This window comes from Streptomyces sp. NPDC059897 (genome assembly GCF_042730865.1).
Taxonomy (GTDB): domain Bacteria; phylum Actinomycetota; class Actinomycetes; order Streptomycetales; family Streptomycetaceae; genus Streptomyces.
Genome location: NZ_JBHWKQ010000037.1, coordinates 1 through 57,671, shown reverse-complemented (window position 1 = coordinate 57,671; position 57,671 = coordinate 1). Strand labels below are relative to the sequence as shown.

Annotated in this window: 46 protein-coding genes and 2 tRNA genes (1 of these 48 running past the window's edge); 31 read left to right on the top strand and 17 right to left on the bottom strand. The window is 70.2% G+C overall.

Annotated features, from left to right (window positions below; all coding sequences use genetic code 11):
* Positions 1–3,250, bottom strand: the 5' portion of a protein-coding gene (locus ACFV9W_RS30695) for a S8 family serine peptidase (protein ID WP_385767333.1). Its footprint begins 68 nt before the window's first position; the window shows 3,250 of its 3,318 coding nt (coding positions 1–3,250); the start codon lies at positions 3,248–3,250; its stop codon lies beyond the left edge, outside the window.
* A gap of 214 nt (positions 3,251–3,464) precedes the next feature.
* Here ACFV9W_RS30695 and ACFV9W_RS30690 point away from each other — a divergent pair, with 214 nt between their 5' ends.
* From ACFV9W_RS30690 to ACFV9W_RS30680, 3 genes are all read left to right on the top strand, one after another.
* Complete coding sequence (locus ACFV9W_RS30690; RefSeq protein WP_385767330.1) at positions 3,465–3,914, top strand: NUDIX hydrolase; 450 nt, start codon at positions 3,465–3,467, stop codon at positions 3,912–3,914.
* Between the two features lie 852 nt (positions 3,915–4,766).
* A complete protein-coding gene (locus ACFV9W_RS30685) occupies positions 4,767–6,533 on the top strand; it encodes a TIGR03767 family metallophosphoesterase (protein ID WP_385767327.1) in 1,767 nt (588 codons plus the stop codon).
* Between the two features lie 97 nt (positions 6,534–6,630).
* A complete protein-coding gene (locus tag ACFV9W_RS30680; RefSeq protein WP_385767325.1) occupies positions 6,631–7,773 on the top strand; it encodes a serine hydrolase domain-containing protein in 1,143 nt (380 codons plus the stop codon).
* A 9-nt stretch (positions 7,774–7,782) separates the two neighbouring features.
* Here ACFV9W_RS30680 and ACFV9W_RS30675 read toward each other — a convergent pair whose 3' ends face one another.
* On the bottom strand, positions 7,783–8,844 hold the full coding sequence (locus ACFV9W_RS30675) for a hypothetical protein (protein WP_385767322.1): 1,062 nt from the start codon (positions 8,842–8,844) through the stop codon (positions 7,783–7,785).
* A gap of 185 nt (positions 8,845–9,029) precedes the next feature.
* Positions 9,030–11,615 carry an aminopeptidase N gene (gene pepN / locus ACFV9W_RS30670; RefSeq protein WP_385767319.1) on the bottom strand — a complete coding sequence of 862 codons (2,586 nt, stop codon included), beginning with the start codon at positions 11,613–11,615 and terminating at the stop codon, positions 9,030–9,032.
* A 138-nt stretch (positions 11,616–11,753) separates the two neighbouring features.
* Between pepN and ACFV9W_RS30665 the strand changes: the two genes are divergently transcribed.
* Complete coding sequence (locus ACFV9W_RS30665) at positions 11,754–12,386, top strand: DsbA family protein (RefSeq protein WP_385767316.1); 633 nt, start codon at positions 11,754–11,756, stop codon at positions 12,384–12,386.
* On the opposite strand, the gene ACFV9W_RS30660 is transcribed toward ACFV9W_RS30665, so the two are convergent.
* The 4 genes from ACFV9W_RS30660 to ACFV9W_RS30645 all read right to left on the bottom strand — a co-directional run bounded on the left by ACFV9W_RS30660 (position 12,383) and on the right by ACFV9W_RS30645 (position 16,478).
* Entirely contained in the window at positions 12,383–12,604 is a 222-nt protein-coding gene (locus tag ACFV9W_RS30660) for a hypothetical protein (protein ID WP_385767313.1), read from the bottom strand. The genes ACFV9W_RS30665 and ACFV9W_RS30660 overlap by 4 nt on opposite strands.
* A 139-nt stretch (positions 12,605–12,743) precedes the next feature.
* Positions 12,744–13,385 (bottom strand): superoxide dismutase, encoded by a 642-nt coding sequence (locus ACFV9W_RS30655; protein ID WP_267070450.1) that lies wholly within the window; start codon positions 13,383–13,385, stop codon positions 12,744–12,746.
* Positions 13,386–13,536: 151 nt separating this feature from the next.
* On the bottom strand, positions 13,537–14,955 hold the full coding sequence (locus tag ACFV9W_RS30650; protein WP_385767310.1) for an amino acid permease: 1,419 nt from the start codon (positions 14,953–14,955) through the stop codon (positions 13,537–13,539).
* 167 nt (positions 14,956–15,122) lie between these two features.
* Positions 15,123–16,478, bottom strand: a complete 1,356-nt coding sequence (locus ACFV9W_RS30645; protein WP_385767307.1) for an amino acid permease — start codon at positions 16,476–16,478, stop codon at positions 15,123–15,125.
* A gap of 304 nt (positions 16,479–16,782) precedes the next feature.
* Between ACFV9W_RS30645 and ACFV9W_RS30640 the strand changes: the two genes are divergently transcribed.
* Positions 16,783–17,364, top strand: a complete 582-nt coding sequence (locus ACFV9W_RS30640; RefSeq protein ID WP_385767304.1) for a biotin transporter BioY — start codon at positions 16,783–16,785, stop codon at positions 17,362–17,364.
* Positions 17,365–17,371: 7 nt separating this feature from the next.
* On the opposite strand, the gene ACFV9W_RS30635 is transcribed toward ACFV9W_RS30640, so the two are convergent.
* On the bottom strand, positions 17,372–18,133 hold the full coding sequence (locus ACFV9W_RS30635) for a hypothetical protein (RefSeq protein WP_385767301.1): 762 nt from the start codon (positions 18,131–18,133) through the stop codon (positions 17,372–17,374).
* 183 nt (positions 18,134–18,316) lie between these two features.
* Here ACFV9W_RS30635 and ACFV9W_RS30630 point away from each other — a divergent pair, with 183 nt between their 5' ends.
* Positions 18,317–19,804 (top strand): protein kinase, encoded by a 1,488-nt coding sequence (locus tag ACFV9W_RS30630; RefSeq protein WP_385767379.1) that lies wholly within the window; start codon positions 18,317–18,319, stop codon positions 19,802–19,804.
* A gap of 105 nt (positions 19,805–19,909) precedes the next feature.
* On the opposite strand, the gene ACFV9W_RS30625 is transcribed toward ACFV9W_RS30630, so the two are convergent.
* Positions 19,910–21,337, bottom strand: coding sequence for an amino acid permease (locus ACFV9W_RS30625; RefSeq protein WP_385767298.1), 1,428 nt, complete (start codon positions 21,335–21,337; stop codon positions 19,910–19,912).
* Between the two features lie 161 nt (positions 21,338–21,498).
* Between ACFV9W_RS30625 and ACFV9W_RS30620 the strand changes: the two genes are divergently transcribed.
* Positions 21,499–21,987, top strand: a complete 489-nt coding sequence (locus tag ACFV9W_RS30620) for a ribose-5-phosphate isomerase (RefSeq protein ID WP_385767295.1) — start codon at positions 21,499–21,501, stop codon at positions 21,985–21,987.
* 168 nt (positions 21,988–22,155) lie between these two features.
* Complete coding sequence (locus ACFV9W_RS30615; protein WP_385767292.1) at positions 22,156–22,977, top strand: Fpg/Nei family DNA glycosylase; 822 nt, start codon at positions 22,156–22,158, stop codon at positions 22,975–22,977.
* Here the strand turns inward: ACFV9W_RS30615 and ACFV9W_RS30610 are convergent.
* The gene (locus ACFV9W_RS30610; protein ID WP_385767289.1) at positions 22,974–24,206 is read right to left on the bottom strand and encodes a GNAT family N-acetyltransferase; all 1,233 of its coding nucleotides are present in this window, start codon (positions 24,204–24,206) and stop codon (positions 22,974–22,976) included. The two genes, ACFV9W_RS30615 and ACFV9W_RS30610, sit on opposite strands and share 4 nt — an antisense overlap.
* A 139-nt stretch (positions 24,207–24,345) precedes the next feature.
* On the opposite strand from ACFV9W_RS30610, the gene ACFV9W_RS30605 reads away from it, so the two are divergent.
* Entirely contained in the window at positions 24,346–25,518 is a 1,173-nt protein-coding gene (locus ACFV9W_RS30605; RefSeq protein WP_385767286.1) for a PP2C family protein-serine/threonine phosphatase, read from the top strand.
* Positions 25,519–25,524: 6 nt separating this feature from the next.
* On the opposite strand, the gene ACFV9W_RS30600 is transcribed toward ACFV9W_RS30605, so the two are convergent.
* Entirely contained in the window at positions 25,525–26,706 is a 1,182-nt protein-coding gene (locus ACFV9W_RS30600; protein ID WP_385767282.1) for a cation:proton antiporter, read from the bottom strand.
* A gap of 144 nt (positions 26,707–26,850) precedes the next feature.
* Between ACFV9W_RS30600 and ACFV9W_RS30595 the strand changes: the two genes are divergently transcribed.
* Positions 26,851–27,288 (top strand): HD domain-containing protein, encoded by a 438-nt coding sequence (locus ACFV9W_RS30595; protein WP_385767279.1) that lies wholly within the window; start codon positions 26,851–26,853, stop codon positions 27,286–27,288.
* Between the two features lie 39 nt (positions 27,289–27,327).
* Here the strand turns inward: ACFV9W_RS30595 and ACFV9W_RS30590 are convergent, their stop codons facing one another.
* On the bottom strand, positions 27,328–28,122 hold the full coding sequence (locus tag ACFV9W_RS30590) for an SDR family NAD(P)-dependent oxidoreductase (RefSeq protein WP_385767277.1): 795 nt from the start codon (positions 28,120–28,122) through the stop codon (positions 27,328–27,330).
* A gap of 79 nt (positions 28,123–28,201) precedes the next feature.
* Complete coding sequence (locus ACFV9W_RS30585) at positions 28,202–29,359, bottom strand: acyltransferase family protein (RefSeq protein WP_385767274.1); 1,158 nt, start codon at positions 29,357–29,359, stop codon at positions 28,202–28,204.
* A gap of 510 nt (positions 29,360–29,869) precedes the next feature.
* On the opposite strand from ACFV9W_RS30585, the gene ACFV9W_RS30580 reads away from it, so the two are divergent.
* Positions 29,870–30,064 (top strand): hypothetical protein, encoded by a 195-nt coding sequence (locus ACFV9W_RS30580; RefSeq protein WP_385767271.1) that lies wholly within the window; start codon positions 29,870–29,872, stop codon positions 30,062–30,064.
* Between the two features lie 90 nt (positions 30,065–30,154).
* Here ACFV9W_RS30580 and ACFV9W_RS30575 read toward each other — a convergent pair.
* Positions 30,155–30,225, bottom strand: a tRNA-Gly gene (locus ACFV9W_RS30575).
* Between the two features lie 139 nt (positions 30,226–30,364).
* On the opposite strand from ACFV9W_RS30575, the gene ACFV9W_RS30570 reads away from it, so the two are divergent.
* The 5 genes from ACFV9W_RS30570 to clpX all read left to right on the top strand — a co-directional run bounded on the left by ACFV9W_RS30570 (position 30,365) and on the right by clpX (position 35,152).
* A tRNA-Pro gene (locus ACFV9W_RS30570) sits at positions 30,365–30,441 on the top strand.
* Between the two features lie 159 nt (positions 30,442–30,600).
* Positions 30,601–31,989: a trigger factor gene (tig, locus tag ACFV9W_RS30565; RefSeq protein ID WP_385767268.1), complete on the top strand. Its 1,389-nt coding sequence runs from the start codon at positions 30,601–30,603 to the stop codon at positions 31,987–31,989.
* A gap of 394 nt (positions 31,990–32,383) precedes the next feature.
* The gene (locus ACFV9W_RS30560) at positions 32,384–32,989 is read left to right on the top strand and encodes an ATP-dependent Clp protease proteolytic subunit (RefSeq protein WP_266725478.1); all 606 of its coding nucleotides are present in this window, start codon (positions 32,384–32,386) and stop codon (positions 32,987–32,989) included.
* A gap of 61 nt (positions 32,990–33,050) precedes the next feature.
* Complete coding sequence (locus ACFV9W_RS30555) at positions 33,051–33,710, top strand: ATP-dependent Clp protease proteolytic subunit (protein WP_266719658.1); 660 nt, start codon at positions 33,051–33,053, stop codon at positions 33,708–33,710.
* Between the two features lie 155 nt (positions 33,711–33,865).
* Positions 33,866–35,152 carry an ATP-dependent Clp protease ATP-binding subunit ClpX gene (clpX, locus tag ACFV9W_RS30550; protein ID WP_385767265.1) on the top strand — a complete coding sequence of 429 codons (1,287 nt, stop codon included), beginning with the start codon at positions 33,866–33,868 and terminating at the stop codon, positions 35,150–35,152.
* Between the two features lie 78 nt (positions 35,153–35,230).
* Here the strand turns inward: clpX and ACFV9W_RS30545 are convergent, their stop codons facing one another.
* Positions 35,231–36,280, bottom strand: coding sequence for a hypothetical protein (locus ACFV9W_RS30545; RefSeq protein WP_385767263.1), 1,050 nt, complete (start codon positions 36,278–36,280; stop codon positions 35,231–35,233).
* 115 nt (positions 36,281–36,395) lie between these two features.
* Between ACFV9W_RS30545 and ACFV9W_RS30540 the strand changes: the two genes are divergently transcribed.
* On the top strand, positions 36,396–39,020 hold the full coding sequence (locus ACFV9W_RS30540; RefSeq protein ID WP_385767260.1) for a valine--tRNA ligase: 2,625 nt from the start codon (positions 36,396–36,398) through the stop codon (positions 39,018–39,020).
* A 286-nt stretch (positions 39,021–39,306) separates the two neighbouring features.
* On the top strand, positions 39,307–40,503 hold the full coding sequence (locus ACFV9W_RS30535; protein ID WP_385767257.1) for a sensor histidine kinase: 1,197 nt from the start codon (positions 39,307–39,309) through the stop codon (positions 40,501–40,503).
* A gap of 133 nt (positions 40,504–40,636) precedes the next feature.
* Here ACFV9W_RS30535 and ACFV9W_RS30530 read toward each other — a convergent pair whose 3' ends face one another.
* Positions 40,637–41,692: a rod shape-determining protein gene (locus tag ACFV9W_RS30530; RefSeq protein ID WP_385767254.1), complete on the bottom strand. Its 1,056-nt coding sequence runs from the start codon at positions 41,690–41,692 to the stop codon at positions 40,637–40,639.
* 133 nt (positions 41,693–41,825) lie between these two features.
* On the opposite strand from ACFV9W_RS30530, the gene ACFV9W_RS30525 reads away from it, so the two are divergent.
* The 10 genes from ACFV9W_RS30525 (at position 41,826) to ACFV9W_RS30480 (ending at position 54,578) form a co-directional block, all read left to right on the top strand.
* Positions 41,826–43,364, top strand: a complete 1,539-nt coding sequence (locus ACFV9W_RS30525) for a bifunctional folylpolyglutamate synthase/dihydrofolate synthase (RefSeq protein WP_385767251.1) — start codon at positions 41,826–41,828, stop codon at positions 43,362–43,364.
* A 5-nt stretch (positions 43,365–43,369) separates the two neighbouring features.
* Positions 43,370–43,711, top strand: coding sequence for a DUF4233 domain-containing protein (locus tag ACFV9W_RS30520; RefSeq protein WP_385767248.1), 342 nt, complete (start codon positions 43,370–43,372; stop codon positions 43,709–43,711).
* An 85-nt stretch (positions 43,712–43,796) separates the two neighbouring features.
* On the top strand, positions 43,797–44,210 hold the full coding sequence (gene ndk / locus ACFV9W_RS30515) for a nucleoside-diphosphate kinase (protein WP_385767246.1): 414 nt from the start codon (positions 43,797–43,799) through the stop codon (positions 44,208–44,210).
* Positions 44,211–44,610: 400 nt separating this feature from the next.
* Positions 44,611–45,630 (top strand): rod shape-determining protein, encoded by a 1,020-nt coding sequence (locus ACFV9W_RS30510; protein WP_266719674.1) that lies wholly within the window; start codon positions 44,611–44,613, stop codon positions 45,628–45,630.
* A 153-nt stretch (positions 45,631–45,783) separates the two neighbouring features.
* On the top strand, positions 45,784–46,776 hold the full coding sequence (mreC, locus tag ACFV9W_RS30505) for a rod shape-determining protein MreC (protein ID WP_385767242.1): 993 nt from the start codon (positions 45,784–45,786) through the stop codon (positions 46,774–46,776).
* A gap of 18 nt (positions 46,777–46,794) precedes the next feature.
* Positions 46,795–47,475 (top strand): rod shape-determining protein MreD, encoded by a 681-nt coding sequence (gene mreD / locus ACFV9W_RS30500; protein ID WP_385767240.1) that lies wholly within the window; start codon positions 46,795–46,797, stop codon positions 47,473–47,475.
* A 160-nt stretch (positions 47,476–47,635) separates the two neighbouring features.
* A complete protein-coding gene (gene mrdA / locus ACFV9W_RS30495; RefSeq protein WP_385767238.1) occupies positions 47,636–49,828 on the top strand; it encodes a penicillin-binding protein 2 in 2,193 nt (730 codons plus the stop codon).
* 3 nt (positions 49,829–49,831) lie between these two features.
* Positions 49,832–51,028, top strand: a complete 1,197-nt coding sequence (rodA, locus tag ACFV9W_RS30490; RefSeq protein WP_385767235.1) for a rod shape-determining protein RodA — start codon at positions 49,832–49,834, stop codon at positions 51,026–51,028.
* A 47-nt stretch (positions 51,029–51,075) separates the two neighbouring features.
* A complete protein-coding gene (locus tag ACFV9W_RS30485; RefSeq protein ID WP_385767232.1) occupies positions 51,076–52,593 on the top strand; it encodes a CHAD domain-containing protein in 1,518 nt (505 codons plus the stop codon).
* 41 nt (positions 52,594–52,634) lie between these two features.
* Positions 52,635–54,578: a TIGR03960 family B12-binding radical SAM protein gene (locus ACFV9W_RS30480; RefSeq protein ID WP_385767230.1), complete on the top strand. Its 1,944-nt coding sequence runs from the start codon at positions 52,635–52,637 to the stop codon at positions 54,576–54,578.
* A gap of 64 nt (positions 54,579–54,642) precedes the next feature.
* On the opposite strand, the gene ACFV9W_RS30475 is transcribed toward ACFV9W_RS30480, so the two are convergent.
* A complete protein-coding gene (locus tag ACFV9W_RS30475) occupies positions 54,643–55,227 on the bottom strand; it encodes a TerD family protein (RefSeq protein ID WP_385767227.1) in 585 nt (194 codons plus the stop codon).
* A gap of 124 nt (positions 55,228–55,351) precedes the next feature.
* Here ACFV9W_RS30475 and ACFV9W_RS30470 point away from each other — a divergent pair, with 124 nt between their 5' ends.
* From ACFV9W_RS30470 to ACFV9W_RS30460, 3 genes are all read left to right on the top strand, one after another.
* Positions 55,352–56,179, top strand: a complete 828-nt coding sequence (locus ACFV9W_RS30470; RefSeq protein WP_385767224.1) for a hypothetical protein — start codon at positions 55,352–55,354, stop codon at positions 56,177–56,179.
* A gap of 46 nt (positions 56,180–56,225) precedes the next feature.
* Positions 56,226–57,029, top strand: a complete 804-nt coding sequence (locus ACFV9W_RS30465; RefSeq protein ID WP_385767221.1) for a TIGR03936 family radical SAM-associated protein — start codon at positions 56,226–56,228, stop codon at positions 57,027–57,029.
* 250 nt (positions 57,030–57,279) lie between these two features.
* The coding region (locus ACFV9W_RS30460; protein ID WP_385767219.1) for a hypothetical protein at positions 57,280–57,671 on the top strand (392 nt) is incomplete at its 3' end.

The following is a 57,671-nucleotide window of genomic DNA, read 5'->3' as shown; positions in this document are numbered from 1 at the left end:
GCACCTCACCGAAGAACTCCCGCCCCTCGGGCGCCGCGGCCGCCGCGACGACCTGCGCGGAGACGGACGCCGAGGCCCCCGTCGCCAGCGAGACCGTCTTCGACTCGTCGACCTTCACCGTGCCGAGGGACGGCGCGAAGAAGACGTCGACGTAGTCGTACTCGGTCGACCCGGACGGCACCGAGTACCCGTCGACCCGCACCGTGTACGTACCGGCGGCCGGCTTCGCGACACTCACGGACTCCTCGGAGTCACCGTCGGCCGAGGACCCGACGACCTTGCCGTCCTTGTCGAGGACCGTGAGGTCGAGGTCGGCGGCCTGGTCGGACACGTTGCCGATCGTGACGTCGAGCTTGTCGGCACCCTCGGGAACCTCGACGGTCGACGTCTGCGACGCCCCGTCCGCGATGGCAGGCCGCGTCGTCTTCGAGGAGCCGAGCGCCCCGCCCTGCAGCTTGCCGCCGTTGATGGCCGCGAACTTGTTCGCCACCTTCCACGAGACGTCGGCGGGCGTGCCCACCTTCGCCTCGGGCAGCGTCTGCACCGCCGGGTCGAAGTCCGCGCCGAGCACGGCGACGTCGAGCGCGTACGGGTTGTCGAGCAGCGGCGACGTACGCCGCGCCTCGACCTCGATCTCCCAGACACCGGCCTGCGGGGCGTCGTACGAGCGCAGGTCGGGACGGCAGCCGTTGCCCGAACCGTCCCCGTAGTTCGGGTAGCAGTTCGGCGTCGACGTCGTGTCGACCGGAACGCCGTACGGGTGGATGGAGATGAACCGGGTCTGGCTCTTCGCCGCGAGCCCGCCCATCCGCACCTCGAGCGACTTCGCGCCCTCGGGCACCGTCACGAAGTACGACTTCACGCTGTTGCGCTGCACCGAACCCTTCGCGGCGAACGTGTACTTGACCGGCGACGCGACGACGGCCGTCGCCATGATCTGCTGGTCGACGCCCTCCGTCTTCGGGTCGTCGACGCGCAGGATCGCGCTGCGCAGCCCCGCGGCGGACGGCTTCGCCTGCACCTTCACGGTGACCGGCTTGTTCAGCGGCAGCGACACCGTGCTGGAGCCGACGATCGAGAACGTGTCACCGGAGTTGTTCTTCAGCGACAGCTTGTGCGCGACGGCCTTCGCAGAGCCCGACGTACGCGTGACAGTGACCTCGTACGTCTTCTTCTGCCCGGCCTTGAGCCCGCCCTCGCGGTCGTAGATGCCGGTGCCGAAGCCCGGCGTCTTCAGCGCGGAGTCGAGCGCGGTGTCGACCGGCGCCTTCACCGTGTACGTCCGGTCGCTCGGCCGGTCCTCGATGGAGTCCCACGCGTCGACGATGTCGATGAGGCCCGTGCCCTCCGCGTACGCCTGCTCGCCCGGGATGTGCTTCGCGGTCGAGGTCAGCGCGGTGCGCAGCTTCGCCGGGGTCAGCGACACCTTCTGCTGCTTGGCCGCCGAGATCAGCAGCGCGCTCGCGCCCGCCGCCTGCGGCGAGGCCATCGAGGTGCCCTGGAGCATCGAGTAGCCGGCGGGAAGCGCGTAGCCGGCCTCCGGGGTCGGGCCGCCCGGCAGCCAGGTCTGGGTGGAGTTGATGGAGGCGCCTGGGGCCGAGATGAGCGGCGCGAAGCCGCCGTCCTCACGCGGACCGCGCGAGGAGAACGGCATCATCGCGTACGACTTCTCCACCTTGGAGCCGTAGTTGGAGGCCCAGGTCTCCTTGGAGATGGAGGCGCCGACGGACAGCACCTTGTCCGCGAGACCGGGGTCGCCGATGGTGTTGGCGCCGGGGCCCGAGTTGCCCGCCGAGATCACCAGCTGCACGCCGTACTGGTCGATGAGGCGGGTGTAGAGCAGCGCGCGGGCGTTGGCGCCGTCGTTCAGCGCGGGCAGGCCGCCGATCGACATGTTGACGATGTCGACGCCGCGCTTCGTCACGAGGTCGATCATGCCCTCGGTGAGCGCGACGTTGGTGCAGCCGCCGGTCCAGGTGCAGGCCCGCGAGGAGACCAGCTTGGCGCCGGGCGCGGCACCGTTCATGTTCTTGTTGCCGAACAGGGAGTTGGCCGCGGTGATGCCCGCGACGTGCGTGCCGTGCTCGGACTCGATGACGCCGATGTTGACGAAATCGGCCTTCTTGCCGACCCAGTCGCCGCCGTACGGGTCCATCGGGACGTCCCCCCGGACCTCGACGACGAACGGCTGGCGCTCGACGACGTCGGTGGACGGGTTGTCCTTGCCGAAGTAGCCGACCTGGTGGCCGTCCTTGTACGGCTTCATCGGGGTGTCGTCGGTGAAGTCGCCGTTGTCGTTGAGGTCGACGGTCGCCGTGCCCTTGGCGGCGTCGTACAGCACGCCCCACTTGTCGGTGGTGTCGCCGTCCCGGTTCGCGTCGCCCTTGGCGTCGCCGCCTGCCGTCACGGACTCGGCGAAGGTGCTGATCCCGTACGAGCCGGAAGCGGCCTTGTACGTGCGGCCGTTGTACGTGAACGTGGGGCCGCTCACCTTCGTGACCATCGGCCGCCACGTCGCGTCGCCGTCGACGATCGGGTCGGTCGCGGTGACCCAGTCGACGATCTTGCGCTCGCCGGTCGTGGTCTTCTGCAGCGCCGGGTGGCCGAGGTCGACGCCCGAGTCGAGGATGCCGATGGTGGTGCCGCGGCCGTCCGCCTTCGGGTGCTGCTTCACGAAGTCGACGGCGCCCGTCTCGAAGGACGGGTTGTACGGGTTCTTGGCGGGGGTGTCCTTGCCGGGCCCGCTGTACGAGCCGGTGGCCTTGGCGGCGGTGCCCTTCGCGCCCTTGGCGGCGTCGGCGGCCGGCCGCGGGTCGTCGAGCTTGATCTCCTGGCGCAGGTCGATGCCGCGCACGGAGCCGAGCTTCTCCGCGGACTCGATGGCGGACTCGGCGCGGCCGGTCGGCACGGTCGCCCGGACGTAGCCGAGCTTGTCGTAGGTGCGGCCCACGGAGCCGCCCTTGACGGCGTCGAGCTGGTCGGCGACCTGCTCGGTCTGGCCGGGGGTGGTCGCGACCATCATGGTCACGTTCTTCTTGCCGTCCGCCTTGGCGTCGGCGAGGAGTTCGGCGTCGTGCGCGCCGAGCTTGTCGCTCGCGGACTTCGGGGTCGGGGCGGGGTCCGCGTCCGCGGCGAAGGCCATGGGTATCGGCCCGGCCGCGGTGAGCGCGGCCACGAGGCCCGCGGCCGCCGTGAGCCGGGCCGCGCGTCTCGCGCCGGATATGGGGGCGCGTTGGGGATCGGTGGTCATCTGCATCCCTGTACGTAAAAGGTGAAAGGAATCCGGATTTCGGTGCCGGATGACCGCTCAGCTTTACGCAAGTGACCACAGTTTGGGGAGAGTTGCCCGAGCCGGGAACTCGCCATGGCGTACTTCCGCCATGCGTCATCCCGCCCAAACCGTGACGGGACCGGCAAGGCGCGTTACTCCTGCACCGGGGCGCGGATGCCTCTAGCGTCGGGGGATGAACAAAGAGCTGAGGGTGGCGGCCTACGCGGTGTGCGTCCGGGAGGGACGGGTGTTGCTGGCCCGCTGGGTCGCGGGGGACGGGAGCAAGCGGTGGACCCTGCCGGGCGGTGGCATGGACCACGGCGAGGACCCGTACGACACGGTGATCCGGGAGGTCGACGAGGAGACGGGGTACGTCGTCGAACCGGTCGCGCTGCTCGGCGTCCACTCGGTGCTGCGCCGCTATCCGCGCAAGCTCGGCAAGGTGGCGGATTTCCACGGGCTGCGGCTCGTGTACGAAGGGGTGGTCACCGGGGGTGCACTCCGCCACGAGGAGAACGGCTCGACGGACATGGCGGCGTGGCACGACCTCGCGGCGGTCGAGGACCTTCCGCGGGTGGAACTGGTCGACGTAGGCATGACGCTGTGGCGCACCCGCCCACCCTCGGGCCACGCCCCGTCGTGACGCCACCCGTCCCTGGCGGGGCCGCAATTGCCGCACCGGCGTTGCGCCTTCGGGGCTCCGCCCCGGACCCCGCGAGTCTCGTCCCAGAGCGGGGCTTGATCTACCTGCCCGCACCGCCCCACATGGCCCCGTTCCCCGCCCAATTTCCCACCCACCCGCCCCCTCCGGGGGCGTCGGCCCCACGGGGTGTCGGGTGCCGCCCCGCCGTGGGCAACCCGCCGCCGGAAGGGCTCCCCACCCCTTGCGGTCGACCGCCCCCGCCATGGGCAACCCGCCGCCGGAACGGCCCCCCGCCCGTTGCGGTCGGCCGCAACCGCCTTGGGCAATCTGCCGCCGGAACGGCCCCCCGCCCGTTGCGGTCGGCCGCAACCGCCTTGGGCAACCCGCAGCCGGAAGGGCCCCCCGCCCCTTGCGGTCGGCCGCAACCGCCTTGGGCAATCTGCCGCCTTGGGCGGCAGGGTGGGCAAGGCGGCGCACGGTGCCGCGCACCCATGACGACGGGCGCCGACCCCGGCAAGTGCCCCGCCCCCCGGTGCCGCGCGACAGGGACGACGGGCGCCGCCCCGGCAAGGCCCCGGCCCCCGGTGCCGCGCGACAGGGACGACGAGCCCCGCCCCCTTCCCCGGAAGATGAACACGGCGTGACCGCCGGGGCGCCCCGGGCCCACCCTCGTGTGACGATGCGGCACTCCCACGACCGGGCCTAGATCCACGTACGTGATCGGCGGCGCCCGTTGCGTCGCCGTTCACGCGCAGGTCATCCCCGCTGCCAACGATCCAGTACGGAAGGGCGGTCCGACCGGACCGGCCCGGCCGTCACTGTCGACGCGTTCGCACTCGGGGAGACCGCGCCATGCCGCGCATACGCTCTGTCACCACAGCCGCCGCAGAGATCGACCGCCGCGCATTCCTGACCGCGACCGGCGCGGTGACCCTCTCTGCCGGTATCGGATACGCCCTGGGCCCGGGCGGCGAGACCCGCGCCGCCGCCCACCAGGCCGCCGCCCCGGCACGGGCGATGTCCCGCGAGGCCCCGGCCGCCCCCCTCGCCCCGTACACCCGCGGCACCACCCTCGCCGCGGTCGCGGCCGGCGCCGCGGGCTCCGGCTACCGGCGCCTGGGCGACGGACCGGCCTGGGACCGCGTCGTCCGCACCGAACTCGGCTCCGCCCACGACGGCCGCACGGCCAAGCGAACGCCGCTCGCCGCGTTCGTCCAGTTCACCGACCTGCACCTGGTCGACGTCCAACACCCCCTGCGCTACGAGTATCTGCGCTCGCAGACCGCGAGCGCCTGGCGCCCGCAGGAGGCGCTGAGCGTCGCCGGAGCCGTCGCCCTCGTGGAACGGGTGAACGCCCTGCGCGGCGCACCCGTCACCGCATCCCCGCTGCACTTCGTGATGACGACGGGCGACAACACCGACAACAACGCCCGCTCCGAACTCGACTGGTTCCTCAAGGCGATGAGCGGCGGCCGCATCAGCCCCAACACCGGCGACCCCCGCCACTACGAAGGCGTCCAGAACAGCGGGCTTCCGCTCTACTGGCAGCCGGACGACGCCTTCCGGGACGCCGACAAGCGGGACCACGGCTTCCCCCGCATCCCCGGCTTCCTGGACGCGGCCATCGACGAGCTGCGCAGCCCCGGCCTGAACCTCCCCTGGTACTCCACGGTCGGCAACCACGACTCGCTGCCCGGCGGCTGCTACGCCCCCGCGGACCCGTACTTCGCCGAGTTCGCGGTGGGCGACCGCAAGCTGATGGACCTGGACACCGCCACCGGCAAAGCGATCTGGGACAACGTGCAGAGCGGCGGCGACCCGAAGGGCGCGGCGTTCAAGGAACTGCTCGTCTCGCACAAGCGGAAGATGCGCCGGGTCACGCCCGACGAGGCACGCGCCCCGTTCACCCCGGCCGAGTACGTCGCGGCCCACCTCGACCCCGCCCACATGGGCCCCGGACCGATCGGCCACGGCTACACCCAGGCCAACCTGGCCGACGCGACGCAGCACTACGTGTTCCGGATCTCCGACGACGTCCTCGGCATCAGCCTCGACACGACGGACCCGGCCGGCCACTACGAGGGCTCGATCGGCACGTCCCAACTTGACTGGCTGAAGCGCGAACTGAAGGCCGCCGAGCGACGCGGCGACCACGTCCTCGTGTTCTCGCACCACACGTCCAAGACGATGCGCAACCTCCGCGAGGACCCGGCCCGCCGGGGCGAGAAGCGGCACGGCGGCGAGGAGCTGACCGCCCTGCTCGCCGCCCACCGCCCCGTCCTCGCCTGGGTGAACGGCCACAGTCACAAGAACGACATCACGCCACATCCGGGCGCCGACGGCGGCACCGGCTTCTGGGAGATCTCCACCGCGTCGCACGTCGACTTCCCGCAGCTCGCCCGCATCATCGAGGTCGCCGACAACCGCGACGGCACGCTGTCCGTCTTCACGACGCTCATCGAGTCCTCGGCCCCGCACCGCACCGACTTCACGGACCTCACGCAGACCGGCCTGGCCGCCCTCTACCGCGAGCTCTCCTTCAACGCACCCGGCTCCCGCGCCACCCTCTCCGGCACCCCGGCCGACCGCAACACCGAGCTCGTGCTGCGGAAGGGCTGAATCAGACCCAACCGGCCGACACCGGCTCAACTCCCGCGCCCACCACCGAAGTCCCTTCGGCCGAACGCGACACACGGCACGGCAACGGAGGAGACACATGCTGAAGCGCACGGCCCTGCTGGGTGCGGCGACGGTACTGGCGCTCACGACGGGCGCCCTCGCCACCCCGGCGCTGGCATCGGGACCGGCCCACGACGGCCACCGCGCCACCCAGCGGGCCCTGGACGCCGCCGTCCGCGAGGGTGTCCCGGGCGCCACCGCCCAGGTTCGCGACAACGGCCGTACCTGGAAAGGAACTTCGGGCGTCGGCAATCTCGCCACCCACAAGCCGCGCGGCGCCCACGACCACTACCGCGTCGGCTCCGTCACCAAGACGTTCGTCGCCACGGTCCTCCTGCAGCTGCAGGCCGAAGGGGAGCTCGACCTCGACGACAGCATCGAGCACTGGCTGCCCGGCCTCGTCACCGGCGACGGATACGACGCCGACCGCATCACCCTGCGCCACCTGCTCAACCACACCAGCGGCATCGCCGACTTCCTGGAGGACGAGCGGTTCTACGAGGAGTACATGACCAAGAACTTCCTCGACCACCGCGACGACACCTTCGCGCCGGAGGACCTCGTACGCGTCGGCGTGCGCAACAAGGCGCGCTTCGACCCGGGAGGCGGGTGGGACTACTCCAACACCAACTACACGCTCGCCGCCATGGTCATCGAGAAGGCGACCGGCCACCCCTACGGGGACGAGATCGAACGCCGGATCATCGAGCCCCTGGGCCTGCACGCCACGAAGGTCCCCGGCACCGACCCGCGCATGCCGCGCCCCGCCTCCCGGGCGTACTCCAAGCTGCGCGACAGCGCCGGGCCCACGTACGAGGTCACCGAGTTCAATCCGAGCGGCTCCTTCGGATCCGGCGAGATGATCTCCGACTCCGCCGACCTGAACCGCTTCTACACCGCCCTGATCCGCGGCGAGCTCCTGCCGCCCGAGCAGATGAAGGAGATGCGGACCACGGCGCCGGGCGGCACCCATGGCCCCGACTCCGCCTACGGACTCGGCCTGCAGCGCTGGAAGCTGGAGTGCGGCACGGTCGTGTGGGGCCACGGCGGCGGTATCCACGGTTCGGAGTCGCTCGCCTTGACGACGCCCGACGGCAGCCACTCCCTCGCCCTCAACTTCAACGGCGACTGGGCGGGCGACATGACGAAGGTGGCCCTGGCGGAGTTCTGCCCGAAGTAGTCCACCGGCTCACCTGGGCAGGACCACGACGTACGCCGCCGGGTCCCGGTCCCCGGAGGCCATCAGCGCGGTCCGCACGATGGCGGCCTGCTGCTCGGCCGACTCGCGCAGCTTCTTCGGGGCGATGTGGACGACCGTGATCCCGAGCCGCTCCAGGTGCTCGCGCTTGCGGGCGTGCTCGCTCCAGAACGGGCCGTCGTCCTGCCGAATGCCCGGGCGCGGCGAGCGGGTGTCCAGCTCCAGGGCGACGGAGTGGTCGGGCCAGAACGCGTCGACGCCGCCGAGGTGCGGGCCGCCGGGCAGCCGCAGATCCACGTTCCACACGGGGTCGGGCAGCCCGTGCTCGCGCACCATCGCGTACAGCCGGTCCTCGGCGATGGTGCGCCCCTCGGCGAGCAGCGAGTCGACGGCGTCGACGACGTACGGCCTGGTCAGCAGCCGTGCCTGCGACAACTCCCGGACGATGACGGCGGGTTCGCAATGTCCGCCCCGCACGGCCTCGGTGAGCAGTCGCCGCACGGCGCCCGCGTCGGACAGCTGGGCCACCGCGTCGGCGAGGGCCCGCGGCACGGGCACGACGGGAACTCCCGCCAGTTGTACGGGAGTCGGCAGCCCGGTCGTCCGGTTCAGCCGCGCGAAGGAGGTGGAGCGCAGCCGGCGGGTGCGCGGGACGAGGACGTCGATGCGGTCGAGGGAGGCCAGCGGGGGAGCGGCGGAGAAGCCGTGCAGCGCGAGGGCGGCGAGGCCGGTGACCATGGTGTCGGTGTACGGCGCGCGGTCGGGGGTGTGCTGCGCGGGCACTCCGTCCGGGCGTCCGCGCCGTTCGGGGGCCCGCCCCGAGTACAGCAGCACGGCGTGCAGCCGCTCCTCGTCGCTGGGCGGGCCGGGGTGCAACAGGTATACGCCTGGCAGCAGTTGTTGCCAGGCGCCACCGGCCCGGCACTGCTCGGCCACGGCGGCGGCGCCCACGCCGTGCGCCTTCAACTGTGCGGCGCTCATCAGCTGCCGCTGGTTCTGGGTGAGGTGGCGCAGGGGGCGGGGGGAGAGCGGGGCGGGGGTGTTCTGGTTCATGACCGGGCCATTCCCGCCCCGTAACCCCCGCCTAACCGCTGTTACACCCCCGTAGGAAACTCCGGACATCCCTGCCCTAAAGCTCCCGCCCCAACCTGCCGAAAAACGCTGGCGAGCGCCGGGTTACGGCCCCGAATGCCAGCATTTGGTAACACCACCGAACTCGGGCAATCCGCTGCCCCCGGCTACCTGGCCGCCGCCACGTCACACGCCTGCCCGCGCAGCGACCGCGCCAAGTCGTCCCGCGCCTCGAGCACGAGCCGCCGCAGTGCAGGCGCCGCCTGCTCATGCCCGGACAGCCACGCGTCCGTGGCCTCCAGCGTCGCCTGCGAGTCCTGCAACCCGGGGAACAGTCCCCGCACCACATCCATCCCGATCTGGATCGACCGCTCGCCCCACACCCGCTCGATCACCGCGAAGTACTTCTCCGCGTACCCCGCGGTGAGCGCCCGCTGGGACGGCTGCTGGAACCCCGAAATCGTCGCCTCCACCAGCGCGTTGCTGAGCGCGTCCGACTCCACGACCTGCGCCCAGGCCTGTGCCTTCACGGCCTCCGAAGGCCGCGCCGCGAGGCACCGCACCTGGTGCCGCTTGCCGGAGGCGGTGTCGTCGCGCGCCAGCTCCGCCGCGAGCACGGACTCGTCCGCGACCCCGTACGTCGAGAGCGTCTCGAGGAACGCCCACCGCAGCTCCTGGTCGACGTCCAGACCGTCGATCTTCGCGCCACCGGAAACGTCCAACAGGCCCCGCAGCAGCTGCAGATCGGCCTCGCTGGAGGCGACCGCGCCGAAGAACCGCGCCCACGTCAGCTGATGCTGGCTCCCCGGCTCCGCGATCCGCAGCTCCTTGAGCGCGCCCTCGGCGAGCAGCCGCCCGCCGGTCTCGCGCCACTCGGGCGCCGCGTAGTGCACGAGCGCGGAGCGCGCCCACGCGTGCAGCATCTGGAGCACGCCGATGTCCGACTCGCGGCCCGCGAACCGCAGGACGAGGTCGATGAAGTCCCGCGCCGGCATCAGCGCGTCCCGCGTCGCGTTCCACAGCGCCGACCAGCACAGTGCCCGCGCCAGTGGGTCGGAGATGTCCCCGAGGTGGTTCCGCAGCGTCGCGAGGGAGCCCTCGTCGAAGCGGATCTTGCAGTACGTGAGGTCGTCGTCGTTGACCAGGACCAGCTCGGGGGCCTCGGCCCCTGCCAGCTCTCCGACGACCGTCCGCGGCCCGTCGACGTCCACCTCGGCGCGCGCGTACCGCTCGACCGCCCCGCCGGCCGCACGCCGGTACAGGCCCACGGCCACCCGGTGCGGGCGCAGTTCGGGGTGTGAAGCGGCCGCCTCCTGCACCACCGCCAGCTCGGTGATCCGCCCCTCGGCGTTCAACGTGACCTGCGGAGTGAGGGAGTTGACGCCCGCGGTCTGCAGCCAGGACCGGGACCAGGCGGCGAGGTCGCGCCCGCTCGTCTCCTCCAGGGCGGACAGCAGGTCGCCCAGCTCCGTGTTCCCGTACGCGTGCCGCTTGAAGTATCGGCGGGCGCCCTCGAGGAACGCGTCCCGGCCCACGTACGCGACGAGCTGCTTCAGCACCGAGGCGCCCTTGGCGTACGTGATGCCGTCGAAGTTGAGCTTCGCGTCCTCCAGGTCCCGGATGTCGGCCGTGATCGGATGCGTGCTCGGCAGCTGGTCCGCCCGGTACGCCCACGACTTCCGGTTGTTGGCGAAGGTGATCCAGCCGTCCGTGAACCGCGTCGCCTCCACCATCGAGAACGCGCCCATGAAGTCCGCGAAGGACTCCTTCAGCCACAGGTCGTCCCACCAGCGCATGGTCACGAGGTCGCCGAACCACATGTGGGCCATCTCGTGGAGGATCACGTTCGCGCGCCGCTCGTAGGACGCCTGCGTGACCTTGCCGCGGAAGATGAACTCCTCGCGGAACGTGACCATTCCGGGGTTCTCCATGGCGCCGAGGTTGTACTCGGGCACGAAGGCCTGGTCGTACTTCCCGAAGGGGTACGGGTAGTCGAAGTTGTCGTGGAAGAAGTCGAGGCCCTGCTTGGTGACGGTGAAGACGTCATCGGCGTCGAAGTACGGGGCGAGCCCCTTGCGGCACATCGCGCCGAGCGGCACGACGAGCTTCGAGCCGTCGTCGAAGGACCGCTCGTACGTGTCCGTCACGTAGTGGTACGGGCCGGCGACGACCGCCGTGATGTACGTCGAGATCGGCTTGGTCTCGGCGAACTGCCAGACGCCGTCGACCAGTTCGCCGACTCCGTTGGACCACGCGGTCCAGCCCTCGGGCGCCTGCACGCTGAACCGGTACGGCGCCTTCAGGTCGGGCTGCTCGAAGTTCGCGAACACCCGGCGCGCGTCGGCCGGCTCGTACTGCGTGTAGAGGTAGACCTCGCCGTCCTCGGGGTCGACGAAGCGGTGCATGCCCTCGCCGGTGCGCGAGTAGGCGCACTGGGCGTCGACCACCAGTTCGTTGTCCGCCGCCAGGCTCTCCAGCTGGATGCGGTTGCCGTCGAACACGGCCGCCGGGTCCAGGTCCTCGCCGTTCAGCGAAACGGCCGTCACGGACGGGGCGATCAGGTCGACGAACGTGCTCGCCCCCGCCTCGTTCGACCGGAACCGGATCGTGGTCACGGAGCGGAAGGTGCGCGGCCCCTCGCCCGCGAACTCGCCGACCGCGGAGCGCAGGTCGAGCGCCACCTCGTACCCGTCGACGGACAGCAGTCCCGCCCGCTCGCGGGCCTCGTCGCGGGACAGATTCTCACCGGGCACGGCGGCACTCCTTTGTGACGTAACTGTTCAGCCGCCTACGATCCTCGCACGCGGCTGTGACACCGGACATCGGGGAATGGACCGGGCACGGGCCGTGTTGCCGCAGCCGAGACCACCCGGTGAACCTTGAGGAGAGCCATGTCCGAGAAGACCCCTGTCGACTTCTGGTTCGACCCCCTGTGCCCCTGGGCCTGGATGACCTCGCGCTGGGTCCTGGAGGTCGAGAAGGTCCGCGACATCAAGGTCCGCTGGCACGTGATGAGCCTGGCGGTGCTCAACGAGCCGCGTCTCGACGAGCTGCCGGAGGAGTACCAGGAGATGATGCGCGTCCAGGCCTGGGGCCCGGTCCGCGTCGTCATCGCCGCGCAGCAGGAGCACGGCGCGGAGGTCCTCGGTGACCTCTACACCGCGCTCGGCACCCGTATCCACAACCGCGGCGAGGGCCCCACGAAGGAGGCCGTCGCCGGTGCCCTGGAGGAGGTCGGCCTGCCCGCCTCGCTCCTCGACCACTGGGACGGCACGAAGTACGAGGAGGAGCTCCGGGCCTCCCACAAGGAGGGCATCGACCTGGTCGGCCAGGACGTCGGCACGCCGGTCATCGCGGTGCCGGGCGCCGATGGCAACCAGATCGCCTTCTTCGGCCCCGTCGTCACCCCGGCCCCCAAGGGCGAGGAGGCGGCCAAGCTCTGGGACGGCACGCTCCTGGTCGCCTCGGTCCCGGGCTTCTACGAGATCAAGCGCACGCGCACGGTGGGCCCGATCTTCGACTAGCCCTCCTCGGGAGGCGGCAGGGTGTAGGTCCTGGCCGCCTGCCAGCGGTGCCGCAGGGTGCGGCAGTCCTTCTTGGTGCACTTCCAGTACGCGTGGCTCTCCGCACTCGTCAGCTCCGGCTCCTTCGTGCGGAGCCACTCCTCTTGGGTCTTCGTGAGGTGCGTGTGCTCCTCGTAGGAGCCGCACCCCGCGCAGCTCAGGTTCTGCGTGAACGCCATGCCCTTACGTTCCTCCGGAACCACCCCTACCGACAGGCCCCCGCGAGTCACATCCTCGCGGGGGCCTGTCGTTTCCACCGCCCGCCGGCGTGAAGGCTGAGAAGACGATCACGAGGCGGGACGCATCACGCGGTGCCGGTCAGGGCACCAGCAGCAGGTTGTACGCCCGCTCCTTCGCGGCCGCGTACCGCTTGGCCACGTCCTGCCAGTTGACGACCCGCCACATCGCCTCGATGAAGTCGACCTTCTGGTTCTTGTACTGCAGGTAGAACGCGTGCTCCCAGGCGTCGAAGACGAGGATCGGGGTCGAGCCCTGTCCGACGTTGCCCTGGTGGTCGTAGATCTGCTCCACGATGAGCCGCCCGCTCACCGGCTCGTACGCGAGGACACCCCAGCCCGACCCCTGGGTCGTCGCCGCGGCCTTCGTCAGTTGCGCCTTGAACCCGGCGAAGGAGCCGAAGGACTCCGTCAGCGCGTCCGCGAGCTCGCCCACGCCGTCCGCCGCGAGGGGCTCGCCGCCGCCGTCGCCCGTCATGTTGTGCCAGTAGATGCTGTGCAGGATGTGGCCGGAGAGGTGGAAGGCCAGGTTCTTCTCCAGGCCGTTGATGGAGCCCCACTGTTCCTTGTCGCGGGCCTCGGCCAGCTGCTCCAGGGTGTCGTTCGCGCCCTTCACGTACGCCGCGTGGTGCTTGTCGTGGTGCAGCTCGATGATCTGCGGGTTGATGACCGGCTCAAGCGCCGCGTAGTCGTACGGAAGCTCAGGAAGCGTGTACGTGGCCATGTCTCTCCGTGCCCTCCGACTGCTTATTGCAACTCTATTGCAAGTGCAGGCTAACAGCAGGAGTGTCGGTCGCAACGGGCGGGCACAACGAAAGGGCCCCCGGACCAAGTGGTCCGGGGGCCCTTCGCGTTGAGCGGTGAACGGGGTGGCGCTACTTCTTCTCTGCCATCTTCTGCCGCGCGTAGCCGACCGCCGCGAGGATGACCGCCAGGCCGCCCGAGAAGTACAGCTGGATCCGCGTGTCGTGCTCGCGGGCCATCAGGACGAAGACGGCGACCATGCCGACGAGCGCGATGATCGTCAGGTAGGGGTACGCCCACATCTTCACGACGAGCTTCTCCGGCGCCTCGCGCTCCAGCTTGCGGCGCAGCACCAGCTGCGAGACGGCGATGAAGAACCAGACGACGAGGATGATCGCGCCGATGGTGTTGAGCAGCCAGGCGAAGACGTCGTCCGGGCGCCAGTAGCTGAGCAGCACGCACACGAAGCCGAAGACGGCCGACATCAGGACGGCGACGCGCGGCACTCCGTTGGTGATCCGGCCGATGACCTTCGGGCCCATGCCGCGGGCGACCAGCGAAGAGGCCATGCGCGAGGCGCCGTAGATGTTGGCGTTCATGGCGGAGAGCAGGGCGACGAGGATGACCACGTTCATGATCTGGCCGGCCGCGGGGACGCCCAGGTGGTCGAGCGTGGCGACGTAGGGGCCCTTGGTCGGGATCTCCTTCGCCGTCCAGGGCAGCAGGACCACGACGACCGCCATGGACCCGACGTAGAAGAGGGCGATGCGCCACATCGCGGTGCGGACCGCCTTCGCGACGCCCTGGATCGGGTGCTCCGACTCGGCGGCGGCGATCGTCACCGTCTCCAGACCGCCGTACGCGAAGACCGAGGCAAGCAGGCCGACGATCAACCCCTCCGTGCCGTTCGGCATGAAGCCGCCGTGGCCGGTGAGGTTGGACATGCCGGGGGCCTCGACGTCGGGCAGCACACCGAGGATCGCCAGGACGCCGATGACGAGGAAGAGGACGATCGCGCCGACCTTGAGGGCGGCGAACCAGAACTCGAACTCACCGAAGTTCTTCACGGCCGACAGGTTCGTGACCGTGAACAGCAGCATGAAGAGGGCCACCCAGGCCCACTCCGGAACCCCCGGCACCCAGGCGTGCACGATGCCGGCCGCGCCGATGCCCTCCAGACCGACGGCCACGCAGAGCAGGAACCAGAAGGACCAGCCGGCCGTGAATCCGGCCCACGGCCCGATGCCCCGCTCGGCGTGCACCGAGAAGGAGCCGGAGGCCGGGTACGCGGCGGCCATCTCGCCCAGCATGCGCATCACGAGCATGACGAGCGCGCCGGATATCGCGTAGGCGAGGATGATCGACGGGCCGGCCGCGGCGATCGCGGTGCCGGAGCCCACGAAGAGGCCGGCGCCGATCACGCCGCCCAGCGCGATCATGGAAAGATGGCGCTGCTTGAGGCCGTGCGACAGCGACGGCTCGGCCGGCTCCTGTCCCTCCGGCCGCGCGTCCGCACTCTCTGCTGTGGACTGCGCTGAGTTCCCAGACATGGGTGTGCCCTGTTCAGTAGCGGTGACGGTCCTGGCGTAAACGGTGCGTAAAACTGCCACAGTGTCAGTGCTGGGCCCGCTCACAGGGAATAGGTTTCCGGAATACGGACACGACGCTCACACGCGGCGACGATCATGTCGACGTACGGTGAACGTCCGGGCACCGTTCAGTCACGCCGCGCGCGCAACTCCCGTACGCCCGCGACCGCGAGGACGAGCAGCGTCGCCCCGGTCGACCACATCAGCTGCGGCCGCGCCGTGTCGTCGGTCAGCATCAGGCCGAAGACCGCGGCCATCGCGGCGATCGCCACCCACGTCAGGTAGGGGAACGCCCACATCCGCAGCACGAGGCGCTCCGGGGTCTCCTGCTCGATGCGCCGCCGCAGGCGCAGCTGCGACACGGCGATCAGCGCCCACACGAACAGCAGCACCGCGCCGACCGAGTTGAGCATGTAGAGGAAGATCGTGTCGGGCCACTCCAGGTTGAGCAGGACCGAGACGAAGCCGAAGGCCACCGACGCCAGGACCGCGCGGCGCGGCACCCCGCCACCGCTCACCTTCAGCAGCGACTTCGGCGCCTCGTCGCGCTCGGCCAGCGAGAAGATCATGCGCGAGGAGCCGTACAGGTTGGCGTTCAGCGCCGAGAGCAGCGCCACGAACACCACGATGTTCATGATCTGCGCCGCCGACGGCACGCCGATCGAGTCGAGCACGGTGACGTACGGGCTGATCCCCGCCTTCTGCTCCGTCCAGGGCAGCACGGTCACGATGACCAGCATCGACCCGACGTAGAAGAACAGGATCCGGTACACCGCGCTGCGCACCGCGCGCGCCACCGAGCGGGCCGGGTCCTCGGACTCGGCGGCCGCGATCGTCACGACCTCCAGGCCGCCGAACGCGAAGACCACCGCGAGCACTCCGGAGACGACGCCCTGCCAGCCGTGCGGCAGGAACCCGCCGTCCCCGGTCAGATGAGTGAGGCCGACCGGATCGGTGTCCGGCAGCAGGCCGAAGATCGCCAGCGTGCCGAGCACCAGGAACGCGATGATCGCGAAGACCTTGAGGGCCGCGAACCAGAACTCGAACTCGCCGAAGTTCTTCACCGCCGTCAGGTTGGCGACGGTGAACACGACCATGAAGAGCAGCACCCACGCCCACTGCGGGACGCCCGGCACCCAGCCGTTCGCGATCTGTGCCGCGCCCGTCGCCTCGACGGCGAGCACCACCACGAGCATGAACCAGTAGAGCCAGCCGGCACTGAACCCGGCCCACCGGCCGAGCGCCCGCTCCGCGTGCACCGAGAAGGACCCGGACGCGGGCATCGCGGCGGACATCTCGCCGAGCATCCGCATCACCAGCATCGCGAGCGCGCCCGCGATCAGGTACGAGACGACGATGCCGGGCCCCGCGACCGCGATACCGGCACCCGAGCCGACGAACAGACCCGCGCCGATGACCCCGCCGAGGCCGAGCATCGTGAGGTGGCGCTGCTTCAGCCCGGCGGAGAGTGGTTCTTCTTGCATGGGGCTTCAGCCGATCTCGGGTGGTGCGGGTGCGCGTGTGCACGCGGGCGCGCGGTTTGGCGGGAACCTACAGTCTCCCGGTCGAGCGGCCCCGCGCGCAAAACGGACTACGCTGCGGCCGCCCCCAGTGACGAGCATCACCTTGTACGGGGTGTACGCGCCGTTGTTTGTTCAGAGCCCACCAACACGGCGTGGGCCCCTTTGTCGACCGGCGACCGTGATCGGCCCAACTCCCTTGGGATAGCGTCACACAGTCCCTGCCCCTGCCCGACCGCAAGGTCCTCCAACTGAACGCGGAGTCCCCATGAGCACCGCCGTTGTCACGACCGCCCGTCCGGGCAAGGTCCTGGCCGACCTCCTCCCCGCCTCCCGCGCCAAGAACATCGCCCTGGTCGTCGGCGGCGCCGCCCTCACCGGCATCGCCGCGCAGATCGCGATCCCGGTCCCCGGCTCGCCCGTGCCGGTCACCGGTCAGACCTTCGCCGCGCTGCTCGTCGGCACCGCGCTCGGCGCCCGCCGCGGCTTCCTCGCGCTCGCCGTGTACGCGCTCGCGGGCATGGCCGGCGTGCCGTGGTTCGCGGAGGGCGGCTCCGGCATGGCGACGGCCTCGTTCGGCTACGTCATCGGCCTGATGCTGGCCTCCGCCGCGGTCGGCGCGCTCGCCCGGCGCGGCGGCGACCGCTCGATGCTGCGCACCGCGGGAACGTTCGTCCTCGGTGAGGCCATCATCTACGCCGTCGGCGTGCCGTACCTGGCTCTGTCCACCGGCATGGGCCTCACGGCCGCGATCGCCGCGGGCCTCACGCCGTTCCTCATCGGCGACGTCCTGAAGGCGGCCCTGGCGATGGGCGCGCTGCCCACCGCCTGGAAGCTCGCCGACAAGTAGGCCGCCTCTAGCGCACGCCCGGTTCGGTGCGGCGGGTCCACCACAGGCCCGCCCCGCCGGCCGCGAGCAGCGCGGCGCCGACCGCGCCCAGCGGCAGCACGGCGTCACCGGCGCCGGTCGGGGGCAGGTCCCCCTGATCGCTGCCGCCCCCCTTGTCGCCGCCCTTGTCTCCGGCAGGCGCGGCCGGCTTGTTCTCCGTGCCGAGCAGCAGCGGCGTGACGGGCGCGTTCGGCGAGGGGCTCGTGGTGCCGAACGGCACCGGGCCCTGCTGCCAGAACGTCTTCTTCGTGTCCCCGCTCTGCACCGGCAGACAGATCTTCCCGGTCTTGTCGAGATCGAATGTCGCGGCGACCTTGTACGACTTCGACTTTCCCGCGGCGAGATTGTCGATGGCGCAGGAGAATCCGCTGTTGGACCCCTTCGGCAGCTTTCCCTCCGGTATCGCCGTGCAGTTCGGCACATCCTTCACCACAAGCCCGTCGAATCCCACGACGGCCAGGATGACGGGTCCGCTTCCCTTGCTTCCCTGATTGCTGACGCCCGCGACCAGATTCTGCGTCTGTCCGGTCGAGTTGTCGGCCGAGATCTTCTCCGGCAGCGTCGTGGTCAGCTTCACCCCCGCGGGCGCCGCGTCCACCTGCTTCCCGCCCTCGTCGCTGCCCGTACCAGGCCCGTCGTCCGCGAGCGCGGCGCCCGGCAGCACCATGAACGCCGTCACGGCGGCCGCGCACAGCGACCCGGCGATTTTGATCTGACGTCGTGAACTCATACTCGTCGTCCCCCTAGGTTTTCGGCTTCCCCCAACCGCGGCCGAATTCGCGGCACTTGAAGAGGTACCACAAGATTTCTCCCCACTATGCTGGGGCGGCGCGAAGCGTCGATTTTGTGTTTCTCTGTGTTTCGGGGGTGCAGTCGATTGCCTGGGAATGCGAGCGGAGGCGTCCAGGGATTACTGGTGGCGTCCCGCTACCGCCTGGACGAATCGATAGGCCAGGGCGGAATGGGGCGCGTGTGGCGCGCGGTGGACGAAATGCTCGACCGCCGGGTCGCCGTCAAGGAAATGCGCATCGACGGGCTCGACCCCGAGGACGCCCGCACCCGCCGCGAGCGCACGCTGCGCGAGGCCCGCGCCACCGCCCGCATCGACCACGCCGGGGTGGTGCGCGTCTACGACGTCGTCGACGAGGGCGAACGCCTGTGGATCGTCATGGAGCTGATCGACGGCCGCTCCCTGGAGCAGGTCCTCGTCGAGGACGGACCGCTGCCGCCGGACGAGGTCGAGCGGATCGGGCTGAGCCTGGCGGGGGCGCTGCGCGAGGTGCACGCGGGCGGTGTGCTGCACCGGGACATCAAGCCCGGCAACGTACTGATCGAGGGCGTGGGGCAGCACCGCGTCATGCTCACCGACTTCGGCATCGCCGCGATCCAGGACGCCAAGGCGCTCACCATGGTCGGCATGCTGGTCGGCTCGCCCGACTACATGGCGCCGGAGCGGGTCGCGGGCCGCCCGCAGGGGCCGCCGTCCGACCTGTGGTCCCTCGGGGCGACACTCTGCGCGGCGCTCGGCGGCAACTCGCCGTTCTCCCGGGAGACGACCCTCGCGACCCTGCACGCCGTCCTCTACGAGGAGCCGCGGCTGCCGCCCGAGGCGGGCCGGCTCGGCCCGCTCCTCGCGGGCCTGCTGGCGAAGGAACCGCAGGACCGCCCCGACGTCGACACGGTGACCGGGTCACTGACCCCCGTCGAGGCCCCGAAGCCCTCGGAGGTGCCGCAGCCCAGGACCCGCACCCTCGACATCGGCCTGCGCCGCCCGGAGCCCGCCGCGCCGCCGCGGCCGAACCGGCGCAGGACGGCCCTCGTCGCGGGCGGGGGAGTGCTGGCCGTGGGCCTCGCGGTGACGCTCGCCCTCACGCTGCCGAACGGGGACCCGCGGGCCGGCGGCCCGACACCGACGACGTCACGGCCGCCGACGGTCGAGGGCACGTCCCGGCCGCCCACCGAGAGCCTTCCGGCGGGCGCGCGGCGGGAGGCCGGGTACGCGTGGGTGCCGCCGAAGGGCTGGGAGCGGGTGGTGAAGACGGCGTCCGAGGTGCACTACACGTCACCGGACGGCACCCAGGAACTCGTCGCCCAGTCGGCCCTCGCGAAGGACGACCTGCTGGCCACGTGGCAGAAGTCCGAACGCGCCGCCCACCAGGGCCAGGACTACAAGAAGCTCCGCCTGACCCGCACCGCGTTCCGCGGCCGCCCCGCGGTGGTCTGGGAGTACCTCTTCACCCTCAAGGGCGCCCGCTGGCACGCGGAACTCCTCGGCTTCGACCGCGGCAGCCGCTCCTACCAGGTGGGGACGTGGTACCGCCCGGAGGTGGAGGACCGGGCGAGGGCGACGTACGAGCGGGTGAAGGAGACGTTCACACCGTTGAGTACTTCTGCCGGCTGAGTCCGGGCAGCATCAAGTCCGGACCAGCAGATCGAGCCCCTGCGGCGATTGAGCAGCGGGGTCCGGGGCAGCGCCCCGCGACGCCAACCCCGGACCCCGCAACACTCACGCCGCCTTCGCCCGCTGCACCTTCTCGCGGACCAGCGCGAACCCGACGACGAACGCCGCGACGAGCAGGGAAAGCAGCACCTGCTCCCGCCCCGCGTCATCCGTCAGCATGTACACCAGCACGAACGAGATCATCGCGATCGTCGCCCACGTCAGATACGGGAACAGCCACATCTTGACGACGAGCTTCTCCGGCTGGTCGCGGAGGATCATCCCGCGCATCTTCAACTGCGTGAAGCAGATGACGAGCCACACGAACAGCGCGACGGCTCCGGAGGAGTTCAGCAGGAAGTTGAAGACGGTGTCCGGCCACTGGTAGTTGAACCAGACGGCGAGGAACCCGAACACGACGGAGCCGAGGATCGCGGTCCGCGGCACACCGCGCGACGTGGTCTTCGCGAACGACTTCGGCGCGTCACCGCGCTGCCCGAGCGAGAAGGCCATCCGGGAAGCGGTGTAGAGCCCGGAGTTCAGGCACGACAGCACGGCCGTCAGCACGATGACGTCCATGACCTGCCCGGCGTGCGGGATGCCGATGGCGTTGAGAGCGGCCACGTAGGACCCCTCGTCGACGATCGACGGATCGTTCCACGGCAGCAGCGTGAGGACGACGAAGATCGAGCCCAGGTAGAAGATGCCGATCCGCCAGATCACGGAGTTCGTGGCCTTGGTGACGGCCTTCTGCGGGTCCTCGGACTCACCGGCGGCGAGCGTGACGATCTCGGAGCCCATGAAGGAGAAGACGACCATCAGCACACCGGTGAGGATCGCCCCTGGCCCCTTCGGGAAGAAGCCGCCGGTGTCGGTGAGGTGCGAAAGACCGGAGCCCGGGTTGTCGGAGCCGGGCAGCAGGCCGAAGACGGCGAGCAGGCCCACGATCACGAACGCCGCGATCGCGACGACCTTGATCCCGGCGAACCAGAACTCGAACTCCCCGTAGGAGCCCACGGCCGCCAGGTTCACGACGGTGAGCACGACCATCACGATCAGCGCCCACCCCCACTGCGGGACGCCCGGTATCCAGCCGTTGAGGATCTTCGCGCCGGCCGTCGCCTCCACGGCGAGCACTACGACCCAGAAGAACCAGTACAGCCAGCCGATGGAGAAACCGGCCCAGCGGCCGAGCGCCTGGTCGGCGTAGGCGGAGAAGGAACCGGAGGAGGGCCGTGCGGCGGCCATCTCGCCCAGCATCCGCATCACGAAGACGACCATCGCGCCGACGAGTGCGTACGAGACGAGGATGGCCGGGCCCGCGGCCGCGATGCCGGAGCTGGAGCCGACGAACAGACCGGCTCCGATGACGCCGCCGATGGCGATCATGGACAGGTGCCGGTTCTTCAGCCCTGCCTTGAGTCCGTCTCCGTCGCCGCCGGTGGGCGGCGTGCCGGAGGAGGCCCCGGTGGTGGGGGGCGACTGCGTGGTCATGCACGGGTCCTTACGTTTGCGGTAAACGTGCGCTCGCATTCAATGCACCCGGGCGGCCCGATCGGAAGCTTTGAGTCCGGATTGTTGTCAAGGCCACGACCGGCGCCCCGGCGGGCACCCGGAGGCGGCTACCCGGCCCGCCTCGTGCCACACTCGGACCCATGCGCGTGTACCTCGGCTCGGATCATGCCGGCTACGAACTCAAGAACCACCTGGTCGAATGGCTCAAGGCCCACGGCCACGAGCCCGTCGACTGCGGGCCCCACATCTACGACGCCCAGGACGACTACCCGCCGTTCTGCCTCCGCGCCGCGGAGCGGACGGCGGCGGACCCCGACGCCCTCGGCATCGTGATCGGCGGCTCCGGCAACGGCGAGCAGATCGCCGCGAACAAGGTGAAGGGCGTCCGTGCGGCCCTCGCGTGGAGCGAGCAGACCGCCGCGCTCGGCCGTGAGCACAACAACGCGAACGTGATCTCCATCGGTGGGCGGATGCACACGCAGGAGGAGGCGACGAAGTTCGTCGAGATCTTCCTGGCGACGCCGTACTCCAACGAGGAGCGCCACCAGCGCCGCATCGACATGCTGTCGGCCTACGAGGTGTCGGGCGTGCTCCCCGCCATTCCGGCGCACCACCCGCAGCAGGACTAGCCCACCCGGGGTTGCGCCCTCGGGGCTCCGCCCCGGACCCCGCTGCTCAATCGCCGCAGGGGCTTGATTGGCTCAGCTTGATCTATCAAGCCCCGCCGGCGATTGAGGCGCGGGGTCCGGGGCGGAGCCCCGAGGCGTCAACCACGGTTACCGGAAAGGAACACCGGCGTGCCCGAAGGTCACACGATCCACCGGCTCGCCCAGGACCACGCCGAGAAGTTCGCCGGCCGCACGGCCACCGTGAGCAGCCCGCAGGGCAAGTTCTCCGACGCCGCGGCGCTCCTCACCGGTCAGGAGCTCACCCGCACCGAGGCCCACGGAAAGCACCTCTTCCTCGGCTTCGGCGACGACGACGCCTGGATCCACATCCACCTGGGCCTCTTCGGCAAGTACACCTTCGGCCCCGCCCCCGCCCCGCCGCCCACGGACACCGTCCGCCTGCGCCTGGCGAACGACAGCCACTACGCGGACCTCCGCGGCCCCACCACCTGCACGCTCATCACGGACGCCGAGAAGCAGGCGATACACAACCGCCTCGGCCCGGACCCGCTGCGCCCCGCCGAGGACCCCGCCAGGGCCTACGCGCGGATCTCCCGCAGCCGCACCACCGTCGCCGCGCTCCTCATGGACCAGAAGGTCATCTCGGGCGTCGGCAACGTCTACCGCGCCGAGGTCCTCTTCCGGCACGGCATCGACCCGTACATCCCGGGCAAGAACCTCACCGAGCCCCAACTGCACGCCATCTGGGACGACTTGGTGGCGCTGATGCACGACGGCGTCCGCGCCAACCGCATCGACACCGTCCGCCCCGAGCACACCCCCGAGGCGATGAACCGCCCGCCGCGCGTCGACGACCACGGCGGCGAGGTCTACGTCTACCGGCGCGCACCCCAGCCCTGCCACCTGTGCGGCACCGAGATCCGCACGGCGGAACTGGCGGCCCGCAACCTCTTCTGGTGCCCCACCTGCCAGCCGCCGGGCACGTACTAGAACCCGTGCGGCAGCCACGGCGCGACGGTCGACCCGAACGCCACCGACGCCTCCGCGAGCGCCCCCGGCCGCAGCTCCCGCACCCGCCCGGCCCCGGCCAGTTCGAGCAGTGACGTGTCGCCGAGGTAGGCCGCACCCAACTCCCGTACGGACAGGGCGAGATCGGCCGGTTCGTTGGTCCGCTTGCAGGAGGCGCCGCCCTTCGCGTCACCGGTGAGGCGCCAACGCCCCTCGTTCCAGGGGCAGAAGGCGTCCCGCGCCTCGAACACGACGTCCACGGGCGCCAGATACGTACGCGCTTCGAGCGCCTCGCCCACCTCCACCAGACGTACGTGCATCGAGTCGCGCACCCGCACCTCGCACCGCCGGATGTCGGAGACCAGCGAGAACAGCGGATCGTCCACCGGCAGGTTGCCGCACTCCACGGTCTCGGTGAGGTCGATGGAGCACAGGAACCGCCACAGCGCCGCGTACGCCGCGGGCTCGACCGCGGTCACCTCGCGCACCAGGACGGTGCTGCGGTCCAGTCCGTGCGCGGACTCCGGCTTCACGTGGAAACGGGCGAACCCGACGGTCTCCCCGCCCAGTTCGGCGACGACGCACTGCAGCGGCGAGGCTCCGCCCCGGTCCTGCTCCGGGTCGAGCAGCGGCAGCCGCTCCCAGCCGGGCAGCCGCCCGAGCATCCCGGGCCGCGTCCCCACGGTCCGCAGATACACGGCCTCGCAGCGCTCGGCGGCCTCGGCGGGGTCCAGGTACCGCAGCCGCACGTCGTCGGCCCCGGCGGGCGCCTCGATGCGGACCCGCCGCGACTCGATGCTCACGGTCGCCTTGCGGGTCCCGGTCCCGTAGCCGAACCGCCCGTAGATCACGGGCTCGGACGCCGTGAGGACCGCGAGGGGCTCGCCCCACCCTCGTACGTCGTCGAGTTGACGGCGCATCATCTGCGTCAGGATGCCTCGCCTGCGGTGCGTCGCGGCGACGCTGACCATGGTCACGCCCGCCGCGGCCACGAAGGCCCCGCCGGGCACCGAGACGCGGAACGGGAAGGCGCCCGCCGTGCCCACGCACTCGTCGTCGTCCCAGACGCCGATCGAGCGGTCTACGGAGGTCAGCTCCCGGTACAGGCCGCGCTCCTCCGGAGCCTCGGTGACCCCGCCGAAGGCCCGCTCCAGCTTCCCGTACCAGTCGTCCCACTCGCTGTCGCGCAAGGTGCGCAGATCGGTCGCCATACGCCATCCCTACCAGGGCGGGCAGCGACGGGCGAGGGATTTTCCCTCCCGTACGGGAGCTGACGGGCGTGCCCGGAAAGGGGGACAAGTGGGACCTCCCGTGCACAGCCCCGGACCCGGTGGATAAGGTCCACGAACAATGGCGGTACGACGAGAGCGGCGCGGGCGCGGACAGCGCGCGGAGGCCGATACGTTCCCGGCCCGGTTGAGAATGCGAGTGCACCGGGCTCGCACAGCCGTGCGCAAATCCGGTGTGGACTACTTCCGCGGGGACGGCTCGGACTGGATCGCGCTCGTCGGGCTGCTCATCACGATCCCGGTGATCGCCGCGGCCACGATCCTGAACCCCGTCTGGTGCGCGCCCGCCGTGCTCGTCCTGCCGATCGTCGCGGGCGGCCTGCTGCTGCGCCCGGCCAGCCTGCTCGGCCTGTACGCGGCGGCGGCCGCGGCGCTGATCGTGGAATCGTTCCAGCTCGGCCCGTACACCCAGCGCGCGGCCGGGGTCACGCCCGGCACCGTGCTCACGGTCGCGGCCTGCGGGTTCTTCGGCCTGCTCATCGCCCAGTTCCGCAGCCGGGTCGGCGTGCCCTGGCGGCGCGGCGGAACGATGCTCTTCGACCTGCGCGAGCGGATCCGTACGCAGTCGCGGCTGCCCAAGCTGCCGCCGGGCTGGCACCGCGAGATGGCGCTGCGCCCGGCGGGCGGCCAGTCGTTCTCCGGTGACTTCGTCGTCGCGGCCCGTACGAACAACGGGCGCACGCTCGAGGTCGTCCTCACGGACGTGTCGGGCAAGGGCATGGACGCGGCCTCGCGTGCGCTGCTGCTGGCCGGCGCCTTCAGCGGACTGCTCGGATCGCTGCCGCCGCACGCCTTCCTGCCCGCGGCCAACGGCTATCTGCTCCGCCAGGACTGGGACGAGGGCTTCGCGACCTCGATCCACCTCGTCCTGGACCTCGAATCGGGGGACTACGAGCTGTACTCCGCGGGCCACCCGCCGGGCCTCCAGCTCAGCGCGGGCACCGGGCGCTGGGAGGAGAAGGCGGCCGAGGGCCCGCTCCTCGGCGTCTACGACGGGGCGGAGTTCGATGCCACGAAGGGCACCTTGCGCCCCGGTGACGTGCTGATGCTGTTCACGGACGGCCTCGTGGAGACCTCCGACCGGGACATCAGCGAGGGCATCGACCGCCTCACCGGGGAAGCCGACCGGTATGTGACCGGCGGCTTCCACGGTGCGGCCTGGCACCTCATCGAGGCGGTGGCCAAGGACGTCAACGACGACCGGGCGCTGCTGCTGATCTGCCGGGACGCGTGAGGCGTTCTACACCCCGGCGCCGACGCGTGGTTCGTCGAGCAACGGCGCCCGCTCCTTGACCGGCAGGATCCGGGCCAGCCATTCGGAGCGGCCCGCGGCCATCGGGCCGAGCACCGCCAGCAGCAGTACGTAACCCGCGATGAACGGCGAGAGCCGTTCGTCGAGCCCCGCGCCCGCCGCCATCGTGGCGAGGATCAGCGCGAACTCGCCGCGCGCCAGCAAGGTGGTGGAGATGTTCGCGGCCGGCCCGGCCCCGAACCCGTAGATCTTCGCCCCGCCGACCCCCGCGAGGACGTTCATGACGAGCGTCAGCGCGACCGCCGCGAGTACGGGCCACAGCACGCTCGGCAGGTCACCGGGGTCGATGGAGAGCCCGAACCCGAAGAAGAAGATCGCGCCGAAGGCGTCCCGCAGCGGGTGCACCAGCGTGCGGATCCGCTCGCCGGACGCGGTCGAGCCGAGCATCAGACCGACCATGAACGCCCCGATGGCGTCGGCGACCCCGAACCACTCGGAGACCCCGGCCACGAACACCGCGGCACCGAGGAAGGAGATGACGAGGAGCTCGTCGTCCTTGGTGTTGAAGAGCATGCCGACGATCCGCGTCCCGAACCGCGCCGCGAGCGCGAGCAGCAGCAGGAACCCGAAGGCCTTGCCGCCGTCCAGCACGGCCGCCGACAGCGAGTCCGCGCCGGACAGGATCGGCTGCAGGGCCGCCAGATACAGGGCGAGGAAGATGTCCTCGACCACGATGATCCCGAGGATCGGCTTGGTCTCGGGGTTGCCGAGCCGGCCGGTGTCGACGAGGACCTTGGTGACGATCGCGGACGACGAGATGCCGAGCACCCCGGCGAGGACCAGAGCTTCGGATGTGCCCCAGCCGAGGGCGAATCCGAAACCGAGGCCGGCGCCGACGTTCAGCGCGAGGTACGTCCCTCCGGCGACGGCCATCTTGCGGCCGCCGGTCTTGAGGTCGTCCATGTGGAACTCGAGGCCGAGATAGAAGAGCAGCAGTACGAGGCCGAGCGCGGAGAGCATCTCCAGGTCGTGCGGGTCGGAGAGCAGCACGACGCCCGGCGTGTGAGGGCCGAGGAGTATCCCGGCCAGGATGAACAGCGGAATGGTGGGGAGTCCTATGCGCCCGCCCAGGCGAGCGAGGACGGCGGCGGCGAGAAAGGCGCCGCCCATGGCGATCAAGGTGTCTGCGTGTCCGATGGGCCCGTTCCTTCCTTGGTCAAGAGAACGTCAAGAAAGCGTCAATACTTAGCTTACCAAACGACCTGGGTCCAAAGTCCCGAGTGCGTGCGGGAGCCGCGTGAGAGGCTCTGCGGCATGCTCACGCTGACGGAAGTCGAGGCCCTGGCGCGGCGGGCCCACCAAGGGCAGCAGGACAAGGCGGGCCGCCCCTACGCGGAGCACCTGGCGGCCGTCGCCGAGGGCACGCGCGCCCGGGGCGGCGGCGAGGCGCAGATCGCCGCGGCCTGGCTGCACGACGCGATCGAGGACGACGCGCTCACGGAGGAGTGGCTGGAGGCGGCCGAACTCCCGGCGGAGACGAAGGCGGTCGTCCGCGCGCTGACCAAGCGCAAGGGCGAGCCCCCGGAGACGTACGCCCGGCGCATCCTCGCGACCCCCGGCGCCCGCCTGGTCAAGGAGGCGGACCTCGCCCACAACGCGGATCCGGGCCGCCTCGCCGTCCTCGACGAGGCGACCCGGAATCGCCTGACCCAGAAGTACGCGAGGATGCGCGCGCTGCTGGGGATCGACTGAGTGTTTTACGGCCGTAAAGGCCATACGGCCGTAAAGGCCCTACGGCAGGATCGAGTCCACGTACCCGCCGTCCACCCGCAGGGCGCCGCCGGTCGTGGCGCTCGACAGGTCGGAGGCCAGGTAGACCACCATGTTCGCGATCTCCTCGGGCTCGATGAGCCGCTGCAGCAGGGACTGCGGCCGGTGCTCGCGCATGAAGGCCCGCTGTGCCTCGTCCCAGGGCAGTTCGCGGTCGACCAGTTCGTAGACGAAGTCCTCGACGCCGCCCGTGTGGGTGGGACCCGCGATGACGGAGTTGACGGTCACGCCGCTGCCGGCGGCCTGCTTCGCGAAGCCGCGGGTCACGGAGAGCAGCGCCGTCTTGGACATCCCGTAGTGGATCATCTCGGCGGGGATCACCACGGCCGAGTCGCTCGCGATGTTCTGGATCCGGCCCCAGCCGCGCTCGGTCATGCCGGGCAGATAGTGGCGGATGAGGCGGACCGCGGCCAGCACGTTCACCTCGAAGTAGCGGCGCCACTCGTCGTCGGTGATCTCCAGTGGGTCGGCGGAGCCGAAGATGCCCAGGTTGTTGACCAGGATGTCGATGTGGGGGAGCGCATCGGCGGCGTCCCGCAGGCCGTCCTCGGTGGTGACGTCGGCGGCGACCGGGACGAGGTCGGCGCCGGGGGCCTCGGCGCGGATGCGGGACACGGCCTCGTCGACGCGCTCCCGGGTGCGGCCGTTGACGCCGACGCGGGCCCCGGAGCGGGCGAGACCCGTCGCGATGGCGGCGCCGATGCCCTGGGTGGATCCGGTGACCAGGGCGGTGCGCCCGTTGAGATCGATCTGCATGAGGCCGGGACTCCTCGTGATGCGGGTTCGGGAAAGGGCGGGCGGGTTCGTCCCCGGTCCCACCCTTACCCGAACCACGTCAGGCGCGCTGCCTGGCCCGTGCCGTCTCGGTGGCGTCCTTCTTGAACGCCCACGGCATCCGCGGCTCCATGGCGAAGCGGAAGGCCCGCTGCACCGGTGGCGTGCACAGGGCGGTGACCACGGCGCCCGCGATGAGCGTGACGGCGACCTCGCCGTACGGGGTGTGCGTCCAGTCCGCGTCGAACCAGCCCCAGAACCGGGAGCCCTTCGCCAGGAACCCGTGCAGCAGATAGCCGTACAGCGTCCCGGCGCCGAGCACCGTGAACCATGTCCTGCGCCCCGGCACCCACGCGAAGAAGCACGCGGTGAGCACGATCGAGCAGCCGAACAGGGCCAGCGTCATGACGACGCCGACCCACCACGGGACGCCCAGCTCCTGCGCGCTGTCGCGGTGGTAGAACCACACGGACGTCATGCGCGGCGCCGCCCAGTAGGCGAGCAGGAAGGCGCACAGGCCGATCGGCACGGACAGGATCCGCACCTCGCGCCGCCGCACGAGCTGGAAGTGCTCGGGCTTCAGGAACAGGCCGAGCACGAAGAACGGCAGGAACTGCAGTACGCGCTGCAGGTCCAGGTCGTCGCCGATGTCGGGGGAGACCGAGGCGAGCACGGCGATGGCGATGGAGAGCGGGATCGGCCAGCGGACGATCTTCCACAGCGGCGTGGTGAGCCGCCAGACGAACAGCGCGACGAGGAACCAGGTCAGGAACCACGGGTCGAGCAGGCTGACCGGGTGCCCGGGGTCGTTGTCCGCGTACTTCTTGAAGATGCTGTACGCGACCTCGAAGATCACGTACGGCACCGCGACGCCGGTGATGAGGCGCCGCAGCCGGTCGGGCCGCATGTCGAAGCTGCGCGAGAAATAGCCGGAGATGATGATGAACGCCGGCATGTGGAACGTGTAGACGATCTCGTACAACGCTTCGGCGGTACGGCTGCCGTCGGTCAGCGGCTCCCAGGAATGGCCCATCGCGACGAAGACGATGGCCAGGTATTTGGCGTTGTCGAAGAACGCGTCGCGCTGCTTGGGCTTGGAGGGCGCGGGGGTGTCGGCCGGAGCGGGGGCCGTTTTCCGGGGGGAGACTTCCGCGGTGGGCCGCGCGGTCGGCGGGAGCGGGGTGCGGTGCGAGTCCTGTGGGTGCAGCGAGTTGCTCACAGGCCCTCCCACCAGGAACTCGGGGAGATCGTGGGGGGCCGCACTGCGCCGGTGGGGATGAAGGCAGTGTGGAACATCTGAGGCACCTTAGTGGGGCCCCTGTGATTTCGTAAAACCCTCAACTCGATTCCTCCTTGGTGTTTCCAGGTACCCCGTTTGTGCGGAAGTCGACATGAGGTTTGTGAGGTTGTGCCCCATCGGTTTGCCCGCCCTTGGTGAAATGACCGATTCGTCCCGTACCGCTCGGGCGTTAATTGGACATCGCTTTTCCTTGATTTTCCTGTGTGCAAACCAAGGGGAAACTGAGAGAAAGCCTGCAGGCCGAGCCGACGGTGGGCGCGCGGGACGGCCGGGACGATAGAAACGATCAAGCCGAAACCCGCGGGTACGTGGCCGACGATGCGTCACGGGCCGCATAGGCGCGCCGGGTTGGTGGCACGATGGTTCTGGCGGGGGGTGCGGCTTCACCCTCCGGGCCGGGAGAGCGGACCGACCTAGGGTGTGATCAGTGTGGCCATTTCGCTGTCAGTGGTGCTGTTGTTGGCGATCGTTCTCGTCGTCCTCATGCGCGGCGGCTCGCTCAAGGCGGGGCCCGCCATAGTCGCGGTGCTCTTCGGGTTCTTCCTCGCATCGACCGGAATGGCGCCGGCGATCAACAACTTCCTCAACTCGGTCGCGGACAGCGTCAGCGCGATCAAATTCTGAGACGGCGGTCCAGGGCGCCCGGCGAAGACCGCGAAAAAGCCTCCGGCCCGGTCCACGAGGAGTGGAACCGGGCCGGAGGCTTTTCTCAAGAGCGGGCGACGGGAATCGAACCCGCGTAGCTAGTTTGGAAGACTAGGGCTCTACCATTGAGCTACGCCCGCACGGCCGCACCGCAGGTCGGCGACCGCGGTACGCAGGCATCGTAGCGGGTCGAGGGCGTCGAGTGCACACCCTCTTTCCGGCGGCCCGCAGCGCGGGAGTCGCACTGCCTGCGGGCATGTACCCTACGTGTCGCACCGACGGGGTGTGGCGCAGCTTGGTAGCGCGTCCGCTTTGGGAGCGGAAGGCCGTGGGTTCAAATCCCGCCACCCCGACCAGCGTTCGGGCGCAGGTCGTGAGACCGCCCCCGGGTTCTCCGAGATCGCATCAAGATCGCATTGTGGGTCAGCAGCGGCGTGCCGTTACTATGCAAGCTGCATGCCCGTGTGTCTCTAAGCCGGGCAGATCCCAGAAGTCAGCCCCCAAGGAGACCCACCGTGAAGAGCGCCGTCGAGACCCTGAACCCGACCCGGGTTCGGCTCAGCATTGAGGTGCCCTTCGAGGAGCTCAAGGACAGCCTCGACGCGGCGTACAAGAAGATCAACCAGCAGGTCACGGTGAAGGGCTTCCGCAAGGGCAAGATCCCGGCCCGCGTCATCGACCAGCGCTTCGGCCGCGGTGCGGTTCTCGAAGAGGCGGTCAACGACGCGCTCCCGAAGTTCTACACCGAGGCCGTGAACGAGGCGGAGCTCAACGTCCTCGGTCAGCCCGAGGTCGACATCACGGACCTGAAGGACGGCGAGACGCTGAACTTCACCGCTGAGGTCGACGTGCGCCCGACGATCGAGATCCCGGACTACTCCGGCATCGAGGTCGAGGTCGACGCCACCGAGGTCACCGAGGAGGACGTCGACAAGGCCGTCGAGCAGCTGCGCGACCGCTTCGCCTCCACCGCGCCGGTCGAGCGCGCCGCCGAGGACGGCGACGTCGTGACGATCGACCTGGAGGCCAAGGTCGAGGGCGAGGTCCTCGAGGACGGCGTCGCCTCCGGCGTCTCGTACACCATCGGCTCGGGCGAGCTCCTCGACGGCATCGACGACGCCGTCAAGGGCCTGGAGGCCGGGGCTGAGGCCACCTTCACCTCCGAGCTCAAGGGCGGCTCCGCCGAGGGCAAGGACGCCGAGGTCACCGTCAAGGTGACCCAGGTCGCCAAGCGCGAACTGCCGGAGCTCGACGACGAGTTCGCGCAGCTCGCCTCCGAGTTCGACACCCTCGAGGAGCTGAAGGCCGACAGCCGCAAGCGCCTCGAGAACCAGAAGCTGAACGACCAGGCCACGCAGGCCCAGGAGCGCGTCCTCGAGAAGCTGCTCGAGCTGGTCGAGGTCCCCGTCCCGGAGAAGCTCCTCGAGGACGAGGTCCAGACCCGCAAGCACAACCTCGAGAACCACCAGCTCGCCCAGATGGGCCTGAACCTCGAGAAGTTCCTCGAGATCCAGGGCAAGACGGTCGAGGAGTTCGACGCCGAGACGAGCGAGCAGGCCGTCAAGGGCATCAAGACGCAGTTCGTCCTCGACGAGCTCGTCAACAAGGAGAAGCTGAACGTCAGCCAGGAGGAGCTCACCGAGCACCTCATGCGCCGCGCCGCCTCCTCCGGCATGTCCCCCGACCAGTTCGCCCAGGCCGTCGTCGAGGGTGGCCAGGTCCCGATGCTCGTCGGCGAGGTCGCCCGCGGAAAGGCCCTTGCCACGGTCGTCGAGGCCGCCACGGTCAAGGACACCAACGGCGAGGTCGTCGACCTCTCGGACGACGAGGAGGAGACGGAGGAGGCCACCGAGGCCGCCGCCGAGTCCACCGAGGGCTCCGCCGAGGACCAGGACAAGGCGTAACGCCTCCGTCCCTAGCGTGAGCGAGGTCCCCCGGAACCGTGATGGTCCCGGGGGACTTCGCATTTGCTCTTGGGGGCGCGGGGAACTGCGCAATCCCCGCGCCGGGCCGCCAGCGGCCAAAGGGGCTGAGGGAAGACGCGTCTTGCGCCCCGCGCGCCATGCGCGCGCAGTTCCCCGCGCCCCTGGCGGCACCGTTGCCAGCCCCCCGTAGCGGAGCGCACCGTACCTGCGCTCACAGCGAACAGTTCCATCCGCGGGATTCCCCGGAGGGGGCCGCGCGTTAGGGTCCATGAAGAGAAGGGCAGGGGCGTCGGAGGACGGCCCCCGGCCCAGCTAAAGACGCGAGACGGCGCGTAGCCGTCAGAGACGAGCAGGTGGATCCGTGACGAATCTGATGCCTTCCGCCGCAGGCGAGCCGTCCATCGGTGGTGGCCTCGGCGACCATGTCTACAACCGGCTGCTCGGCGAGCGCATCGTCTTCCTCGGCCAGCAGGTCGACGACGACATCGCGAACAAGATCACCGCACAGATGCTGCTCCTTGCCGCAGACCCGGACAAGGACATCTTCCTGTACATCAACAGCCCCGGCGGCTCGGTGACGGCCGGCATGGCGATCTACGACACCATGCAGTACATCCCGAACGACGTCGTCACCATCGGCATGGGTATGGCCGCCTCCATGGGCCAGTTCCTGCTGACCGGCGGCTCGGCCGGCAAGCGCTTCGCGCTCCCGCACACCGACATCCTGATGCACCAGGGCTCCGCGGGCATCGGCGGTACCGCGTCGGACGTGAAGATCCAGGCCGAGTACCTGCTGCGCACGAAGAAGCGCATGGCCGAGATCACCGCGCGCCACTCCGGCCAGAGCGTCGAGACGATCATCCGTGACGGTGACCGTGACCGCTGGTTCACCACCGAGGAGGCCAAGGAGTACGGCCTCATCGACGAGATCATCACTGCCGCTACGGGCGTTCCGGGCGGCGGCGGCACCGGCGCCTGATCCTCGCGATCACGTCGGCACAGCCAGCCAAGCCCACCCTCACCAGGACGGAACACCGACCATGAACAACTTCCCCGGCAGCGGCCTGTACCAGGGCCCCCAGGTCGACAACCGCTACGTGGTGCCGCGCTTCGTCGAGCGCACCTCGCAGGGCGTGCGCGAGTACGACCCGTACGCGAAGCTCTTCGAGGAGCGCATCATCTTCCTCGGCGTGCAGATCGACGACGCGTCGGCCAACGACGTCATGGCGCAGCTGCTGTGCCTCGAGTCGATGGACCCGGACCGCGACATCTCCATCTACATCAACAGCCCCGGCGGCTCGTTCACGGCCCTCACGGCCATCTACGACACGATGCAGTTCGTGAAGCCGGACATCCAGACGGTCTGCATGGGCCAGGCCGCCTCCGCGGCCGCCGTCCTGCTGGCCGCCGGCACCCCGGGCAAGCGCATGGCGCTGACCAACGCCCGCGTGCTGATCCACCAGCCCTCCGGTGGCACCGGCCGTGAGCAGCTCTCCGACCTGGAGATCGCGGCCAACGAGATCATGCGCATGCGTGCTCAGCTGGAAGACATGCTGGCCAAGCACTCGACGACGCCGATCGAGAAGATCCGCGATGACATCGAGCGCGACAAGATCCTGACGGCCGAGGACGCGCTCGCGTACGGCCTGGTCGACCAGGTCGTGTCGACGCGCAAGATGAACAACGAGGCGATCGCGTAGTCAGCGCTGTATCGTCTGCCGTCCCCTCGGCACGGTTCCCGTAAAAGTGAACCGTGCCAAGGGGGGCCCGAACGGGGGGCCCGGCAAGGTACCGTCGGATACAGGCACCAGGAGCCGCTTGTGCGAGCGTCTCCCAGGCGAAGGGGAAGCACCTCGTGGCACGCATCGGTGACGGCGGCGATCTGCTCAAGTGCTCGTTCTGCGGAAAGAGCCAGAAGCAGGTCAAGAAGCTCATCGCAGGCCCCGGTGTGTACATCTGCGACGAGTGCATCGACCTCTGCAACGAGATCATCGAGGAAGAGCTCGCGGAGACGAGCGAAGTGCGCTGGGAAGAACTTCCCAAGCCGCGCGAGATCTACGAGTTCCTCGAGAGCTATGTCGTAGGACAGGAAGCCGCCAAGAAGGCCCTGTCCGTCGCGGTGTACAACCACTACAAGCGCGTCCAGGCCGGCGAGAACGGCGGGGCGAACGGACGGGACGACGCGATCGAACTCGCGAAGTCCAACATCCTTCTCCTCGGCCCGACCGGTTCCGGGAAGACGCTCCTCGCGCAGACACTGGCCCGCATGCTCAACGTCCCGTTCGCCATCGCCGACGCGACGGCGCTGACGGAGGCGGGCTACGTCGGCGAGGACGTCGAGAACATTCTGCTGAAGCTGATCCAGGCGGCCGACTACGACGTCAAGAAGGCCGAGACCGGGATCATCTACATCGACGAGATCGACAAGGTCGCCCGCAAGTCGGAGAACCCGTCGATCACCCGTGATGTGAGCGGTGAGGGCGTGCAGCAGGCGCTCCTCAAGATCCTTGAGGGGACCAGTGCCTCGGTGCCGCCGCAGGGCGGCCGCAAGCACCCGCACCAGGAGTTCATCCAGATCGACACGACGAACGTGCTGTTCATCGTGGGCGGCGCGTTCGCCGGTCTGGAGAAGATCATCGAGTCGCGGGCCGGCGCCAAGGGCATCGGCTTCGGCGCGACCCTGCACTCCAAGCGCGAGCTGGAGGAGAAGGACCAGTTCCAGGAGGTCATGCCGGAGGACCTGGTGAAGTTCGGGATGATCCCGGAGTTCATCGGCCGCCTCCCGGTCATCACCGCGGTCCAGAACCTCGACCGTGAGGCGCTGCTCCAGATCCTCGTCGAGCCGAAGAACGCTCTGGTCAAGCAGTACCAGCGGCTCTTCGAACTCGACGGTGTGGAGCTGGACTTCGAGCGCGAGGCGCTCGAGGCCATCGCCGACCAGGCGATCCTGCGCCGCACCGGCGCGCGAGGACTGCGCGCCATCATGGAGGAGGTCCTCCAGTCGGTGATGTACGAGGTGCCGTCCCGCAAGGACGTGGCCCGCGTCGTCATCACCGCGGACGCCGTCCACTCGAACGTGAACCCGACGCTGATCCCGCGCGACGCCCGTGGCGGCGGCAGCGGCGAGCAGAAGTCGGCGTAGCGGACCGCCAGTCGGCAAGAGAAGGGCCCCGGTCGGAGATCCGACCGGGGCCCTTCTCATGTGGTGCGGGTGCGGGCGTCAGGACTTGACGCGCACCTCGTCGCGCAGCTTCGCCGTCGTGTCGGCGGCCTCGCTCAGCGGCTGCTCCTTCTTCGAGATGATGGCGCCGCTGTCGGAGTACACGATGTACGTGACCGTGCTGTGGTCACCCCAGATGCACATCGGCATCTTGAAGCTCGACGGCACGCCCGCGGTGGACGAACTGCCGCCGGGCATCTCGTACTTGGCGTTCTGGCACTTCATGACGCCGTTCTTGAAACCGGTCGGCGTGAACGCCTGGGGCGAGCCCTCGAAGGAGACCTTGGCGCCGCTCGCGCCGGCCGCCTCCTCCTTGGACTTCCTCTCCATCTCGGAGAACATCGAGTCGACGACCTTCTCCGGGTCCTCGATCGTGCCGTAGACGCCACCGAAGTTGATCGCCTTGACCGAGGTGCCGGAGCCCGCCTTGTAGCTGGCGTTCACGCTCTTGGGGTCGGTCACGCCCCACTTCTTGGCCTCCGCGAGGTCGCTCTCGCTGAAGGTGCCGCTGCTGGAGGTGTTCGCGCTGCTCTTCTGGTACTCGCCGAGGACCGTGGCCGGCGTCGTCAGCTTGTGCGCGCCGTCGTCCGCCACGGACGAGCCACTGCCGCCGCTGTCCCCGCCACCGAAGATGAAGTAGCCACCCACGCCGAGCGCCGCCACCACGGCGACCGCGCCGATCACGATGCCCAGCACCTTCTTGTTGCCGCCCCCGCCGGAGGGCGGCTGCTGCGGGTACTGGCCGTACGGGGCCTGCTGCTGACCGTACGGGCCGGGCTGCTGGGGCTGGCCGTAACCGCCAGGCGCCTGCGGCTGGCCGTACGGGGCACCCGGGGCGCCCGGGGGCTGCTGCGGGGGAACGCCCTGGGGCGCCTGCTGCGGCGGCTGCTGCGGGTAACCGTAGCCGGGCTGCGGCGCCTGCTGGGGCTGGCCGTACGGGCCCGGCTGCTGCGGCTGACCGTAGGGGCCCGGCTGCTGGGGCTGCTGACCGTACGGACCCGGCTGCTGCGGCGGCTGGTTCCCGTACGGGCCCGGCTGGTTGTGGCTCATTACTGGCATTCCCTCCCGTTGCTTATGTGCTGCCGACATCCTGACGTACGTGGGTGCGATCCGTTCCACCGGATTCGGTTTCAGTACGAGCTTGTAACCCCTCTAAACTGGCCCCGTGACCGAGAACTCTCAGCAGCAGACGCCAGTGCCCACCTCCGAACTGCCGACCCAGTACGCGCCGGCCGAAGTAGAGGCGCCGCTGTACGAGCGCTGGGTAGAGCGCGGTTACTTCGATGCCGATCCCAAGAGCGAGAAGCCGCCGTACACGATCGTCATCCCGCCGCCGAACGTCACGGGCTCGCTGCACCTCGGCCACGCCTTCGAGCACACGCTGATCGACGCCCTGACCCGCCGCAAGCGCATGCAGGGCTACGAGACGCTGTGGCAGCCCGGCATGGACCACGCGGGCATCGCCACGCAGAACGTGGTGGAGCGCGAGCTCGCCAAGGAGGGCCTGTCCCGGCACGACCTGGGCCGTGAGGCCTTCGTCGAGCGGGTCTGGCAGTGGAAGGCGGAGTCCGGCGGCCAGATCGCCGGTCAGATGCGCCGCCTGGGCAACGGTGTGGCGTGGAGCCGCGACCGCTTCACCATGGACGAGGGGCTGTCGCGCGCCGTCCAGACCGTCTTCAAGAAGATGTTCGACGACGGCCTGATCTACCGCGCCGAGCGCATCAGCAACTGGTGCCCGCGCTGCCTGACGGCCATCTCGGACATCGAGGTCGACTACCAGGACGACGACGGCGAGCTCGTCTCCATGAAGTACGGCGAGGGCGAGGACACCATCGTCGTCGCGACGACGCGCGCCGAGACGATGCTGGGCGACACCGCGGTCGCCGTCCACCCGGACGACGAGCGGTACGCGCACCTCGTCGGCAAGCGGATCAAGCTGCCGCTGACCGGGCGCACGATCCCCGTCGTCGCGGACACGCACGTCGACCCGGAGTTCGGCACCGGCGCCGTGAAGGTCACCCCCGCCCACGACCCGAACGACTTCGCGATCGGCCAGCGCCACGACCTGGAGGCCCTTGAGGTCCTGGACGAGCGCGGCGTCATCACCGCCCACGGTCCCTTCGAGGGGCTCGACCGCTTCGAGGCGCGCTCGGCGATCGTCGCCGCGCTGCGCGCCGATGGCCGGATCGTCGCCGAGAAGCGCCCGTACACGCACTCCGTCGGGCACTGCTCGCGGTGCAAGACGACGCTGGAGCCGCGGCTCTCGCTGCAGTGGTGGGTCAAGGTCGAGCCGCTCGCGAAGGCCGCGGGCGACGCGGTGCGCGACGGGCGGGTGAACATCCACCCGGCCGACCTGACGCAGCGCTACTTCGACTGGGTCGACAACCTCAACGACTGGTGCATCTCCCGCCAGCTCTGGTGGGGCCACCGCATCCCGGTCTGGCACGGCCCGAACGGCGAGACCGTGGCCGTCGGCCCCGACGAGCAGCCGCCGAGCGGCGAGGGCTGGCACCAGGACACGGACGTCCTCGACACCTGGTTCTCCTCCGGCCTGTGGCCCTTCTCCACGATGGGCTGGCCCGAGCAGACCGAGGACCTCGCCAAGTTCTATCCGAACTCGGCCCTGGTCACCGGCTACGACCTGATGTTCTTCTGGGTCGCCCGGATGATGATGTTCGGCCTGTACGCGATGGACGGCGAGGTCCCCTTCAAGACCATCGCGTTCCACGGCATGGTCCGTGACGAGCACGGCAAGAAGATGTCGAAGTCGTTCGGCAACGCGGTCAACCCGCTGGACTGGATGGACACCTACGGCTCCGACGCGCTGCGCTTCACGCTCGCCCGCGGCGCCAACCCGGGCATCGACGTCCCGATCGGCGAGGACTGGGTCCAGGCGTCCCGGAACTTCGCCAACAAGATCTGGAACGCGACGCGCTTCGCGCTCATGAACGGCGCGACGGTCGAGGGCCCGCTGCCGGCCGTGGACGAGATGACGGCGACGGACCGCTGGATCCTCTCCCGCCTGAACAAGACGGTCGCCGAGGCCGACGCGTTCTACGACGACTACCAGTTCGCGAAGCTCTCCGACGCGCTCTTCCACTACGCGTGGGACGAGGTCTTCGACTGGTACGTCGAGCTGTCGAAGACGACGTTCATGGCGGGCGGCGATCAGGCCAAGGTGTCCGGCCGGGTCCTCGGCGAGGTCCTGGACGTCATGCTGCGGCTGCTCCACCCGATCGTCCCGTTCGTCACCGAGACGCTGTGGACGACGCTCACGGGCGGCGAGTCCGTCGTCATCGCCGACTGGCCCACCGACAGTGGCTTCCGCGACGAGGCCGCCGAGCAGGAGATCGCGACGCTCCAGCAGGTCGTCACCGAGGTCCGCCGCTTCAAGGGCGACCAGGGCCTCAAGGCGGGCCAGCGCGTCCCGGCCCGCCTGACCCTGGACGGCACCGCGCTCGCCGCGCACGAGCCGGCCATCCGCCAGCTGCTCAAGCTGCAGCCGGAGGGCGAGGGCTTCACGGCCACCGCCACACTGCCGGTCGCGGGCGCCGAGGTGGCGCTCGACCTGTCCGGCGCGATCGACGTGGCCGCCGAGCGCAAGCGCCTCGCCAAGGACCTCGCCGCCGCCGAGAAGGACAAGGCGCAGTCCGAGGGCAAGCTGGGCAACGAGGCGTTCCTCGCCAAGGCCCCGGACCAGGTGGTCGACAAGATCAAGGGCCGGCTCGCCAAGGCGGACGAGGACATCGCCCGGATCCAGGCACAGTTGGACCGGCTGCCGCAGGCGTAGCAGCGTGAGTCGTTGACGCGTGGCCCCGAAACCCTGGCCGGGTTTCGGGGCCTTCGTGCGTCGAACGACTCACGCTTCTTCAGGCGCGACGCCCGAACGCTCGACGGCGGCGGGCCGTTGTCCTCGACGAGGACCGAGCGCGGGCTCCGACGCTGCGCCCCCCCTGTCCGCCGCGCGGAGACCACGCCCCCGGCGCTCTCGGTGCGGGGCCACGAGATGCCCCGGCATGCAGGAGCAAGGTAAAAAAGGGGGCATACCGGGCGTAGGCGCGGGGAGAAGGGGCTCCATGCACGACGAGGCCGACGGGCCGGGGACGAGCGGCGCGGCGGCGACCGTCGCGGGGCGGCGTCTCGGTCGCCTCTGGTCGCGTCTGGAGCGCTGGCGGGGCACCCCGCACGCCGTCGACCTCGTCACGGCCGTCGGCTGCTTCGCCCTGATGGGCCTGGACATCCCCGGCCTCGCCAGGGCGGACAACGCGCTCAACGGGACGTCCGCCACGCTCGTGCTCGCCCTCGGCGCCGCGACGCTGCTGCTGCGCCGGCGCGGGCCGTGGGGGCCCTGGCTGTCGTTCGCCGTCGGGATGGTCTTCCTCGGCTGGCTGCACGACGTGACCCTGATCCAGTTCGCCCTGTACTCCGTGGCCCGCTACCGGGGCCGCAACTCCGGCGTCCTCGCCTGCTGCCTCTACCTCGTCTGGGCCTGCGCCGCGTACGCGCTCTTGGAATGGCCCGCGCACCGGGGCGGCGAGAGCGTCAGCCAGTTCCTCGGCCTCGCCGTGCCCATCGGGGTGCTCGCCACCGGTGTCGGCATCGCCGCGCGCCGCATCGACCTCGTCCGCGCCCTGGAGGCCAAGGGCGCCGAGACCGCGCTGCTCCAGGCCGTGCAGCAGGAACGCTCCGACGTCGCGGGCGACGTGCACGACTTCGTGGGCCGCGAGCTGACGATGCTGTCGGTACGGGCGGAGGTGCTGTCGCGGCGGGCCCGCGGCGAGAGCTGGGAGACGGACTTCGACGAGCTGTCCGAGACGGCGCGGCGGGCGCACCTGCTGCTCAACGAGATCGTCGTGCGCCGCGGCAGCGGGGGCGGCGCGCCGACCCCCGGCCTCGACGCGCTGCCCCGGCTCGCCGAGGAGAGCGCGGCGGCGGGCAACGAGGTCACCGTCGACGTGGACGCCGCCGCCCGCGCCCAGTCACCGCTGCGCCAGGCCGCGGTCTACCGCGTCGTCCAGGAGTGCCTCACGAACGCCGCGAAGCACGCCCCCGGCCAGCCGGTGTCCGTCACGGTGGCGGTCGCGGCGAACCGCCTCCACGTCACGGTCGCCAACCCGCTGCCGACGGACACCCCGACGACCACCCCGGTCTCGGCGGGCACCGGCACGGCGGGAATGGCGGAGCGGGTCCTGTCCCTGGGCGGCACGTTCGAGGCGGGCCCGACGGACCACGCCACGTACAAGGTGGAAGCGGCCTTCCCGGCAAGGACGTAGTAGGCACTTCAGGGGCGCGGGGAACTGCGCAAACCACAGCGGCACGGCACCCGCCCACGAAACGAACCACCCACCGGCAAGACAGCGAGAGGGGGCGCAGCCCCCATCGAACACGCGCCGAACCGCCGGAGGCCTACGCGGCCAGCATCCGCTGCAGCCCATCGAAATCGTCAACACACTTCCCGCACCCCAGCGCCACGCTGTCCAGCGGGTCGTCCGCGACGAACACCGGGATCCCCGTGCCGGAGGCGATCCGCAGATCGAGCCCCGGCAGCAGCGCGCCCCCGCCGGTCAGGACGATCCCGTGCTCCATCACGTCCCCCGACAGCTCCGGAGGACACTCCTCCAGCGTCGCCTTCACCGCGGCGATGACCGCCTCCACGGGCTCGTCGAGCGCGGCCCGCACCTCGCGCACCGTCAGCTCGACCGTCTTCGGAAGGCCCGCCACCTTCTCCCGCCCCCGCACGGTGAACGCCCGCATCTCGAACGCGTCCTCACCGGGCACCGGCCACGCGGAGCCGATCGCGATCTTGATGTCCTCGGCCGTGCGCTCGCCGATCAGCAGCCCGTGCTCCTTGCGCACGTAGTCCGTGATCGCCTCGTCGAAGCGGTCGCCGCCGACCCGCAGCGACTGCGAAGTGACCACGCCGCCAAGGGAGATGACGGCCACCTCGGTCGTGCCGCCGCCGATGTCCACGACCATCGACCCGCGCGGATCCGCGACCGGGAGGCCCGCCCCGATCGCCGCCGCCATCGGCTCCTCGATCAGGTGCACGGTCCTCGCCCCGGCCCGCTGCGCCGCGTGCTCGATGGCCCGCCGCTCCACCGGAGTGACCCCGCTCGGCACGCACACCACCATGCGGGTGCGGGGGCGGCGCCCCGGGACCGCCTTGCGGACGAAGTGCCGGATCATCGCCTCGGCCGCCTCGTAGTCGCTGATCACGCCGTCCCGCAGCGGCCGGATCGCCGTGATCGAGCCCGGCGTGCGCCCGATGGTCTCCTTCGCCTCGCTGCCCACGGCGAGCACGTCGCCGCGACCGCCCGGCCTGCCGCCGGACTTCCCGCCCGATTTCCCGCCCGGCTTCCCGGCCGCCTTCACGGCGACGACCGAGGGTTCGTTCAGCACGATGCCCTGACCGCGCACGTAGAGAAGGGTGTTGGCGGTGCCGAGATCGATGCCTATGTCCATGATCAGCAAGTTTGCCGGGCGGCGGGGCGTTCCGGAGGGACCAAGGTCCCGAAACGGACAGGTCCAAGGTCCCGAACCGGGACGACGGGTGGCGTCGGGCGCGCTGTCGGTGGACCTCCGTAGACTGGCGTGTGTGAGTGACCTCCCCCCGCGCGACAGCAGCGACCACGGCTTCCCCAACAACCCCGACGACGCCGACCAGTTCGAAGAGATCGTCGGCGAAGAGACCACCCGCGACCCCGACCTCGCGGTGATCGAGGCGGGCAGCCGCACGCTGCGCACGCAGTCGGCCCCGCCGCAGGGCGACGGCATCCCGGCCCGCCCGCAGGACCCCGAGGTGGAGAAGGCGCTGCGGGTGGTGGAGGCCGAGCTCGCCACGCGCTGGGGCGAGACGAAGCTGGAGCCGTCCGTCAGCCGCATCGCCGCGCTGATGGACGTGCTGGGCGAGCCGCAGAAGGCGTACCCCTCGATCCACATCACGGGTACGAACGGCAAGACGTCCACGGCCCGCATGATCGAGGCCCTGCTCACGGCCTTCGACCTGCGCACCGGCCGGTACACCTCGCCGCACGTCCAGTCGATCACCGAGCGGATCAGCCTGGACGGCGCCCCGATCGACCATGAGCGCTTCATCGAGACGTACGACGACATCAAGCCGTACGTCGAGATGGTCGACACCCAGCAGGAGTACCGCCTCTCCTTCTTCGAGGTGCTGACCGGCATGGCCTACGCGGCCTTCGCCGACGCCCCGGTGGACGTGGCGGTCGTCGAGGTCGGCATGGGCGGCAGCTGGGACGCGACGAACGTGATCGACGGCTCGGTCGCGGTCATCACCCCCATCGACCTGGACCACACCGACCGGCTCGGGGAGACGCCCGGCGAGATCGCCGGCGAGAAGTCCGGGATCATCAAGCAGGACGCCTCCGTGATCATGGCGCAGCAGCCGGTGGACGCGGCGCAGGTGATCCTCAAGAAGGCCGTGGAGGCGGACGCCACCGTGGCCCGCGAGGGCCTGGAGTTCGGCGTCGTCCGCCGCGAGGTCGCCGTCGGCGGCCAGTTGGTGACGCTGCGCGGGCTCGGCGGCGAGTACGAGGACATCTTCCTGCCGCTGCACGGCGCGCACCAGGCGCACAACGCGGCGGTGGCGCTCACCGCCGTCGAGGCGTTCTTCGGCATCGGCTCGGAGCACGCGCGCCCGCTCGACATCGACACGATCCGCACCGCCTTCGCCTCGGCCACGTCGCCGGGCCGCCTGGAGGTCGTGCGCCGTTCGCCGACGGTCGTGCTCGACGCCGCGCACAACCCGGCGGGCGCCCGTGTCACCGCCGAGGCGATCGGCGAGGTCTTCGACTTCAGCCGCCTCATCGGCGTCGTCGGCGCCAGCGGCGACAAGAACGTGCGGGGGCTCCTTGAGGCCTTCGAGCCGATCTTCGCGGAGGTCGTCGTCACGCAGAATTCCAGCCACCGCGCCATGGACGCCGACGAACTGGCGGGCATCGCGGTGGAGGTCTTCGGCGACGAGCGCGTCCAGGTCGAGCCCCGCCTCGACGACGCCCTCGAGGCCGCGATCACACTCGCCGAGGAAGAGGGCGAGTACGCGGGCGGGGGAGTGCTCGTCACCGGTTCCGTCATCACGGTCGGCGAGGCCCGGCTGCTCCTGGGGAAGGGCTGACCGCCGTGCGTATTCTCTGTTCCTCGACGCTGCTCGCCGAGTTCTTCGTCATCGGCTTCGCCGGGCTCGTCGCCATGAAGGAACCCGACCTGTCGGCCACCGTGGTGTGGACGGTGAGCGGTGTCGCGATGCTGCTCAGCGTGCTGCTGTGCGGCATGGTGACGCGGCCGGGCGGCGTGCAGCTGGGCTGGGCGCTGCAGATCGCCCTGATCATCAGCGGCTTCTTCGTCCCGGTCATGTTCTTCCTCGGCGCCTGCTTCGCGGGCCTGTGGTGGGCCTCGGTGCACTTCGGCCGCAAGGTCGACGAGGCGAAGGCCCGCTGGGCGGCGCAGGCCGAGCAGGCCTGAGCCGCCCGCCCGCCTGCCGGGGCGGTGGTCACGCCCTGTAACCTCGGGCGTCACCGCACACCTAGGCCTACAAGGAGTCCCGCGAATGACCCAGCGCACGCTCGTCCTGCTCAAGCCCGACACCGTTCGCCGCGGCCTGATCGGCGAGATCATCGGCCGCATCGAGCGCAAGGCCGGCTGGACGATCAGCGCGCTCGAACTGCGCAGCCTGAGCCAGGAGACCCTGGAGGCGCACTACGGCGAGCACAAGGGCAAGCCGTTCTACGAGCCGCTGGTCGACTTCATGTCCTCGGGCCCGATCGTCGCCCTGGTCGTCGAGGGCGAGCGTGTGATCGAGGGCGTGCGCCAGCTGGCCGGCCCCACGGACCCGATCGCCGCCGCGCCCGGTTCGATCCGCGGCGACTTCGGCAGCATTGTTCGTGAGAACCTGATCCACGCCTCCGACTCCGAGGAGTCCGCCGAGCGTGAGCTGAAGCTTTTCTTCCCCGATTTCTCGTAATGGGGCGAAGGGGCCGACCGTCCCGGCTGTCCGGGGCTTCCCGTATTCCGGACTTCGGCCCACTCCCGTGAGACACCCGGTGTCCGCTCCATGAGACCGGCGAGTTCGTTTTCTGATGCAGCGTCAGTCACGGAGCGCCACTGACCAGGAGCGGCCCGAGAATTCGGGCCGCTCTTTTGCATATGCGGCCCGATTGGGGGAACGCACTCCTCCGTCGGGACGTCCCCATTAGCGGGGCGGGGACTCCCATGCTGACAATGGCGAAGACCCTCGCGCCGTGATCGTGCAGGCGAGACTACGATGGAGCCTCCACGCCACACCGCGTCCACCCTCTCGCCTACCTGACAAGCCATCAAACGCTCCACTTGGGAAGGCCAGACGAATCCTGATGGGGAACTCAATGTCGTTCATCGGCCGTGACATGGCTGTCGACCTCGGGACCGCCAACACGCTGGTGTACGTCAGGGGTCGAGGGATCGTGCTCAATGAGCCGTCCGTGGTCGCGATCAACACCAACACCGGCGGCATCCTCGCGGTCGGCGCCGAAGCCAAGAAGATGATCGGGCGCACGCCGGGCAACATCGTGGCCGTCCGCCCGCTGAAGGACGGCGTGATCGCCGACTTCGAGATCACCGAGCGCATGCTCCGCTACTTCATCCTGAAGGTGCACAAGCGGCGCTACCTCGCCCGGCCCCGTGTCGTCGTCTGCGTGCCGTCCGGCATCACCGGCGTCGAGCGCCGCGCGGTCATCGAGGCCTCCTCGCAGGCCGGTGCCCGCCAGGTGCACATCATCGAGGAGCCCATGGCCGCGGCCATCGGTTCCGGGCTCCCGGTCCACGAGGCCACGGGCAACATGGTGGTCGACATCGGTGGCGGCACCACCGAGGTCGCGGTGATCTCGCTCGGCGGAATCGTCACGGCGCAGTCCATCCGCGTCGCGGGCGACGAGCTGGACAACGCGATCATCCAGCACATCAAGAAGGAGTACTCGCTCCTCCTCGGTGAGCGCACCGCCGAACAGATCAAGATCACGATCGGCTCCGCGTACGACCTCGACTCCGACGAACACACCGAAATCCGCGGCCGTGACCTGGTGTCGGGGCTGCCCAAGACCGTCGTCATCTCGGCGGCGGAAGTCCGCAAGGCGATCGAGGAACCGGTCAACGCGATCGTCGACGCCGTGAAGACCACCCTCGACAAGTGCCCGCCCGAGCTGTCCGGTGACGTAATGGACCGCGGCATCGTTCTCACCGGTGGCGGCGCCCTGCTGCGCGGCCTCGACGAGCGGCTGCGCCGCGAGACCGGCATGCCGATCCACATCGCCGAGGACCCGCTCGACAGCGTGGCGCTCGGTTCCGGCAAGTGCGTCGAGGAGTTCGAGGCGCTCCAGCAGGTTCTGGACGCCTCGCCGCGCAGATGATGTGAAGCGAAAACGTCCGCCGTACGAGTGCCTGCCACCTCGTGCGGCGGATCGTTGATATATAGGCAAGGCATAAGAAATCCTCCCCAGCATCGCTCGGCACGGCCGAGCACCGCTCGACGCAATCGACAGAGGAAGGCACGGCCGCCGCACGTGAGGGACACACGAGAGAGCCGGCTGCTCCTGGTGCTGCTGGTCGCCATCGCGTTCGCGCTGATCACGGTGGACATCCGCGGCGGCGAGGACTCGCCCGTCGACGGTGCCCGGCACGCCGCCGCGACGGTCTTCGGCCCCGTGGAGAACGGGGTCTCGGGCGCGGTCGACCCGATCGGCAACGCCATAAGCGCGGTCCGCGACTCCGACGAGCGGCACAGCCGCATCGGCGAACTGGAGCACGAGAACGCCGCGTTGAAGGCGAAGCTCGGCAGCGGTGACCGCAACCGCAGCAAGGTCCGCCAGCTCGACGCCATGCTCAAGACGGCGGGCGCCGGCCAGTACGGCATCAAGGGCGCCCAGGTCATCGCCATCGGCTCGGCGCAGGGCTTCTCCTGGACCGTGACCATCGACGCCGGCGCGAACGACGGCCTCAAGCGCGACATGACGGTGCTCAACGGCGACGGTCTTGTCGGCCGGGTGACCACCGTCGGCCCGAACACCGCCACGGTGCTGCTCGCCAACGACCCGGACTTCACCGTCGGCACCCGCATGGAGAAGTCCGACGAGCTGGGCTTCGCGTCCGGGCAGGGCGACCGCCCGCTGCGCGTCCAGCTCCTCAACGGCAAGGCCAAGGTGAAGAAGGGCGAGCGGCTCGTCACCTTCGGCTCGCAGGCCGACAAGCCGTTCGTGCCGGGCGTCCCGGTCGGCCGCGTCGTCCGCGTCGACCCGTCCGGCGGCGACCTGACCCGCACCGTCTACGTGCAGCCGTACGTCGGCTTCACCAAGCTCGACATCGTCGGGGTCGTCGTACAGGCGCCGCGCACCGACCCGCGGGACACGGTGCTGCCGAAGAAGCCCGCCAAGCCGAAGCCGACGCCCACCGTGACGGTGACGGCCACCCCGGGCGCCGACGCCGGGGGCAACGCCGAGGGCAACGGCGAGAACGCCGCGGGCGAGAACGCCGCGGACAACAACGCAGACCAGCAGTAGCAGGAGGAGCAAGGAATCATGCGCTTCAACCGGATGCTGCTCTCCACGGCCCTTGTCGTCGTGGCCCTCGTCCTCCAGGTCTGCATCCTGGCCCGGCTGCAACTGCCCGGCGCCGTCCCCGACCTGATGCTCCTGACCGTCCTCGGCCTCGCCCTCGTGTACGGACACGTGGGCGGCGCCTTCGTCGGCTTCGGCGCGGGACTGCTCGCCGACCTCGCGCCGCCCGCCGACCACGCCGCGGGCCGCTACGCCCTCGTGCTCTGCGTCATCGGCTACCTGGCGGGCCTCGCCAAGCCCGAGAACGGGCAGCTGCGTTCGGCGGCCGGCCCCATGCTCGTGGTCGTCGGCGCCGCCATCGGCACGACCCTGCTGTACGCGGGCGTGGGCGCGCTCGTCGGCGACACCGCCGCCCGCGACGTCGGCCTCGGCAGCCTCATCTTCACCGCGGCCCTCTACGACCTGCTGCTCGCGCCCTTCGTGGTGCCGGGCGTGATGTGGCTCGCCAGACGCGCCGAGAACGATCCGCTGGGCGACTCCTCCGGCGGCTCCGCCAAGGCCGCGGACGTCTCCTCCGGCTGGCTCTCCGGCGGCGGCACGGGCCTGAGCATCGGTGGCGGCCAGCGCGGCGGCCTGCGCATGAAGTCGGTCAAGGCGCGCGCCTCCCGCGCGGGCCGCATCAAGGGGGTCAAGCGCCTGTGAGCGCACGGCAGTTGACCGACGACACCGCAGGCACGCACAGCTTCGGCGTGTACACCTACTCGTACTCGTACACGTCCTCGTACTGAGAGGGGGAGCACGCCACCGTGACCAATGCCCTCCCGTCGCCCACCACCGCCCTTCCAACGAATGGGCTGCGCCCATGACCAACATTCCTGAAACGGGCCGGACGCCACGCGTCCAGATCCGCCTCATCATCCTCCAGATCCTCGTCCTCTCCCTCCTGCTCACCCTCGGCGGCCGGCTCTGGTACCTCCAGATCCGCAACGGCGACGAGTACGCCAAGGAGGCCTCGGGGAACCACGTCCAGCAGGTCGTCACGCCCGCCACCCGCGGCTCGATCCTCGACGCGCGCGGCATCCCGCTCGCCGACAACGAGACGCGGCTGGTCGTCTCCGCCTCCCGCACCGACCTGATGAAGATGGACGACGAGGGCAAGGCCGTCCTCACCAAGCTCGCCAAGGTCCTCGGGATGCAGCCCAAGACCATCCAGGAGAAGGTCCGGCTCTGCGACGCGAAGACGCCGCAGCCCTGCTGGAACGGCTCGCCGTACCAGCCCATCCCGATCACCGACGAGGCCACGCCCAAGCAGGCCCTGCAGATCCGCGAGCGCAGCGAGGACTTCCCCGGCATCACCGCCGAGCCCACCGCCGTGCGCCGCTACGCGGGACCCGGCGGCTCCAACACCGCGCAGGTCCTCGGCTACCTCTCCCCGGTCACCGACGCGGAGATCGAGAAGGCCAAGAACTCCGACTCGCCGTACCTGCGCTCCGACCAGGTCGGTCGCAGCGGCATGGAGCGCACGTACGACAAGGACCTGCGCGGCAAGGCAGGCGTCACCCGCTACGAGGTCGACAACCTCGGCCGCGTCATCGGCCGCGCCAAGAGCGACAAGGCCGAGCCGGGCGCGAACGTCGTGACGTCGATAGACGCCCGCGTGCAGGCCGTCGCCGAGAAGGAGCTGGACGCGGCCATGAAGGCCGCCCGCCACGAGTTCGACAAGAACACCAACGAGAACTACAAGGCCGACTCCGGCTCCGTCGTCGTGATGGAGGCCAAGACCGGCCGCGTCGTCGCGATGGCCTCCAACCCGACGTACGACCCGAACGCCTGGGTCGGCGGCATCTCCGGCAAGGACTACGACAAGCTCACCGGCAAGCAGTCCAACTACCCGCTGCTCAACCGGGCGATCCAGGGCCAGTCGGCGCCCGGCTCGATCTTCAAGGTCATCCCGACCACCGCCGCGGTCAACGCCGGCTACGACTTCAGCAACAGGTACGAGTGCTCCAGCTCGTACTCGATCGGCAGCCAGGTCTTCAAGAACTTCGAGTCCAAGGGGTACGGCTCGATCGACCTCGGCAAGGCGCTCGAGGTCTCCTGCGACACCGTCTTCTACCGCCTCGCCCACCGCGAGTGGCAGAAGCTCGGCGGGATCAACCCGAAGGGCGGCGTCAACGCCGACGACGCCTTCTACAAGACGGCGCACCAGTTCGGCCTCGGCAAGACGACCGGCATCGACCTGCCCAACGAGGTGGAGGGCCGGGTCCCCGACCGGAAGTGGAAGCAGCAGTACTGGAAGGCCAACAAGGACGCCTGGTGCAAGGGCGGCAAGAAGGGCGGCTCCTACGTCGAGCGGCTCAACTGGGAGAACTGCCGCCAGGGCAACGTGATGCGCGCCGGTGACGAGGTCAACTACTCCATCGGCCAGGGCGACACGCTCGTCACGCCGATCCAGATGGCCAGGATCTACGGGGCCATCTCCAACGGCGGCACCCTGTACCAGCCCGCGGTCGGCAAGGCCGTGATCAGCCCCGACGGCAAGCAGGTCAGCGAGATCGCCCCGAAGTCGCAGGGCAAGCTGCCCATGACGAAGCAGACCCAGCGGCAGATCAACGACGCCCTCGCGGGTGTCGCCACCCGGGGCACCGCCGCCTGGCGCTTCGGCGGCTGGCCGCAGGACAAGATCCCGATGCACGCCAAGACCGGTACCGCCGAGGTCTACGGCAAGCAGACGACCTCCTGGTTCGCGACGTACACGAAGGACTACTCGGTCGTCATGACGATCGCCCAGGGTGGTACGGGTTCCGGAGCCTCGGGCCCCGCCGTCCGCAAGATCTACGACGCGCTCTACGGCGTCGACAGCAAGGGCGGCATCGACAAGAAGAAGGCCCTGCTGCCCGAGCCGCAGAAGAACCTGCCGAAGATCGAGAAGGACGGTTCGATCGACGCCCCGGAGATCAAGCCGTTCCAGCCGGGCAAGGACACGACGCCCGCCCAGCAGGAGCTGGCGGCGACGCTGCCCACCTCCTCGTACGGAAACAGCAGGAGGGACTGACCGGTGACCGGCAACGGCTTCTCCGTCTCCGGCTACGGGCCGCAGCGCTCCACCATGACGCGGCTCATGGCCCGCGACTCGGTGATGCGCAGGCTCGACTGGCCGATGCTGCTCTCGGCGATCGCGCTGTCGTTCATCGGCGCCGCGCTCGTCTACTCGGCGACCCGCAACAGGACCGAGCTCAACCAGGGCGACCCGTACTACTTCCTGTTCCGGCACCTGCTGAACACCGGCATCGGCATCGCGCTGATGGCGGGCACCGTCTGGCTCGGCCACCGCACGCTGCGCACGGCCGTGCCGATCCTCTACGGCATCTCCGTCTTCCTCGTGCTCCTCGTGCTGACCCCGCTCGGCGCGACCGTGAACGGGGCGCACGCCTGGATCGTCATCGGCGGCGGATTCTCCCTTCAGCCCTCCGAGTTCGTGAAGATCACGATCATCCTGGGCATGGCGATGATCCTGGCGACCCGCGTCGACGCGGGGGACCGGGAGCACCCCGACCACCGCACGGTGCTGCAGGCCCTCGGCCTCGCCGCCGTCCCGATGCTGATCGTCATGCTGATGCCGGACCTCGGGTCCGTCATGGTGATGGTGATGATCGTGCTCGGCGTGCTGCTCGCGTCGGGCGCCTCGAACCGGTGGGTGCTCGGGCTCATCGGCGTCGGCGCGGCGGGCGCGGTGGCGGTCTGGAAGCTGGGCGTCCTGGACGACTACCAGATCGCCCGGTTCGCGGCCTTCGCCAACCCCGCGCTCGACCCGGCGGGCGTCGGCTACAACACCAACCAGGCGCGCATCGCGATCGGTTCGGGCGGCCTGTCCGGCTCCGGCCTCTTCCACGGCTCGCAGACCACCGGCCAGTTCGTGCCGGAGCAGCAGACGGACTTCGTGTTCACGGTGGCCGGTGAGGAACTCGGCTTCCTGGGCGCGGGCCTGATCCTGCTGCTGCTCGGTGTGGTGCTGTGGCGGGCGTGCAAGATCGCGCGCGGCACGACCGAGCTGTACGGCACGATCGTCGCGGCGGGCATCATCGCCTGGTTCGCCTTCCAGTCCTTCGAGAACGTCGGCATGACGCTCGGCATCATGCCGGTGGCGGGCCTCCCGCTCCCGTTCGTCTCGTACGGCGGTTCGTCGATGTTCGCGGTGTGGGTGGCGGTGGGGCTGCTGCAATCGATCAAGGTGCAGCGGCCGATGTCGGCGTGAGTCCCCGGGACCTTGGCCCCGGCGCCGCTGACGCCTAAATTCAGGTTATGGCGGAGACGAAGCGCGAGATCGAGCGAAAGTACGACGCCCCGACCGGCCGGTTCCGGCTGCCCGACCTGCTCAAGGTCCCCGGCGTATCGGCCGTCGTCGACAAGGGCGTCGTCGAACTCGACGCCGTCTACTACGACACCGAGGACCAGCGCCTCGCCACCGACCGGATCACCCTGCGCCGCCGCACCGGCGGCGACGACGCGGGCTGGCACCTGAAACTGCCGGTCGCCCTGAGCGAGGGCGTCCGCGACGAGGTGCAGGCACCGCCCTCCGCCACCCTGCCGCGCGCCCTCGCGGGCCTCGTACGCTCCCGGGTCCGCGGCGACGAGCTGATCCCCGTCGTCCGGCTCCACTCGTCGCGGGACGTCTCCCACCTGACCGGGGCCGACGGCTCGCTGCTCGCCGAGGTGTGCGTCGACGCCGTCCGCGCCGAGCGGGCCGACGGGGAGCGGACCACCGCCTGGACCGAGATCGAGGTCGAACTCGCGGACGGCGCCGACCCGGAGTTCCTCGGCAAGGTCGAGAAGCGGCTGCGCAAGGCCGGCGTCGAACGCTCCGGCTCCGCCTCCAAGCTGGCCCGCGCCCTGGAGGAGACCGGGGCCGCGCGGCATGCGGAACCGCAGGCGCCCGCGAGAGGCGACACCGCGGGCGACCACGTCCTCGCCCATCTGCGCGCCCAGCGCGACGCCCTCGTCGAGCTCGACCCCGCCGTACGCCGCGACCTGCCGGACTCCGTGCACCAGATGCGCGTGGCGACCCGCCGCATCCGCAGCGCGTTCAAGACGTACAAGAAGGTGCTCGACCCCGCCGTCACCGAACCCGTCGGCGAGGAGCTGAAGTGGCTCGCCGGGGAGCTGGGCATCGACCGGGACCGCGAGGTGCTCACCGAGCGGATCACCGGCCGGATGGACGCGCTGCCCCGCACCCTGCTGCTCGGCCCCGTCCGCGGCCGTCTGCGCATCTGGGCCGTCGCCCGCCGCCACGGCTCGCGCCGGCACACGGTCGCGGTGCTCGACGGCAAGCGCTACCTGGACCTGCTGCGAGCCCTCGACGCGCTGCTCGCCGAGCCGCCGCTCCTGCCGCGGGCCGCCAAGCCAGCCGCGCCGTTTTTCGCCAAGGCCGCCCTCAAGGACCACGCCCGCCTCGCGACCCGCATCGAGCACGCCCTGGCGCTGCCCGCGGGCCACGACCGCGACCTCGCGATGCACGACGCCCGCAAGGCCGCCAAGCGCGCCCGGTACGCGGGGGAGACCGCGGCGCCCGCCCTCGGCAAGCAGGCCAAGCGGTTCGCCCGCGGCATGAAGGACGTGCAGTCGCTGCTCGGCGACCACCAGGACAGCGTGGTCGCCCGCGAGGCCCTGCGCGACCTGGCGATCCAGGCGCACGCGGCGGGGGAGACCGCCTTCACCTGGGGCCTGCTGTACGGCCAGGAACAGGCCTCCGCGGCGGACCGGGAGCGGGAGCTGCCGGAGGTCTGGGAGCGGGCGGCAAAGCCGGACCTTTCGGCGGGTTAGGCTTGATGGTCACCCCTGTCAGCTCACGAAGGTCAACGGTTATGTCTGCCGAACCCGCCGCCTCGCCGGTGGAGTCTGTCTTTCCGCAGCTCGAAGCCCTGCTGCCGCATGTGCAGAAGCCGATCCAGTACGTCGGCGGTGAGCTGAACTCCACGGTCAAGCCGTGGGAGGAGTGCGACGTCCGCTGGGCGCTCATGTACCCGGACGCGTACGAGGTCGGTCTGCCCAACCAGGGCGTCATGATCCTCTACGAGGTGCTCAACGAGCGCCAGGGCGTGCTCGCGGAGCGCACCTACAGCGTGTGGCCGGACCTCGAGGAACTCATGCGCAAGCACGAGGTCCCGCAGTTCACGGTCGACAGCCACCGCCCGGTGAAGGCCTTCGACGTCTTCGGGCTCAGCTTCTCCACCGAGCTCGGCTACACGAACATGCTGACCGCGCTCGACCTGGCCGGCATCCCGCTGGAGTCCAAGGACCGCACGGTCGAGGACCCGATCGTCCTCGCGGGCGGCCACGCGGCCTTCAACCCGGAGCCGATCGCCGACTTCATCGACGCCGCGATCATCGGCGACGGCGAGCAGGCCGTGCTCGACATGACCGAGATCATCCGCCAGTGGAAGGCCGAGGGCAGGCCCGGCGGCCGCGAGGAGGTCCTGCTCCGCCTCGCGAAGACCGGCAGCGTCTACATCCCGGGCTTCTACGACGTCGAGTACCTGCCCGACGGCCGCATCGGCCGCGTCGTGCCGAACAGGTCGGGCGTGCCGTGGCGGGTCAGCAAGCACACCGTCATGGACCTCGACGAGTGGCCGTACCCGAAGCAGCCGCTGGTGCCGCTCGCGGAGACGGTCCACGAGCGGATGTCCGTCGAGATCTTCCGCGGCTGCACCCGCGGCTGCCGTTTCTGCCAGGCCGGCATGATCACGCGCCCCGTGCGGGAGCGAAGCATCACCGGCATCGGCGAGATGGTCGACAAGGGCCTCAAGGCGACCGGCTTCGAGGAGGTCGGCCTGCTCTCGCTGTCCTCGGCGGACCACTCCGAGATCGGTGAGGTCGCGAAGGGCCTGGCGGACCGGTACGAGGAGGACAAGATCGGTCTGTCCCTCCCCTCCACCCGCGTGGACGCCTTCAACATCGACCTCGCCAACGAGCTGACGCGCAACGGCCGCCGCTCCGGCCTCACCTTCGCCCCCGAGGGCGGCAGTGAGCGCATGCGCAAGGTCATCAACAAGATGGTCTCCGAAGAGGACCTGATCCGTACGGTCGCGACCGCGTACGGCAACGGCTGGCGGCAGGTGAAGCTGTACTTCATGCTCGGCCTGCCCACCGAGACCGACGAGGACGTCCTCCAGATCGCCGACATGGCGGCCAACGTCATCGCGAAGGGCCGCGAGGTCGCGGGCAACGACATCCGCTGCACGGTGTCGATCGGCGGGTTCGTGCCCAAGCCGCACACCCCGTTCCAGTGGGCGCCGCAGCTCAGCTCCACGGAGACGGACGAGCGCCTCGCCAAGCTGCGCGACAAGATCCGCGGCGACAAGAAGTACGGCCGCTCCATCGGTTTCCGCTACCACGACGGCAAGCCCGGCATCGTCGAGGGCCTGCTCTCGCGCGGTGACCGCCGCATCGGCTCCGTCATCCGCGCCGTCTACGAGGACGGCGGCCGCTTCGACGGCTGGCGCGAGTACTTCAGCTACGACCGCTGGATGGCCTGCGCCGCCAAGACGCTGCCCGAGTACGGCGTCGACGTCGACTGGTACACGACGCGCGAGCGCACGTACGAGGAGGTCCTGCCCTGGGACCACCTGGACTCCGGTCTCGACAAGGACTGGCTCTGGGAGGACTGGCAGGACGCGCTCGACGAGACCGAGGTCGACGACTGCCGCTGGACCCCGTGCTTCGACTGCGGCGTCTGCCCGGCGATGGACACCGAGATCCAGATCGGCCCGACGGGCAAGCAGCTGCTGCCGCTGACGGTCGTCAAGTAGCCGCGTACGCACGGAAGAAGGGGCGGCCGGTTCCCAACCGGCCGCCCCTTCTGGGTACTTGGGGCTACTTGCTGGCGGCGAACCGCATCAGCGCGTGCTCGTCACCCTGCTTGATCTTGCCCGGCGTGTTGATCACTTCCAGCTTCCAGGAGCTGCCGACGCGCATGGCCTTGGCGACCGCGCAGCCGTTGTCGTTGGTCATCAGGCTCGGCCAGATGTCGGCGACCTGCTGGGAGCTGCCGCCCGTCGCGTCGTAGACCTTGAAGCTGATGTTGCGGGCCTTCTGGAACGAGCTGCCCTTCTTGTACGCGGCCGCCACGAACACGATCGACGTGATCTGCTGCGGGAGGCGGGAGAACTCGACGGTGACCGTCTCGTCGTCGCCCTCGCCCTTGCCGGTCTGGTTGTCGCCGCTGTGGACGAGCGAGCCGTTGCCCATCGGGTCCAGCGAGTCGAGCCCCGCCAGGCGCACCGGATCAGCGCCCTGCATGGCGATGGCGATCAGGTCGAGGTCCGTACCCTGCTTGCGGCGCAGCGCGCCGAGGACGCCCCCGCTGCTGCCGGCGGTGGGGTCCCAGGACACCCCGATGGACAGGTGGGTCACCCCGTCCAGGTCGGCGGGGCCGTCTTCCTTGGTGAGCGTAATCATGTGTAATTCCTCCCCCTAAAGGCACAACCGCGATATTGCGGACTGCCCCGAACATACGACGTACGGGACCGGATCGGCCATGCCGGGTTGCATCCGCGACGGCGTCCCGCGCGTCTGGAGAGACATGGACTTGGAGAAGCGCCCCGAACCCGCCGCCGAGGGCTGCCTCGTGACGGCGATCCGGCTGCCGCTGCGGATCGTGATGGTCGTCGTCGTGGTACCCGTGCGGCTCGTGTGGGACGCGCTCGCGGCGGTCGGCCGCTTCGTCGGCAGGTGGCTGCTGCTGCCGCTCGCGCGGGCGATCGGCTGGGTGCTGTACGGGCTGCTCGTGTGGCCGTTCCTGATGCTGTGGCGGTACGTGCTCGCGCCTGTCGGCCGTGGACTCGCCTGGCTCGGCCGCGTGTTGCTCGTGGTCCCCGCGGTGTGGCTGTACGTCCATGTCCTCGCGCCCGTCGGAAGGGCGCTGCGGGACCACGTGTTGGTGCCGTTCGGCCGCGGACTCGCCTGGCTGGTACGGGTGTTGATCGTGGTGCCGCTGGTCGCCCTGTGGACGTACGTGCTCGCCCCCATCGGCCGGGTGCTCGGCGTCGTGCTGCGCGAGATCTGGAACGCGCTGTGCTTCGCGTGGCGGATCGCCGGGTACGTCTCCCGTGCCGTCGGCCGGGCGCTGCGGTGGCTGATCGTGGACCCGCTGCGCTGGGTGTACCGCACCGTGCTCACCCCGGTCGGGCACGTCGTGCGTGACTACGTGCTGCGGCCCGTCGGGCGGGTGGCCGCGAGTGTGCGCGCCGCGGCCCGGCAGGCGCGGGCCGACGTGCGACGGTTGCTCCTCGGCCCGGCGCCACGGCCGCAGCCGCAGGTCAGCGACCTGCGGGAACCGGGCGGCCCGCAGGGACGTAGTCTTGACAGCAGTACGACCGCACCCACGAAGACCGCATTCATTAAGGACTAGGACACTGGGCAAGCGACAGCCCGTAGGCCCGCCGCCCGCACCCGCGGTGCAGCGCATCCGACTGCGCTACACCAAGCGCGGCCGCCTCCGGTTCACCAGCCACCGTGACTTCCAGCGTGCTTTCGAGCGTGCGCTGCGCCGCGCCGAGGTACCCATGGCGTACTCGGCGGGGTTCACGCCGCACCCGAAGGTGTCCTACGCCAATGCCGCACCCACCGGCACGGGCAGTGAGGCCGAGTACCTGGAGATCGCGCTCACCGCGCCGCGCGACCTCGAGAAGCTCAGGCAGCTCCTCGACGAGTCGATGCCCACGGGCCTCGACATCGTGGACGCCGTGGAGGCCCGCACCTCGGGCCTCGCCGACCGGCTCACCGCCTCCGTGTGGGAGCTGCGGCTCGACGGCGTGAGCGTCGAGGAGGCGGCGCGCGCCGCGGAGGCGTTCCGCGCCGCGGAGACCGTCGAGGTACAGAGGAAGACAAAGAGCGGGATCCGGACGTTCGACGCCCGCGAGGCCGTCGTCAGCCTGGACGCGATCGAGGTCTCCGACGTTTCGGCTGGTCCGGCTGATAGGCCCAGCGAGGCGGCCTGTGCGATACTGCGGCTGGTTGTTCGGCACGTGACGCCTGCCGTACGACCCGACGACGTCCTGTCCGGTCTCCGCGCCGTGGCCGACCTGGCGCCGCCGGTCCCCGCAGCGGTGACCAGGCTGGCGCAGGGGCTCTTCGACGCTGAGACAGGCACGGTGACCGACCCGCTCGCGCTCGACCGCGAGGCAGACCGGGCCGCCCCACAAAAGGCGGCCGCAGGCACTGCCACCGCGACGGCGCCTGCCGTGGAAGGTCCCGCGTAAGGCGGTCGTCGTAGCGCCGCCCTCGTACTCGGGAGCCATCTGGGTCGGGCAGCGCACCCACCCAAGGACTTTCGCCAGGCCGTACGTACATCGCGTACCGGAACCGGCGAGAACAGACATAAAGAGCCTCCGTGCGGCGCCCGCGCCCCGGACCGGCGGCACCGCGCTCGACTCGATGCGCGTGAGCCGCAGACGTCACCGGTCACGGATCAGGCGCGGCGCCCGGAGGCCCGACGGGAGATCCACCCGCATGCCCGAGACCGAAGCCACCAACCCCGAGCTGGACAGCCCCAGCGACACCCTGCCCCCGCGCCGTCGGCGCCGGGCCGCCTCGCGCCCCGCGGGCCCGCCGGTCGCCGCGACCGGCGAGGCCGCCGAGGACGCCGCTGTGGCCATACCGGCCACTGCCACCCCGACTCCGGCCGCCGACGAGGCGCCCGTCGAGACCCCCGAGACTTCCCCGGCCGCCGAGGCCCCGGCGCCCGCAGGACGCCCGCGCCGCCGCGCGACCCGACGCGCCACCGCGCCCACCGGTGCGCCCGCCGCCCAGGCCGAGACGACGACCGTGGTGGCGGAGCCCGCCGAGCCGGTCGCCGAGCCCGCCCCCGCGCCGGAGCCGGCCGCCGCCGAGGAGCCCGCGGC

Excerpts from the sequence above, each read along its gene's own strand:
- ACFV9W_RS30665 (WP_385767316.1), top strand. The coding sequence starts at position 11,754 with ATGTCCGAGAAGACCCCTGTCGACTTCTGGTTCGACCCCCTGTGCCCC.
- ACFV9W_RS30625 (WP_385767298.1), bottom strand. The coding sequence starts at position 21,337 with ATGACCACGCAGTCGCCCCCCACCACCGGGGCCTCCTCCGGCACGCCG.
- ndk (WP_385767246.1), top strand. The coding sequence starts at position 43,797 with ATGACCCAGCGCACGCTCGTCCTGCTCAAGCCCGACACCGTTCGCCGC.
- ACFV9W_RS30510 (WP_266719674.1), top strand. The coding sequence starts at position 44,611 with ATGTCGTTCATCGGCCGTGACATGGCTGTCGACCTCGGGACCGCCAAC.
- ACFV9W_RS30475 (WP_385767227.1), bottom strand. The coding sequence starts at position 55,227 with ATGATTACGCTCACCAAGGAAGACGGCCCCGCCGACCTGGACGGGGTG.
- ACFV9W_RS30555 (WP_266719658.1), top strand. The coding sequence starts at position 33,051 with ATGAACAACTTCCCCGGCAGCGGCCTGTACCAGGGCCCCCAGGTCGAC.
- ACFV9W_RS30470 (WP_385767224.1), top strand. The coding sequence starts at position 55,352 with ATGGACTTGGAGAAGCGCCCCGAACCCGCCGCCGAGGGCTGCCTCGTG.
- ACFV9W_RS30610 (WP_385767289.1), bottom strand. The coding sequence starts at position 24,206 with ATGGCGACCGATCTGCGCACCTTGCGCGACAGCGAGTGGGACGACTGG.
- ACFV9W_RS30650 (WP_385767310.1), bottom strand. The coding sequence starts at position 14,955 with ATGTCTGGGAACTCAGCGCAGTCCACAGCAGAGAGTGCGGACGCGCGG.
- ACFV9W_RS30545 (WP_385767263.1), bottom strand. The coding sequence starts at position 36,280 with ATGAGCCACAACCAGCCGGGCCCGTACGGGAACCAGCCGCCGCAGCAG.
- ACFV9W_RS30690 (WP_385767330.1), top strand. The coding sequence starts at position 3,465 with ATGAACAAAGAGCTGAGGGTGGCGGCCTACGCGGTGTGCGTCCGGGAG.
- ACFV9W_RS30530 (WP_385767254.1), bottom strand. The coding sequence starts at position 41,692 with ATGGACATAGGCATCGATCTCGGCACCGCCAACACCCTTCTCTACGTG.
- ACFV9W_RS30685 (WP_385767327.1), top strand. The coding sequence starts at position 4,767 with ATGCCGCGCATACGCTCTGTCACCACAGCCGCCGCAGAGATCGACCGC.
- ACFV9W_RS30680 (WP_385767325.1), top strand. The coding sequence starts at position 6,631 with ATGCTGAAGCGCACGGCCCTGCTGGGTGCGGCGACGGTACTGGCGCTC.
- ACFV9W_RS30590 (WP_385767277.1), bottom strand. The coding sequence starts at position 28,122 with ATGCAGATCGATCTCAACGGGCGCACCGCCCTGGTCACCGGATCCACC.
- ACFV9W_RS30645 (WP_385767307.1), bottom strand. The coding sequence starts at position 16,478 with ATGCAAGAAGAACCACTCTCCGCCGGGCTGAAGCAGCGCCACCTCACG.
- ACFV9W_RS30605 (WP_385767286.1), top strand. The coding sequence starts at position 24,346 with ATGGCGGTACGACGAGAGCGGCGCGGGCGCGGACAGCGCGCGGAGGCC.
- ACFV9W_RS30675 (WP_385767322.1), bottom strand. The coding sequence starts at position 8,844 with ATGAACCAGAACACCCCCGCCCCGCTCTCCCCCCGCCCCCTGCGCCAC.
- ACFV9W_RS30595 (WP_385767279.1), top strand. The coding sequence starts at position 26,851 with ATGCTCACGCTGACGGAAGTCGAGGCCCTGGCGCGGCGGGCCCACCAA.
- ACFV9W_RS30620 (WP_385767295.1), top strand. The coding sequence starts at position 21,499 with ATGCGCGTGTACCTCGGCTCGGATCATGCCGGCTACGAACTCAAGAAC.
- ACFV9W_RS30640 (WP_385767304.1), top strand. The coding sequence starts at position 16,783 with ATGAGCACCGCCGTTGTCACGACCGCCCGTCCGGGCAAGGTCCTGGCC.
- ACFV9W_RS30480 (WP_385767230.1), top strand. The coding sequence starts at position 52,635 with ATGTCTGCCGAACCCGCCGCCTCGCCGGTGGAGTCTGTCTTTCCGCAG.
- ACFV9W_RS30535 (WP_385767257.1), top strand. The coding sequence starts at position 39,307 with ATGCACGACGAGGCCGACGGGCCGGGGACGAGCGGCGCGGCGGCGACC.
- ACFV9W_RS30600 (WP_385767282.1), bottom strand. The coding sequence starts at position 26,706 with ATGGGCGGCGCCTTTCTCGCCGCCGCCGTCCTCGCTCGCCTGGGCGGG.
- ACFV9W_RS30660 (WP_385767313.1), bottom strand. The coding sequence starts at position 12,604 with ATGGCGTTCACGCAGAACCTGAGCTGCGCGGGGTGCGGCTCCTACGAG.
- ACFV9W_RS30655 (WP_267070450.1), bottom strand. The coding sequence starts at position 13,385 with ATGGCCACGTACACGCTTCCTGAGCTTCCGTACGACTACGCGGCGCTT.
- ACFV9W_RS30635 (WP_385767301.1), bottom strand. The coding sequence starts at position 18,133 with ATGAGTTCACGACGTCAGATCAAAATCGCCGGGTCGCTGTGCGCGGCC.
- mreD (WP_385767240.1), top strand. The coding sequence starts at position 46,795 with ATGCGCTTCAACCGGATGCTGCTCTCCACGGCCCTTGTCGTCGTGGCC.
- ACFV9W_RS30485 (WP_385767232.1), top strand. The coding sequence starts at position 51,076 with ATGGCGGAGACGAAGCGCGAGATCGAGCGAAAGTACGACGCCCCGACC.
- mrdA (WP_385767238.1), top strand. The coding sequence starts at position 47,636 with ATGACCAACATTCCTGAAACGGGCCGGACGCCACGCGTCCAGATCCGC.
- ACFV9W_RS30560 (WP_266725478.1), top strand. The coding sequence starts at position 32,384 with ATGCCTTCCGCCGCAGGCGAGCCGTCCATCGGTGGTGGCCTCGGCGAC.